The organism is Candidatus Effluviviaceae Genus I sp. (assembly GCA_016867725.1).
In the GTDB taxonomy this organism is placed as follows: domain Bacteria; phylum Joyebacterota; class Joyebacteria; order Joyebacterales; family Joyebacteraceae; genus VGIX01.
The window spans coordinates 113,959-169,723 of sequence record VGIX01000002.1 but is presented as its reverse complement, the minus strand read 5'-3'; the positions used below and the strand labels follow the sequence as shown (position 1 = coordinate 169,723).

Genomic DNA, 55,765 nt, shown 5'->3' with positions numbered 1-55,765 from the left:
TGGCCATCGCCGACGGCCGGACCGTAAGACATCTAGCCTACAACCTGCCCGAGCGGGCCGTCAACCTCCATGTTCCGCGCGCAGCAGACCCACGCGCGGGCGACGGCTCATCTCGGCGCGGCCAGGCTGCGCCTGTACTCCTCCAGTCTCGTCCGCGCAGCGGCGTCCTCGGGTCGCTTCTCCAGGATGGTCTCGCAGACCTCCACTGCGCGCTGAGGCAGGCCCTGCCGCGCGTAGATCTCCGCGAGGGTGAGCGTGGCGATGCCGGAGAACTCGGCGCCACGCTCCCCGAATGCTGTGTCGGGGCGGGAGCAGAAGAGCTCGCTCAGGTGAGCCAGCTCTTCAGAGAGACTACCGGGGGTTTCGGGTCTTGCGGCGGCGGCGTGGGCTTCCTGCGAGGGCTCGGCGGCACGGCGGCCCAGGAGCCCCAGGGCGATCCTGGCCTCGCTGCTCCCGGGATCCAGACGGAGCACTTCCTCGTAGGCCTCGCGGGCCTCCCTCGCGCGGGAGGACTCCTCCAGCGCGCGCGCGAGCGCGACACGTATCGCCACGTGCCCGGGGAACGCCACCGCGCCCTCCCTGGCAATGCGGACAGCGTCCTCGAGCCTCCCCCGCGTCCTGAGGGCCTCTGCGAGAGAAGCGTAGGCGCGGGAGCCGCGGCCCTCGCGGACCTCCCGTTCCAGCATGACGATCGCCGCATCGAGGGCTGATCTCTCAGGAGCCAAGGCGAACGCTCCGCGCTGGAACACCATGCAGCCAGAGCCCCCGGAGCCCGATCCCATGACCGAGGGTGGCCCCGAGCGGCCGGAAAGGTAACAGAGGGCGCGCAGGCTGTCAAGGCCCTGGCCCCCGGTCAAGGGGCGGTCTCAGCCGTCCGAGTGACCCCGGGCGACCTCAGGGCGCCCCGTCGTCGGGTCGCCGTGGCGCTCCGGGGCTCCGCCGCCCCGTCGCCGACGCGCCTCCTCACTCCGCCGCCCCGCCCGCCGCGAAGGTGTGCGCAAGCGCATCCAGGTTCCGCATGAGCGGGACCTTGTCCATCCCGGGCGCGAAGAGGCTCTCGTCCACGATGTACACGCGCCCCTGGTCCGGCACGGCGAAGCAGTGGAGTCGGAACGGCCCTCCCCCGAGCAGCGCCTCGTTCGCCCACCATCCCGAGATGCGAATCGCGGGCCGGCCGGCGAAGGCGACCGCCGCGACCTCGTAGGGTCGCCGCCGCTCGATCTCGTCGCCGTCGTAGTACCGCTTCGTGAGGTCCTGCCTCATGGTGACGGCGAACTGCTCGGAGACGACGTCCTGGTCGCCGTCACGCCACCAGACGAAGAGGTTCCTGTCAGGCTGAGTGCGGCGCAGGAAGACGAACCCCTCGTCGGCGGCGCTCGTAATGAGGTCGTAGCCCGTCGGAGGCGTGACCGACCATCCGTAGCGCCGCTCGATCTCCCGTGCCGCCGCCGCGGCTGCCCTGTCGCTCGCGAGCGTGCGGGCGAGGCGGCGCGCCGCCGCGGCATCCAGCGCATCGAGGATCTCGCGGCGGTGCGCCGTCATGTGCGCAAGGAGCTCCTGCTCGTCCCTTCCGAACAGGAGGCCGACGATCTGACCGTCCGCCCAGACGTCCTCCTCGATGCGGAAGCGTGCCGGAGCGCCCTCGTCCAGTTTGCCGATTCTCTTCCTCGCCAGATCGGGCACGCTGCCGGCGCCCCACACGCCGAGCAGCACCACGTGCCTCCGGTGGAGCAGGTCCCGCGCTCCTGACACGGTGGCCACCGTCGGCTTGAAGGCCGGCTCGCCGAGGAGCCAGGACACCTTCGTCTGCACGAGCGCCGTCAGGCTGTCCAGCGCCGCCGGCGTGACCTCGGGGTCTGCGACGATCACGAGGTCGTCGCTCTCCCCCGCCGCGACGACGGCGCGCCTGGAGCACGACGGCAGCAGGCAGACCGCGCACGCGAGCGCCGCGCCGAAGGACAGAGCACGTCTCTTCATGGCTTCACCTCGATCCCGATGTCGCCCCACTTCAGCGTGGACGCGCCGGCCGGAGGCTCCAGAGCGTGAGCGCGGCGGTCCACGAAGCTCTCCCGCGTCACGCGGGCGCAGTGCAGCACGATCTCGCTCGAGCGGCGCGCGTCGCGGTGGACGATGGTCACGGTCTCGGGCGCGGCCGAGCCGGCGGCGTCCCGGAGACCGTACGACACCGAGACCCTTCGGGACTTGCCGTCCTCGAGCGCGATCCGCGTGACGCGCAGCGACGTCGAGTCGAAGGCCGCGGAGACCGTTCTGCCGTACAGGTCGCCGCTCACGACGAGGCAGCCATCGGCGCGCGTCAGTCGGGCGCGCCTCAGCGCCGCGAGGAACCGGATGTCCGGCTGCCCCACGACGAAGCCCCCGGGATCGATGCGCTCGATGCCGGGGAACGCGTCGCGCAGGGCCTCGTCCAGCCACCGCCCGTCGCCGGGCAGCGCGACCGTCAGGCGGTCGCCGGACAGGAGCGCGGAGATCCCCTGCGGCGCGGGCATCGTTGCCAAGAGCGGCCGGGCGTCGGCTCTGAGCCACGCCGGCGGGTCGTAGAGCAGAGCGAACGAGAACTCCCTGGCTTCGTCCGCGCCGGCGAGCCGGCCCGTGCCGACGATGCGCACCGGCCCGTGGTCCGCGCGCCCCATGGCCTGCTCGATCAGCCGCTCGATGTCGCTGCGGCCGACTGGCTCACCGGGCCGCGGCGGCCCTCCGCACCCCGCTGCCGCGAGGAGCGCCAGCGCGACAGCCACGCACGCGGCCGCCCTCGCTCTCATGGTCGCGGGTCTCCCGTCTCGTCCCCGGCCTCGAGGCGCCGAAGCGCGCTCTCCCGGTCCGGCTCGAGTTCGAGCGCGCGGCGCCACGCGGCCCTCGCCTCTTCGACCAATCCGAGGGCCATGAGCGTGTCCCCCAGGTGCTCCTCGGTGTCCGCGCTCGGCTCGTCGAGCGTCGCCGCAAGCTCGAGCTCGCCACGGGCTTCTTCGAAGCGTCCCAGCCGGTAGTAGACCCAGCCGAGCGTGTCCCTCACCTCGGACGCCGTCGGGGCCAGGCGCGCCGCCCGCTCGGCGTACTCGAGCGCCCTGTCCAGTTCCCTGTCCTCCTCCGCCAGCACGTACGCCACGAAGTTGAGCGCCACGACCTCGTCGGGGTCCCTCTCGAGGAGCCGCTCATAGGTGTCGAAGGCGCCCTCGACATCTCCCGCGCTGAACTGCGCGGCCCCGAGCGCGGCGAGGAGCTCTCCCGACTCGCCCCGCTCAGCGAGAGCCTCCCTCACGTGCCTCACGGCGCGTTCCGGCGCCCCCATGTCGGCGTACGCTCTGGCGAGCGTGGCGTGCTCCCTGTCGCCGGCCGAGGCGCGAGCGACGGCCCGTTCCATGCGGCGTGCTCCCTCCTCGGGTCGCCCGAGCGCGACGAGCACCTCGCCGAGCGTGACGGTCACGGCTCGGTTCTCCGGGTCGAGGCGCTCGGCTCGCAGGAGCTCGGCCGCGGCCGCCTCGTGGTCCCCGCTCCGAAGCAGGACGCGGGCGTGAAGGAAGGCCAGAACCGGGGACAGCGAGTCCGCCCGGCAGCGCTCGCGGCAGAGGCTCACCGCCTCCGCGGGCCTGTCGAGCGCGATGAGGCTCTCGCACAGCAGGATGAGAAACTCGAGCGGCGCGTACGGGGACCTCCCGGTGTCGGACACGACCTCCTCGAGCTCAGCGTACCGTCCCGTCGAGAGAAGAACGTCCGCGTGTGTCCCCAGCGCCTCCGCGTCGCGCGGGCAGCGGGCGCGCACTCTGAGAACGGTGGCTTCCGCCTCGTCCACGCGCCCGAGCCGAGCCTGCACTCTGGCAATGGCGGTTCCCATGCCGCAGTGCCCCGGGTCATGTGACTGGGCCAGCAGATACTGCGTGAGCGCGGCATCGTACGCGCCCTGGACCTCCAGAAGCCGCGCGACGCTGTATCTCAGGAATGCCTCAGCCCTGGGATGCCGATCGCTCTGGCCCGGAGCGGGCCGGGGCGACGCAAGGCTGATGGTGATGATCGCTGCGACTGCGATGGCCGTTCGTCTCAACGCTCCTCCGTGCGCTCTCCCGCGGTGATCTGCAGGGCAGTCTACCACCTGCCCTGCGAGCGGACAACCATTGCCCTCGCTGCCGGCGCGTGCTATGTTGAACAGGGCGATCCGTCGGGCGTCTGGCTCGGCATCGCGCGGCGCGCAGGTGGCGGTCCGTGAGTCCGGAGGGGGTGGTCACGATGAGGCTTGTCATCTGGATTCTGTGCGGCGCAGGGATCCTGATCGTGCTCGCGACGTCGGGCTGCTACACGGTGCTCAGCCATCCTCGGCAGACCGACGTCGTCGCGTCCGGGGGCTCGCACTACCGGTCGTGCGCGGACTGCCACGCCGACGCCGCGTACTACCATCCGTACTACCACTACGGACGATCGCACAGGCGCTGGAACGACTACTACGGCTACCCGTGGTGGTACTACGGCAGCTGGTGGTGGCAGCCGGGCGGCGGCGAACCGCGCGTGCCGGTCGAGACGGGGTCGCGGCACCTCTGGGGGAGCGGCGGCAGCGCGGGAAGCAAGGGCTGGAGCTTCGTTCTTCCTCCGACGCCTCCGCAGCAGGAGCCGCAGCGGCAGGACCCGGGCGCGGCCGCGCAGCAGGCCGACGACGGCAAGGACGAGAAGGAGACGGAGGAGCGACATCTCTGGACTCCCAAGAAGAAGGGGTTCTAGGGCGTCCCGCGGAGGGCTTGTGATGGCTACGGAACTGCGGTCCTCGGTTCACCTTCTTGCGGTCGCAACGCTCGTGGCCGCGCTGAGCTTCCCGGCGTCCGCGTACGACGGGTTCGTCGCGCCGATCGAGGAGATCCCGGTCACGGCCCCATGGCTTGCCGGGGCTCGGTCCATCGGCATGGGCGGCGCAGGAGTCGCGGCGGCGGAGGACGCCTCGGCCATCGACATCAACCCGGCGGCTCTGGCGAGAATGCGTCGCATCGAGATCTCGGGCGGGCTGTCGAAGGCTGCGGGCGAGATCTCGGGGACGGCGCTCGGCGGGGACTTCTCGACCGACCCGCTCTCGAGGACCCGCCTGTCCTCCGTGCGGTTCGCGTACCCGTTCCCGACGTTCCGCGGCAGCCTCGTCGTGGGCATCTCGGGTCAGTGCGTGCTCGGCTTCGAGGACGACTTCGTCGCCTCCTACGAGGACTCCGTGCCCGGCCAGGCCGGCGTGTGGGGACAGGTTGAGGACCTCCTGTCTGAGGGCGGCGTCTACGCCTGGTCGCTCGCAGGCGCGTTCGACGCCTCACCGAGCGTGTCGCTCGGCGCCGCGGTGTCGTATTGGACGGGCGACTACCGGCGGCGGTTCGTGTGGGTCGCTGAGGACATCGGGCATGTATCCCCGCTCGAGAGCTACAGGCGTGAGACCGCGACGGAGACCGACGTGTCGGGGTTCCGCGCCAAGGTGGGCGGTCTGTTCTACCTCGCCGAGGGGCTCTCGGCCGGCGTCGTCATCGAGTCCCCCGTGACGCTGACGTTCGAGGGCATGGAGCGCACGCGGAAGCACTACCGCTTCGACGCGGGCGCGCCGGCCGACTCCGCATCGACCACGTACTTCTCCGACGAACTCACCCTTCCCTTCACGTTCGCCGTCGGCGCGGCCTACAGCCCCCACGACCTCGTGGCGCTCGCGGCGGACGTCGTGTACACGGACTGGTCGGAGATGACCTACGAGGGGTTCCTGTACGTCGGGGACGAGACCGAGCGCGTCAGGGCGTACGAGGCGACCACCGACGTTCGGCTCGGGGCGGAGGTGACCGTGCCGACCTGGCCGCTCCGTCTGCGGGCGGGCTACATGACGCGGCCGATAGCCTACCGCGGGCTCGAGATCGACAGCGATAGGTCCTACTTCACCCTGGGCGCGGGCGTGCTCATCGACACGATCTTCGCGGTCGACATCGCATGGATGAAGGGCGGCTTCAAGCGGTCGGGCGCGGGCTACGGCTACGTCGAGGACGTGAGCGAGAGCGCGTTCCTGCTGGAGGCCGCGTACAGGTTCTAGCGCGTCGAGCCCGCCGCCCGCTGCCGGAGATACTCCTCGAGGACGGCGCGCGACTCGGGCTCGATCTCCGAGAAGAAGCACGCGATCCGATACCCGCCTCGCTCGTCCCCGGCCGGCTGGCAGCGCACGACGACGCCCTCAGCCTTCATGACCTCGTTCCTGACCTGGCCGCGCTTCCCCTTGAGCGGAAGCTCCATCGTGACGGAGAGCTTCGTCAGGGGCGCGACGAACTGCGGGACGAAGCAGTACACTCCCTCCGCGCCGACGTTGATGCTCTCGGTCGTCATCGTGCCGGCCGGCTGGCTCTCTCCGGCCTCGGAGAGCTGAAGGGCCACGCGCGCCTCAACGCGAGTGGACTGCCTGCGTTCGCGCCCTGCCCATGCTGCCCGGTCCTTCTCCGCCATGATGCCTCCGACCCGTTCTACCGCCGGCGCCGCGGCGCCCGCTTGCCCGCCTCGAGCACCGTCCCGGCCGATGTCAGAAAGCGGCGCCCCCCGATGTGGTGGAGCGTGTGCGACCCCGCGGCGAGCCTCAGGTGCTTCCCGAACGCCGCGCGGTCGGCGCTTGCGGCGACGACGCGGCCCACGAACACGGTGTGGTCTCCGGCCGTGACGCGCTTCTCGACGCGGCACTCGAGGTGCCCGAAGCACTCCGCGATGAGCGGCGCCCCGACCGACTGCGCGCGCGCCGCGGTGAGCCGGGCCGCCTCGAACTTGTCGGTGTCGCGGCCCGAGAGACTGCCGCAGAGCCAGACCGCCGCGAGCAGCCCGGACGACGGAACATTGACCACGAACTCGCCCGAGCGCCTGATGAGCCCGTGGGAGAAGCGCCTCGGGGAGATCGCCACCGCGACCATGGGCGGCTCACCGCTCACGGGCGCGACCCACGCGACCGTGATGATGTCCGTACGCCGTCCGTCCCGGGCCGTCACGAGCACGACGGGCCCGTGATGGATGAGCCCGAGGGCCGCGCGCGCGTCGAGAGCGGGCTTCCGCATGGACGCTCCCCCGCGCTAGCGGACCTTCTTCTTGTGCCGGTCCTTGCGGCGGCGCTTCTTGAGCTTGTGCTTCGCCATCTTCTTGCGGCGCTTCTTCTTCAGATTGGGCATGCGTCCTCCCTAGGCGTGCTGATCCGGTCGCGGACCGCCGGAGTCCGACGAGGGTGTCGGAACGCCGGCCCGGCCGACCTGGTCCTTCAGGAACCTGCTCGGCTTGAAGACGGGCACCGCCTTCTCCGGGACCACCACCTTCTGCGAGCGGTCGCGCGGGTTGTACTTCATGCTCGCCTTCCTCTTCCTGACCTTGAACGTCCCGAACTCGCGGATCTCGATGTGCTCGTGTTCCGCGAGGCAGTTCTTGATGGCCTCGAGGAGCTTCTCGACGACCTCCGCGACATCTCGCTTCGTCAGTCCGGTCTGGGCGGCGACACGGTCCACCAGGTCGGCTTTTGTCATCGTCTTCCACCTCCGCCGGCAGCGACAGCAACGTCGCGCGGTCACGACCTTCGGTCGTTGCCGCGCGACGCGGCGCCCAGGTCCGGGCGGGACGTGCAGCTGCCGGGACGCAGGCGCCTCGCTTGAGCGAGCACGCACATCCTATCAGCGGCCCCGGGTCGTGTCAAACCCTTTCCCTGTTGTCACTTGGCCGGCTTGTAGAGGTACTGGGCGCCGTAGCTCGACGCCGACGGCTGGAGCGCCCGCGACAGGCTGCCGGAGAGAAGATCGCGAAGCGCGAGGCGCATCGGCCTGGCGGGCTCCTGGACCTTCGGCCTGCCCTTGATGCCGCCCAGCCGCCCGGCGACGGCGATGGCGTCGCGGAGGCTGCCGAGACGGTCGACGAGCCCGGCCTCGAGCGCCTGGCGGCCCGAGAGGATGCGGCCGTCGGCGATCCTGAGCACGTCGTCCGCCGTCATGCCACGCTCCAGCGCGACCGCATCGACGAACTGCGCATGGATGTCGTCGATGGTCAGTTGCAGGAGCTCCCGCTCCCTCTCCGTCAGCTGGCGCGAGAGGGAGCCTATGTCCTTGAACTCGCCGCTCTTGACGGTGTCGAACCCGATCCCGATCTTGCCGAAGAGCTCCTCGAAGTGCGCGAACTCCATGATGACGCCGATGCTGCCCGTAATGGTGCCGGCGTTCGCGATGATGCTGTCGGCGGCGCAGGCGACGTAGTAGCCGCCCGAGGCGGCGACGGAGCCCATCGAGACCACGACCGGCGTGCCGCCGTCCCGGAGCCTCACGACCTCGTCGTAGATCTCCTGCGAGGCCGCCACGCCCCCGCCGGGGCTGTCCACTCGGAGCACCACCGCCCGGATCCCGGCATCCTCCCCCATGGTCCTGAGGTCGCTGACGATGTCGCGCGAATCGGCGAGGATCCCCTCGATGCGCACGAGCCCCACGCGCTCGCCGTACGCGGGAAACGACAGCCGCTGGCCGAGGACCGCCTCGATCGTCACGATCGTCACGAGGAAGATCACGATCAGCGTCACGGCGCCGATCAGCCAGCCCCAGATGCAGCCTCTTCGCACCATGCGTTCACGCTCCCCGCCTCCGCTCCGGGTCGGCCCGGCCCGGAGGCCTTATGGTCGTCCGAGCGACTCCGTCACGCGCCGCACGACCTCATCCACGATCCCACCGTCGGTGCTCTTCGCGGGCGCGGCGGCGGTCGTCCCGCAGCCGCCGCACGAGGCGCACGGCGCGGACGTCGTCGTGCCGAGCTTCTCGCGCAGCTTGAGGAGCTTCCGGACCTCCTCGTTCGAGAGCGGCGGCGCCCCGCCCATCAGCTTCGCGACGAGCGTGATGTCCGCCACGTGCTCCACGGTCTCCATCCGCCAGTACGCCTCGAAGATGCCGGCTCCGAGCGTGAGCACGCCGTGGCGCCTGAGGATCATCGCGTTGTAGCCGCCGATGAAGAGCTCGATCGAACGGGCGACCTCCTCAGTGGAGGGCGTCGCGTAGGGCGCCGTGGGCACGTCTCCCAGCGACAGCACGACCTCCGGCAGGATGCACTGCGCCAGCGGCACGCCGGCGGCCGAGAAGCCCGTGGCCTTGGGGGGGTGAGCGTGGACCACGGCGCTCACATCGGGGCGTCGGTCGTAGGCGAACAGGTGCATCCGGATCTCCGACGTCGGCTCCAGACGGCCGCGGAGCTTCCTTCCCTCGGCGTCCACGACGATGAGCGCGTCCGGTTCGAGGAACCCCTTCGACACGCCGGTCGGGGTGATCACGATGCGGCCGTCGCGCAGGCGCACGCTCAGGTTGCCGTCGTTGGCCGCGACGTAGCCCTTCAGCCACAGCCTGCGGCCGACCTCGACGATCTGCCTGCGCGCCTCGAACTCCGTGGTCATCGGCTACCGGCCTCTTCGTCCACGCGATCGACCACTCCCACGATCACCGTCCTGATCGGCGGGTTCTGCAGGCCCATCACGACGGCCGCCGAGCTTCCCTCGTCCACGACCAGGACGAGGTCGCCCACGCCGGCGTCCACCGAGTCCACGGCGAGCACGGACTCGCCGAGCGGCCTGCGGTCGGGGGCGAGCATCTCGACGACGAGGATCTTGCGCCCCGCGAGCGACGCGTGCTTGACCGTGGCGACGACCTCTCCGATCACCTTGCCGAGGAACACGTCGCCCCCTCAGAGCCCGCCGGCCAGCGACACGGCGTCCACGATCCCGACGATGGCCGCGTCCACCGGGCTCGTGCACTCCTCGAGCGCCTTCGCGGCCTCCCGCGCCTTCACGATGAACACGAGCTGGCCGGGGGCCGCGCTCACGGTGTCGACCGCGACGACCGGCATGCCCCGCTCGGCGAGCTCGTGCGTGAGCGGCTGGACGATGAGCATGCGGGCGCCCCTGAGCGTCTCCACCTTCTGCGTCGCCCAGACCGCGCCGATGACCCGCGCCAGGTGCACGTCCTCTCCTCCGCTACAGGACTTTGGCGGCGATGGCGTCGTGAGGCCGCGGGATGACGACGCTTCTCACGAGGTTTCCGCCGGCCCTCGCGACGGCGACCGCCGCGTCCATGGCGGCCTCGACCTCGTGGAGCTCGCCGGTCATCGTGAAGAACGCCTTTCCCCCGAGCCCCTTGGCCAGCCGGATCTCGATGAGCCGCACCGAGGCGGCCTTCGCGGCGGCGTCGGCGCACAGGATCGTCGAGGCGGCCGTGAAGGTCTCGACCACGCCGAGCGACGACAGCGCGCCCACGGCGGTGGCCCCGAGGATGGCCGGGAAGACCTGGGCGTCCACGTTCGGGATGAAGAGGGTATCGACCACGACGTCGCCGCCGGCCTCGACGCCTCGCCGAAGCGACGCCTCCACGGACGCGACGTCGCCGGCCACGAGGACCATGTACTTCCCGGGGCAGATCGGCGTCGCCTCGAGGATCTCGACCGGCGCCCTCTTCGCCATCTCGTCGGCGACGCGCACCCCGATCGCGACGCTGATCGTCTCGACGAGCGCGATGGCCTCGCGAACGCGCGTCTGTTCCGCCATGCCGTCCTCTCAGGCGATCGGGCCCGCGCCCGTTCCGTCACTCCGCGGCCACCTCGACCTCTTCACGCGAGACGGACGCGACCCGGCCGCTCACGCTCGCGTGCACCCGCGCTCCCAGCGCCCCCTCGGGGATCTCCGCGACGACGTCCCCGGCGAGCACGCGGCTGCCCTCTGTCACGACGGGCACGGCCGGCGCCCCCGCGTGCCGGTCCAGCCGGAGCCTCACGCTCCCGGGGCGCACCCGCTCCCCGCTCACCGCGGGCGTCGCGCAGTAGTCCGAAAGGCCGAGCCGCCGCCTCAGGCGCTCCGACGGGATCTGCCGCCACGCTCTCACGCCGTCCGCCCGCAGGTCGGAGCGCCTGTGCGGGTTCTGCACGCCACGCCGCCGAAGCTCCGCCTTGAGGTCGGCAAGGATGCGGCGCGGCTGGAGCTCGAGCGGGCAGGCGAAGAGCTCGCACATCCCGCACTCGGAGCACAGGAACGCGCTCGTCACGCCCGCGGCGTCCGAGGCGGCCGTGTCGTACTGGACGGCGCGCACGGTCCTGTGGGGCGCGAGGGCGTGGCCCAGGAGCGCGCGCGGACAGAGCTCGGTGCACGCGAGGCACTGGCAGCAGGCCGCGCGGGCCATGCGCAGCACGTGCGACTCCGTTGCCGTTCTCGTGGCGATGAGCCTGTGCGAGCGCGGGAGGACGAAGAGACCCGACAGCGCCCTGTCCGTCACCTCGTCGTCCGCGGCCAGCCGGCCCATCATCGGCCCCCCGGCGAGCACCGCCAGCCCCGATCCGATCGGCCCCGCCGCGGCGAGAACGTCGGCCACCGGTGTGCCGATCGGGACGACGTAGACCCCCGGGCGCCGCACCTCGCCCCGCACCGTCACGGGGCGCTCCGTCACCGGCCGGCCCTCGGCGGCGTCGGCGACCTGCGCGAGCGTCGTCACGTTGCTGACCACGACGCCGATGTCCGTCGGGTGTCCACCCTCGGGCACGACCCTGTCGGTCGCCGCGTGGACGAGCAGCAACTCGTCACCGGCCGGGTACACGTTCTCGAGCTCGAGCAGCTCGATGGGACGCCGGCCGATCGCCTTGGCCATCGCCCCCGCGGCCTCGGCGTTCTCGGCCTTGACCGCCACGACCGCGCGTCCGGCGCCGACGGCCTCGGCCATGAGCTCGAGACCGCGCACGACGCGCTCGGCCGCCGTCGTCATCACGAAGCTGTCCGAGAGGACCAGCGGTTCGCACTCCGCGCCGTTGGCCAGCACGGTGTCGGCGCGCGCGGCGGCCTTGGCGTGGGTCGGGAAGGCCCCTCCTCCCGCGCCGACGACGCCGGCCTTCTCGATGGCCCTGACCGTGTTCGAGTCCATGCCCAACCCTGCCGTCCCCGCCGCGCGCCGGCCCGCTCACACGATGCGGAAGGAGTCGACGAGCGTGCACCGCCGCTCGCGGGTGAACGTCCTGGCCGACGTGATCCCCTCGCCCGTCGGGCTCGCGATCGTGAAGCTCGTGAACCCCTCGCCGCCGAAGCCCAGCCCGGCGTAGGACGGCCCGTTCTTCACGAAGATGGACACGTTCATGGTCTTCGCCATGCGCGAGAGGTTCGTGACGCACGTCGAGTGCATGACGGCCGTGTGCCCGCAGCGGCCCTCGGCCTCCCGCGCGAGATCGATCGCCTCGTCGGCCGTGTCCACCGCGACGAGGGGGATGACGGGCATCATCTGCTCGGTCCAGAAGAGCGGATGCGACGCGTCGGTCTCGAAGAACGCGATGCGCGCGTCCGGGGGACAGGAGATCCCGGCGGCGCCGAGGATGACCGCGGCGTCCCTGCCCACGAACTCCCGCGCGATCTCCGAGGGCCTGCCGGGGCCGGCGTCCGTGCGGACCACGAGCCTCGTGATCCGTTCGATCGCCTGGCCACGAAGCTCGTAGGCGCCCGCGGTCGCAAGCGCTGCCTTGAGGTCGGCCGCGATCCTCCGGACGGCGATGATCTCCTTCTCCGCGATGCACACGATGTTGTTGTCGAGCCCGGCGCCCGCGACGATGTCGCGCGCGGCCCTCCCGATGTCGGCCGTCTCGTCCACGACGACGGGCGGATTGCCCGGGCCGGCGGCGATGACCTTCTTGCCGGAGTGCATCGCCGCGCGCACGACCGCGGGACCACCCGTGACGACCAGCAGGCGGACCCCCGGGTGGGCCATGAGCTCCTGGGCCGCGGCGACCGAGGGCGCCGAGACGGAGAACAGGAGCGCCCGGGGCCCGCCCGCCTCCGCGATGGCGCGGTTCAGGAGGTCGATGACGGTGAGCGTCACGACGCGCGCCGCGGGGTGCGGACTGAACACCACCGCGTTCCCACCCGCGACCATGGAGATCCCGTTGCTGATGACCGTCTCGGTGGGGTTCGTGGAGGGCGTGATGGCGCCGATGACCCCGTAGGGCGCCCGCTCCACGAGCGTGAGCCCGTGGTCGCCCGAGAAGGCGACCGGCTCAAGGTCCTCCACGCCGGGCGTTCTCGTGGCGGCGAGCGCGTTCTTGCGGACCTTGTCGTCGACGCGGCCCAGGCCCGTCTCCTCGACCGCCATGCGCGAGATCGCCGCGACCCGCTCGAGGGCGGCGCGGCGCATCGCCTCGATGATCGCCCTGCGCTTCTCGAGGCCGACCTCCGAGAACTCCCTGAAGCCGGTCGCGGCCGCCGCGACGGCGGAGGCGGTGTCCATCAGCACGCCGCGGCCATCGAAGGGCGGCGGCGCATCGGTGGTCCGACCGACACGGCCGTCGCCGAGGGCCGAGGCGACGATGCTCTTCACCGAAGGATCCCGTGTGGCCACGGCCTGATGCCCCCCGGGCGCCGAAGAGGTCCGGCCGGCGCCGGTCCGCCGAGGGCGCCTCTAGGGCTTCTCGTAGACGACCCTGCCGCCGACCTCGATGCAGTCCACGATGGCCATGATGACCGCGTCGGCGGGACGGTCCCTGGTGACGGCCGTCAGTCGCGCGGAGCTGCCGCTCGCGTAGAGGACCACCTCGCCCGCGCCGGCGCCCACGGCGTCCACGGCGACCACGAAGGCGCCGGTCTCCTTGCCGTCGAGATCGATCTGCCGGACGACCTGCAGCTTCGCCCCGGTGAGCTTCTCGTCCTTGCGCGTGGACACGACGGTCCCCGCCACCCTGCCGATGTTCATGATGGCTCCCGAACAGCCGGCGTTCCCGCGGGCGCCGGGCGCGCCCGGCCCGCCCTCGGGCGGCGCGCGGACCGCTACTTCGACTTCGCCGCGACGGTCTTCCCGATGGGCAGGACGTCCTCGAGGTTCGCGTGAGGCCTCGGGATCACGTGCGTCGAGATGAGCTCGCCCACCTTGCTCGCGGCCGCCGTGCCGGCGTCCACCGCGGCCCTGACCGCCGCGACGTCGCCGCGCACGATGGCGGTGACGTACCCGCCACCGACCTTCTCGTAGCCGACGAGGGTCACCTTCGCGGCCTTGACCATCGCGTCAGAGGCTTCGACCATGCCGATGAAGCCCCTCGTCTCGATCATCCCCAGGGCCTCGCCCATCGGTTCCTCCTGCGGGCCTCTCGGTCGCCCGCGCAGACGTTGCATCTCAAGCCGGCCGACGCGCCGGCGTCACGACAGCAGAGCGTCCTCGAGCGACGCGTGCGGCGCGGGGATCACGTGCGACGACACGAGCTCGCCGACGCGCGCCGCCGCGGCCGCGCCCGCCTCGACGGCCGCCTTGACCGCCCCGACGTCGCCGCGCACGACCGCCGTGACGTATCCCCCCCCGATCCTCTCGTACTTCGTCAGGGTCACGTTCGCCGTCTTCGTCATGGCGTCGGCGGCCTCTACGAGGCCGACGACGCCCCTGGTCTCGACCATCCCGAGCGCTGAACCTGGCAAACGACCCTCCTTGCCGACCGACGGCACCGCGTCATCGCAGGATGTCGACGGTCATGGGAAGCCTCACGTCCGCGGCGTTGGCGTCGTCCGTGTCAAGATGGAGCTCGAGCGCGGCGCTCCCGGCGACGCGCACGAGCACGTCCTCGAACACGAGCGCCTTCGGTCCGGAGAACCGCACGCGGACGCGCTGCCCGTCACGCACGCCGTGCGCCCGGGCGTCCCCCTCGGTCATGTGGATGTGCCGCGTCGCGCGGATGGCCCCTTCGCGGAGCGCCACGGTCCCGCGCGGCCCCACCATCGTGATGGGCGCCGCCCCGGCGAGGTCGCCGGACGTGCGGACCGGCGGGTCGATCCCGAGGCGGACGCCGTCGGTGCGCGAGATCTCGGCCTGCGTGTACTGCCTCAGGGGGCCCAGGATCCGGACTCCCTCGATCGCCCTGGTCGAAGGGCCGATGAGGGTGACGCTCTCCTGACAGGCGTACTCGCCGGGCTGTCCGAGATCTCGGAGCTTCCTGAGATCGTGTCCCTCGCCGAAGAGCCGGTCGGCGACGCCGCGCGACAGGTGGACGTGTCGGGCGGACACGACCACAGGGATGCCCCGGTCCGCCGCGCCGACCCCGGCCGCGGTGGCGGCTTCGGCGGCGCGGAGGCGCCTGAGCACCTCCTGGGCGAGTCTCTCGACCTGGTCCACGCGCGCACCTCCCCGACGCCCAAGGTCCCGGGCGCGCGGAGGCCGCAGTCTAGCAGAGGGTCAGGAAGCTGTCAACGGCGAGGCGTGTGGCGGCAGAGAAAGAAGAATGCGTTCCCCGCGTGTGCCGTGCAACAGGTTCGGACGACTCAATCACTGGTTTGGGGATCAGCCCACGACCTGGCGACTGCTCACGAGCACGGCAGGGAACGCATCTATTCGGTTGTCGTGTTCCCTGCTCCTTTGCAGGAAGCGTGCCACGGAGCGGTGCAACAATCGGTGGGGCCCGGGGGCGCTACCGGGTGGCGTCAGGCGGGGTCTCGGCCAGGCCGCGGCGGTACCGGCAGGCGACGAGGTAGTCCAGAAGCACGTAGGCGGGCCCGGACGGCGGCAGGCGCATCGCGAGCGCCCGCGCCAGCGCCTCGCAGGGCGGCGCCATGAGCGCGGCGAGGATCCGTTTGCGAGCCCTGAGCGAGGGCGGGTCGCCGGCCGCGGGCGGGAGGAGAAGCTCGAGCGAGAGGTCCCTCACGCGGTCGGGGTGCCTGCGGAGAAGCTGCGGGAGCGTCGAGCGCGCGCTCTCGAGGCGCTTGGCGAGGAGCTGGTCGAGCGTGTGGTGATGGATGTGGTACGCCGCCGCCTCGGCGCAGTACCAGAACGACAGGCCCGCGTCGCGCTCGAGCCGGTACGCGATGTCCATGTCCTCGAACCCGTAGCTCAGGAAGGTCTCGTCGAAGAGCCCCGCGTCGAGCAGCGCCTTCCGCGGGACGGACGAGTTGTTCGTGAGGAAGTACCTCGCGGGCGCGCGCGCGCCGGGCGCGAGCTTGTGAACGCCGCGGCTGTCGAGGTACGAAAGCGCCAGGGACCGTCCGAGCTCGGGCGCGGTGAGCGCGTTGCCGATGACGGCCGAGCGCGCGTGCGCCGCGTGAAAGCGAACGTGCTCCTCGATCAGGCGCGGATCGGCCCTCATGTCGTCGTCCAGGAAGACCACGAGGTCGCCCGTCGCCTCGCGGACGCCCGTGTTCCGCGCCGCGGCCCTTCCTCGGTTGGCGTCGTGCCTGAGGCGCCTGAGGGCGAACCGGGGCGCGAGCGACGCGAGCATCTCCCCCGTCCGGTCCGGCGAGCAGTCGTCCACGACGGCGACCTCGGTGAGGTCCGGCGGATACGACTGAGCCTCGAGCGCGGCGAGCGTGGCGGCGAGGAGGTCGGCCTTCCCGAACGTCGGGATGACGACGCTCACGCGCCTGCCGCTCACGGCTGCGGCGTCACCTGCCACGGTCCCTCCGGCGCGCGACGATCTCCTCGCAGAGCGCTTCCATCCTCGCCATGTGCGTTCCGTGGTCGGCGCGCTCGCGGACGATCGCGGCGGCCCTGGCGCCGAGGGCGGCGCGAAGGTCGGGCGAGTCGATGAGGCGCAGCACGGCCTTCTCGAGCGCCGCGGCGTCCCTCGGCGGCACCACGAGCCCGCTCTCCCCTTCCCTCACCCACTCGAGCGCCGAGGCCAGCGACGACGCGACGACCGGCGTCCCGCACGCCATCGCCTCGAGGAGCGAGACCGCGGTGGCGTCCACCGAGGGCACCGTGAGGAACGCGTCGGACGCGACGAGGTAGGCGGGCAGCTCGTCGTGCGGGATCCTCCCCACGAAGTGCGCGCGCCCGTCGATGCCGAGGCTCTCCGCCAGCGCGCGGAACGCCGCGTCGTCGCCCTCGTTGCCCGCGAAGACGAAGTGCGTGTTCGGGCGCGCCGCGAGCACGGCGGGAACGATGCCGACGATCGTGTCGATGTTGTAGTACGGCTGGGTGAAGCTCCGGATGCTGATGACGACGCGCGCGTCGTCGGGGATGCCGAGCCTCTCGCGAACGTCCGACGGCGCGCCGGGGTGGAAGCGGTCGAGGTCCACGCCCCACTGGACCACCGCGCACGCGTCGCGCCGAGCGCCCATGCCCACGGCGTGCTCGAGGATGTCCTCGGAGTCGCCCGTCACGAGGTCGGCCCGGCGGAGCACGTAGCGCGCCAGAAGCCCCTTGAGGAACGACTGGTGGGGCGTGAGGTAGACGTCGTCCCCCCACACGGTCATGATGAACGGGTGGAACCCCGAGAAGGCGCCCCAGTAGCCGTATCCCGTCAGGAAGTGCGTGTGCAGAAGGTCGGGCCGCACCTCCGCGAGGACTCGCTTCACCTTGCCCAGCGCGACGAGGTAGTGCAGCGGCTTGAGCGGAATGCCGGTGCGGATGTCGTGGACCGTGACGTCCTCGATCGGCGCCGGCTGGACGGTCAGAAGGTGCACCTCGTGGCCCCTCGCCACGAAGTGCCGAAGCCACCGCTCCGTGTGGATGTGACCGCCGATGGAGAGGTACGCGATCCTCACGGGTGCGCCGCCTCCCGCGCGAGGCGCCCGGCGCCTGGGACGCCGTCCGGCGCGGGCCGGCCGGCTCCTCCAGCGCCCGCCCGCGACCTCCCGAGCGCCGTCCACACGAAGAACCAGACGAGCGGGACGACCTTGAACGCGTGGTTGAGGATGTGCTCGAACGCGCTCCACGACGCCTCGGGGTTCTCTCCCGCCACGTCGTACAGCACGAAGGCCGTGGGCATCGCCGCGAGCGCGTAGATGAACCAGAGCGTCCTCGAGCGCGTCCGCGCGTAGTAGAGCACGAAGAACGGCAGGAGGAGGACGTAGTGGTACTCCCACACCTCGCGGAACGCGAAGAAGTACGCCATCGTCCACAGGCCGAGCGCCTCGAGCACGTCGAGGGGCTTTCTGCGGAACGTCACCCACAGGCTCACGAGCGCCGGCGCCGCCATGGTCGCGAGGACGAGCGCGCGCGTGAGCGTGACCTTGATCGGGCCGACGTAGGCGAGCGCCTCCGACGCCTGCGGGAAGACCCGCGCCTTGAGGACCATGAGGAGCGCGAGCGCGCCGAAGTTGCCGGGATACGGATAGAGTGACAGGTCGAAGTTGTCGTGCGCGAACGTCCCGACGCTCGACGCGCGGACGACGTAGTACGGGACCGTCGCGGCGACGAGAAGCCCGAGCGTGACCGCGATCGTCCTCCATCGTCTGAGCGCCACGAACACGGGCACGAAGAGCAGCGTGAGGTGTTTGAGCAGCACGGTCGCGGTCCAGAGCCGGTCGAACGCCCTGTCGCGTCCCCTGTCGTGGGCGAGCGCCATGGCGAAGACGAGAGCCGCCATGACGAACGTGAGCTGGCCCATGTACTGCTCCATGTAGAACGGCGTGTACACAAGCCACATGCACGCGAGGTAGGCGAAGAGCGTGGGGTCGCGCGCCAGGCGCCTCGTCGCCGCGATGCACGCGATGAGACAGGCCTCCACGACGGCGATCCACAGCCAGTACGCGGGCCACGGAGGCAGCGCGTTGAGCGCGACGCCGAGCGTGTACGCGACGAACGGGAAGTAGCGGTAGAAGTAGGCGTAGGGCACCACGCGGTCCGGGTCGTCCATCGGGCGCTGGTAGATGTCGCGCCCCTCGAGGACGTACCGCCCCGCCTGGTAGAACGCGAAGAAGTCGCTTCCCTGCCCCTCCCCGATGTTGTGCATGCCCTCGGGGAAGAGCGGGTTCAGGAAGTGCGTCGGCCCGACGAGCGACGCGACGAACAGCGCGTGCACGACGATGGCCGCGGTGAGCGCGAGCTTCGCGGTCCTCGTCACGCGTCCTCCCTTCGCGTCCGCCCCGCCGCGCGCCGGAGCGCGCGGTGCCACGGCTTCTCCGCGGTGAACTGCATGAACGGCGCGGGCTCCGCTCCGAACGACGCCTTGAAGGCGTCCACTCCCTCGATGCCGGCGCTGGCGCCGAGGTTCATGATCGCCATGCCCCGCCGCCTTGCGTCCTCGATGGCCGCCGCGTGGAGGAGATTGTTGGGCGCAAGCGCCCGGGCGCTGTCGCGGGAGACGTTGCCCCAGTTGACCACCATGTCGTGCATCGCGAAGTTGAGATCCCCCGCGATGATCCTCCCCTCGTGCTCGGCGAGCCACATCTGCACGGCCTCCGGGTCGAGGCGCGCCATCGCCCGGAAGAACGGAGGGCCGAAGCCGCAGCGGGCGCGCCAGCGCCGACAGCACTCGGCCAGCATGTCGCCGTACTCCAGGAAGTCGCTCTCGGACGCCGCGCGGCGGACCGTGACGCCGGCGGCCTCGGCCTTCCGGATCTTGTTGCGCGCCGACGGCTTGAAGCCCGCGCTGATCTCCTCCGCGGTCCGCGACGAGAGGCGGACGATCTGGGCGGCCTCGCGCGTCGCGCGAAGCCCGCGGGGCGCCTCCTGGATCCTGCCGGCGAAGTCGGTGAGGTGGGCCGCGCCGATGAGCGGGGCCGCAGCCAGCCGCGCGAACGCGGCGACGAGCGCGCGGGCGGAGCCGGCCGGCGCCGAGCGGCCGAGCAGCGGCCCGCCGAACGTGCCGTACGGCATCGAGGCGAGCACCGACACGCCCATCCGACGGATCCTGACGAGAGGCATGGCGCAGACCAGCTCGCCGTCGAGGCTTCCCATCAGGAAGAGCGGCCGCATCCCCGGCTGCGAGCCGGCCAGCAGCGACATCCACGGCAGCGTGTGGAAGAACGTCGCGCGCGAGTCCTCGCGAACGAGACGTCCCCACTCGTCGGGCTCGACGGCGCGTCGCAGGTCGATGAGCACGCCGGCCTACCTCTTGTAGTAGAGCATGACCTTCCGCACCGCGTCGATCGCGTCGGCGACGTCCGACTCGGTCATCGTCGGGTAGATCGGAAGCGAGACGGCGCGCTCGAAGTACGCCTCCGTCGCCGGAAACGCGCCCGCGCCGTAGCCGAGGTGGTCCCGGAAGTACGGGTGATAGTGGATCGGAATGAAGTGCACGCTGACGCCGATGCCCTCGTCCAGGATACAGCGGATGAAGCGGTCGCGATCGACGCGGACGCTGCGCGGGTCGATCTGGATCGTGTACAGGTGCCACGCGTGGACGCCGTCGTCGCACGGCGGCGGCACGGTGAGGCCGTCGAGGTCGGCGAAGCCGGCGGCGTAGGCGCTCGCGATGCGCCCGCGGGCCGCGCCGAGCTCCCCGATCCTCTCCATCTGGCAGAGCCCGATGGCCGCCTGCACGTCGTTCATGTTGCACTTGTAGCCGGCCTCGAGGATCTCGTAGTACCACGGGCCGCGGTCGCTGTAGCGCTTCCAGGCGTCGCTGCTCATGCCGTGGAGCGAGAGGCACGCCACCTTCGCGACGAGGGCCTCGTCGTGTGACGTCACCATCCCGCCCTCGCCCGTCGTGATGCCCTTCGTCACATAGAAGCTGAACGCGGTGGCATCGGCCATCGCGCCGACCCTCCGGCCCCGGTACTCGGACCCGATCGCGTGCGCCGCGTCGGCGACGACGCGCACGCCGCGCCCGCGCGCCGCCTCCATGATGGCGTCCATCGGACAGGGGCGGCCGCCGAAGTGCACGGGCATGAAGACCTTCGTGCGGGGGGTCGCCGCGGCGTCCAGGATCTCAGCCGTGACGTTCAGCGTGACCGGGTCGACGTCCACGAGCACGGGCCTCGCCCCGAGGTGAAGCGTGACGTTGGCGCCCGCCGCGAAGTTGAGCGCGGGCAGCACGACCTCGTCCCCGGGGCCGACGCCGAGCGCGGCCATCGAGAGGTGCAGCCCGGCGGTGCAGGAGCTCAGGGCGGCCGCGTGCTTCACGCCGACGTACTCCGCGACCGCGCGCTCGAGCTCGCGCGTCTTCGGGCCGACCGTCAGCCAGCCGGACCGCAGGACCTCCGTCACGCGGTCGATCTCGTCCTGTCCGATCGACGGCCTGGCGAAGGGCAGGAAGCGCGCTCGCACCGGCGCCCCGCCCTCACAGGCCGGAAGGCTCTTCTTCATCGTCCCCCCTGCGGGGCATGTCCGGGAAGATCAGTCTGAGCTCGCTCATGATGCCGTCCCGGTCGCCGCGCTCGGCGAGCGCCTCGAGCCGCGCGACCGCCGACCTGTGGTCGGTCCCTGCCTCGGGCGGCTCCGACTGCAGCATCATGACCTTGTCGTGTCTCGTCTTCGACAGCACCTCGTCGGCGCACCACAGCTCCTCGTGCAGCTTCTCGCCGGGTCTCAGGCCGCGGTACCGGATCTTGATGTCCCTTCCCGGCTCCAGGCCGGACAGGCGCACGAGGTGCTCGGCCAGCTCGGCGATGCGTATGGGGTCGCCCATGTCCAGCACGAAGATCTCGCCTCCCTGCCCCATGAAGCCGGCCTCGAGCACCAGCATCGCCGCCTCGCGGATCGTCATGAAGTAGCGGGTCACGTCCGGGTGCGTCACGGTGACGGGGCCGCCGAGCGCGATCTGCTGGCGGAACATGGGCACGACGCTGCCGCGGCTCCCGAGCACGTTGCCGAACCGGACCGCGATGAGCTTCGTCGGGCAGCCCGCGCGGGTCGCGTCGAGCAGCAGAAGCTCCGCGAGCCGCTTCGACGCGCCCATGACGCCGCGCGGGCGCACGGCCTTGTCGGTCGAGAGCATGACCAGGCGGTCGACGCCGTAGCGCGCCGCCGCGTCGATGAGCTTCCTCGTCCCGGTCACGTTGTTCTTGATCGCCTCGTCGGGATAGAACTCCATGAGCGGCACGTGCTTGTGGGCCGCCGCGTGGAGGACGACCTCGGGCCGGTGCTCCCTGAAGAGCAGCTCGAGCGCCGTCTCGTCCCTCACACTGCCGATCACGGGGACCCTGTCCAGCTTCGGATGGTCGAGGCCGAGCTCCTGGTCGATCTCGTAGATGCTGTTCTCGCCCCGTCCGAGGAGCACGAGCCGCCCCGGCTCGAACGACGAGACGAGGCGCGCGAGCTCCGAGCCGATGGACCCGCCGGCGCCCGTGACGAGGACGCGCCTGCCCTTCAGGTACCCCGTCATCTCCTCGGCGTCCAGCTTGACCGTCTCCCGCCCCAGGAGGTCGTCGAGCTGCACCTCGCGGATCTGGCTGATCTGCACGTCGCCGAGGATGATCTCCCACACGCCGGGCACGATCTTGAAGGGGCGTCCGGCCTCTTCACACAGGCGGACCACGTCGCGGACCGTGCGCCCGCGCGCGGACGGGATGGCGATGATGATCTGGTCGGCGCCGTGCCGGGAAGCGATCCCCGCGAGATCGTTGATGCGCCCGAGGACGGGCGCGCCGGCGATGGTCGCCCCGAGCTTGGACTCGTCGTCGTCCAGGAACCCGACGACGACGTGACCGGTCTCCGGCCGCGACGCCAGCTCCGCCGCCACCATGGCGCCCGCCGCCCCCGCGCCCACGATCAGGGAGCGAAGCGGCTGTGAGCCGCAGGCTGGTCCCCTCTTTCCCGTGCTCATCGCTCCTCGGTGCGCTCCGCGGCCGACACGCCGGTCGGAGGCGTGACGACGCCGTCTACCGGACGATGGCGGCCTTCACGAAGAACCGGTCGCCGGACGGCGTCTCCACGCGCACGACGTACACTCCGCTCGGCACCTCGTACCCGCGCCGGTCGAGCGTGTCCCACGCGTAGGGCTCCGAACGGTCGAGCTCGCGGACGCGCTGACCTGTGATGTCGTACACGTCCACGGACGATCCGTCCGGCACGCCGAACACGTTCATCGGCCCCGTCGCTTCCGCGGCCTTCCAGGGGTTCGGGTACACGTAGACGAGCCCGGCCTGCGGCCCGAACCCGGAGTCGTAGTACGCGATGGCGGTGGCCTGCGTCGACGGGTCCGACGTCAGGGCCCACACGCGTCCCGTCGATTGCTCGACCGCCAAGGCCTGGACGGTGCCGTACGGAAGACCGTCGCCGGTCCCGAAGGTGAGACCGACGGCGCCGCTGCCGTACAGCATCGCGACGCCGGCGTCGGTGCCGACCCAGATGTGCCCCTGGGCGTCCGCTGCGATGGCGCGGACCTGGGTGCCGGGCAGCCCGGAGACCGTGGTCCACGAGCCCGTCGAGGGGCTGTAGACGGCAAGGCCGCCCAGAGTCCCCGCCCACACGCGGCCGTCCGGACCGACATGCAAGGTGTGCACCAAAGCGCTCGGAAGGCCCGTTCCCACGGCGTAGTGGGCCCACGTGTCGTCGGCGAACGTGTCGAGATTCCCGTATCCCCAGACATCCACGCCGGTGGCGTAGTAGCCGATCCAGAGCCTCCCGGCCTGGTCCACCGCGAGCGCGCGCACGTCGTCGTCGGAGAACCTCGTGGAGTCCGGCGACCAGGCGTTGTCGAAGTGGTACCACTCGTCGTCTGCCGTCGTGGAGGGGTCGTTGTCGACCAGGCACTCCACGATGCCCGGGAGGTAGTGGTCCTCGTCGCGCATCCCGAACCACTTCGTCCCGTGCGCGTCCTCCGCCATCGAGAACACCCGGAAGTTCACGAGCTCGGTCGGATGCGAGTAGTACGTCCACACGTCGTCGGAGGTGTCCGCGAGCGTGCCCCCGTCGTTCAGCCTGTCGACCGTCTCGGATCCGTCGCGCGCGACCCACTTGTCCCCCGCCGCGTCGACGAACACGGTGTAGTTCCAGTTGTCGAGCCGGATCCCCCCGGCCGACGCACGGTGCGCCATCCACGTCATCCCGTCGTACCCGACGAGGCCGTCGCCCTGGGTGGACATCCAGAGCGTGCCTCCTTCGATGGTCATGTCGAAGATCCGCCCCGTGTAGGGATAGGCCACCGCCTGCCACGCGTCGGCCGCGTCCGCGGCCCCGAGCGGGCCGGCGGCAAGCAGAAGAGCGATCCAGAACGTCGCGCGCATGGTCATCGTCCTTCGTTGGAGTGGTCCCGTGTTCCGTCCCGTCGTTTCCCCGCCGGCGGGCGCGGCTCGCCGAGCCGGCCCGCGAACGCGCGCGCGAGCCAGGCGAGCACGATCCTGAGGTCGCCGCCGAGCGACCAGTTCTGCACGTAGTACGCGTCGAGCGCGGCGGCGTTGCCGGCCCCGGTGTCCGCGTCCGCGAGCTGCGACAGGCCCGCGATGCCGGGGCGCGCGTCGAAGCGCAGTCTCTCCCTTGCGTCGAAGCGGGACACGCTGCCGGCCTCGGCGGGGGCCGGCCCGACGAGGCTCATCTCGCCGCGCAGGACGTTCAGAAGCGCCGGGAACGCGGACAGACCGTGCCGCTCGGCGAACCGCCCGAGCGGCCCCGGCGCTTCGTCGCGCGGGAGCACGAACATGCCGTACGACCTCCCGCCGAGCCCGGCCCGCTCCACGAGGGAGAGCGCCCGTCTCCCCCGCAGCGCCGCGACGGCGGCCGAGACGGCGAGCGCCGGCGACCACAGCGCGACGAGCGCGGCCGCGGCGACGGTGTCGAGGCCCCGCTTGAGGCCTGCGCTCGCCCTGAAGAGCGCCTCCCGCTCGAACGCGATGACCGGGAGGTCCATGAACTCCTCGACCGTCGCGCGGCGCGTCAGGAGATCCGAAAGCCCGGACACCATTCGCACGTCCACCGCGCTCTTCCGCGCCCGCAGCAGGAAGTCCGCGACCTCGTCCGACGGGACGCTCGGATCGCTGAAGATGACCGTGCCGATCCTGTGGGCCTCGATGAGCCCGGGGAGGTCCCTCAGGGCGCCGAGCACCGGAGCCTGCGGCGACGCCTGCCGCGCCTCGCCCGTCCGCTCGACGAAGCCCGCGACGTCGTACCCGAGGTCCGTCCGCGACCGGATCCGCTCGGCGAGGCGACCGGCGGACGGCCCCGTGCCCACGATGGCGACGCGCTCGAGGTCGAAGCGCCCCGCGTGCAGGCGGCCGCGCGCCGCCCGGGCAACAGCCCTCAGGGACGCGGCGAGGACCGCGACGAGGACGCAGAAGACCCCGACCAGCACCCTGGAGTACAGCACCTGCGACGTGAGGAAGGTGCTTGCCATGAGCACGACCGCCGCGATGGCCGTGCCGCGCAGCACCCTCACGAAGACCTCGCTTCCCGGCTCTCTCTCCGCGCGCGCGGCGTACAGGCCGACGAACGCGAACGACAGGGCGATGACGATGTTGGCGAACGCCAGGAACGGCGCGTACACCGCCGCCCCGAACATGGGTTTCGCCAGGAGCCCGCGAAGGCTCGACCTGAGCGCGTAGGCCAGGGCGAACGAGGCGTTCACCGCGATGAGGTCCGACCCGAGCAGCAGCGCGCCGGTCAGCACGCGCCGGTATCGCTTCACGTCGTACACGGCCTTTCCCCACTTCTCGTAGAAGTGGAAGAGCGACATCGCGTGCGCCGCCACGTGCCGGGACGGCCTGAGGCGAGCGCTCCCTCGCGCATGGCGGTGCCGCATGACCGAGTCGGGCGCGTAGTACACGCGCCAGCCGCTCTGCCACGTCCGGTAGCACCAGTCCACGTCCTCGAAGTAGAGGAAGAAGCGCTCGTCCATGAGACCGATGTCGCGGAGGGCCTCCCGCCGGATCATCATGCACGCGCCGATGACCCAGTCCACGGGGCCGGGCTCGTCGTGGTCGTAGTCCAGCATGAGGTAGTCCGCGACGGCGCTGCTGTTCCTGAAGATCCTCCCGAGCACGCCGCGGCGCAGGAGCAGCGTGACGAACGTGTAGAAACGCCTGCACGAGTACTGCAGCGTCCCGTCCGGGTTGAGCAGCTTCGACGCGGCGATCCCGGCGTCGGGGTGCCCGTCCATGAACGCGGCGAGCCGGCCGACCGAACCCGGCGTCACCGTGACGTCGGGGTTCACGACGAGCACGTATCTGCCCGAAGAGAGTCCGATCCCCTGGTTGACTCCCCTGGCGTACCCCACGTTCGCGTCGTTTGCGACCACGCGAACGCGCGGGAACCGCTCCCGGAGGGCGCCGGGGGTGCCGTCGGAGGACGCGTTGTCGACGACGATCGTCTCGATGACGGCGCCCGACCCCTCCGACTCGAGCGACGCGAGGCAGTCCGACACGGCGTCCCGGCCGTTGTACGAGACGATGACGACCGAGACGCCCGCCGCGCAGGCCTCTCCTACGCCCTGCGCAGGATCCTCTCGAGCCGCAGGCGCCAGACCAGCCACGTGGCCTCCCATACGATGCGTCGCGACATCTTCGACGTGCCGGCGTGTCGGTCCACGAAGACGATGGGGATCTCGAGCATCGAGAACCCTCTGCGCCAGCACCGGAAGTTGACCTCGATCTGGAAGGAGTACCCGTCGGAGCGGACCGTGTCGAGGTCGATCGCCTCGAGGACGCGTCTCCGGAAGCACTTGTAGCCGCCCGTCGAGTCCCTGAGCGGCAGGCCAGTGACGACGCGCGTGTAGACGTTCGCGAAGTAGCTCAGGAGCAGCCGGCGGAGCGGCCAGTTGACGACGTTCGCGCCCGTGATGTAGCGCGACCCGAGGACCACGTCGTACGTCCCCGCGGCCTCCACGAGCTCGGGGATGACCGCCGGGTCGTGGGAGAAGTCCGCGTCCATCTGCACGATGATCTCGGCGTCCGTCTCGAGCGCCTTCCGGAAGCCCTCGACGTAGGCCGAGCCGAGCCCCATCTTGCGCGGCCGGTGGATCACCCGGACCCTCGGGTCCGCGGCCGCCAGCTCGTCGGCGAACGCGCCGGTTCCGTCCGGCGAGCCGTCGTCCACGACGAGAAGGCGCACGTCGGGCAGGACGCCGAGCGCGAGGGGTGCCAGGCGAGCGAGGTTCTGGCGCTCGTTGTACGTCGGGATGACGACCATCACCCTCACGTCCAGTGTCTCCTGCGGCGTTCGGGAACGGCCCACAGCGCGGCGATCACCGCCGCCGCGCACAGCGTCAGGACGAGGCCGCGCCGGATCCCTCCCGCGTCGTACCTCATGACCACGCTGTGCTCGCCGGGCTCAAGATAGACCGAGCGGAAGGCGTAGTTCGCGCGGTAGATGCGCGTCTCGGTCCCGTCAACGAACGCCTTCCACCCAGGCTCGTAGTATATCTCCGAGAACACCAGGAGACAAGGGCCGGCCGCCGAGACCCTGACCTCCATGCGCTCCGGTTCCCGCGAGACGATCTCGACGCCGCCGCCCGCGACGTCCGCGAGCGGCCCGGGAAGGATGTCCTCGACGACGGCCGTGGCGGACGGGTCGAAGTCCTCCCGGCCGAAGCGCTGGAGCGCCTCGTCGTGCGACGCCGCGCGCTCCGCCCTGCCGACCAGGAACGCTCTCGGCAGAGCCGCCGCGAACTCGTGGACGCCGGGAGCGACCTTCGTGAACGCCGGATGGTCCAGCTCCTCGGGCCCGACGACGTACCTGACATTGAGGAGGGCGAGGAGCCTGAGGTTCGTGAGCCCGACGCGGTTGAGGAGCGCGTCGTACGCCGCGAGCTTCGCGGGGTGGTAGCCGCCCGCCGACTCGAGCCCGTGGTACATGAGCGCGTTGGAGCTGAAGTCCTCCCCCAGCGGCAGCACCCTGAACGGGCCGGGCCGGCTCTTCAGGAAGCGAAGCGCCTGCGTCTCCGGGTAGTAGGACGAGAGGGCCCTAAGTGGCGTCGGGTGCATGAAGCGCCCGTCGACGATCGCGAGGTCCCACGTGACGACGCCCAGCAGGAAGAGCGCCGGCAGCGCTGCCGGAAGGCGCTTCGACGCCGCGGCGATCACGCTCACGGCGGTGGCCGCGGCCATCGCCACGAGGATGCCGCCGTCCCGGACCGCCATGCCCGCCGCCCGCGCGCCGACCGAGCGCAGGAACGAAGCCTGCACTCCCGCGTGCTTCGCGATGAGCGCGGCGCCGGCCGAGTCCGCGAGGCGCCCGCGCGACGCCACCACCAGGAGCCCCACGACGGCGCCCGCCGCGCCCAGCCCGATCGCCCACGCCGTCCAGCCGCCGCGATCGCGTCCCTCCTCGCCCAGGAGCGTCGAGGCGCCGTGACCGGCCAGCGCCGCGACCGCGAACTGCGCGACGAGCAGGAAGAGCGCGGGGACGCGGAACTTGTCGAACCACGGAAGCGACTCGTAGACGAGCCGGTAGAGCGGGCCGAAGTGCCTGCCGAACGAGAGGGCGAGCCCGAGGACGAACAGCAGCGCGAGAAGCCCCACGTCCCGCCCACGCTTCCGCGCCACCGCGATGACGGCGAGCGCGAGCACGACGTAGCCGAAGTAGTGCGACACCTGCTGGAAGGGCATGGTCCCCCAGTAGGTCTCGTCCGCCAACCCGAACAGGGACGGCACGAGGAACGTGAGGATCTCCTTCGGGTGGAACGACCACATCGTCGCCTGTTCGAACCCCATGCCCCCGCCCGCCGCCGTCCTCGTCGAGAGCGCGGCGTATTCGCGCAGCGGCACGAGGAGCACGCCCGCAAGGAGCGCCGCCAGGCCCGCCGCGAACCCGACGGCAAGCGCCCTCCTGAGCCAGCGGCGCCACGACGGGCGCGGCGGCGCGGCCAGGTGGCACAGGACGAGGATGCCCACCATGAGCCACGTGTAGTAGCTCACCTGGACGTGGCGCGCGAGGAACTGGAGCCCGCCCAGGAGCGCGAGCGCCGCGACCCACCGCCGCCGCCCCGTGTCCATCACCTGCTGGGTTGCGAGGAGGACGAGCGGGATGTACGCCGCCGTGAGGATCTTGCCGCCGTGTCCGATGGCGGCAAGCCCGACGAGGTGCGGCGTCAGCATGAACGCGACGGCCCCGGTCACGGACCCCGCGTGGCCGACGCGGCGCGAGCGCAGGAAGAAGAACATCCCGAAGCCGGCGAGCACGTAGTGGAGCACGAGGAAGGTGAGCCGCGGAAGGTCGACGCCCGGGATGGCCTCGAGCGCCCGCTTGATCCAGAACGAGGGATACACGACCGCGTTCCAGCTCATGCTGTCGAAGAAGGGCATGCCCGAGAAGATGTGGGGGTTCCACAGAGGCAGGCGCCCCGAGGCGATCTCCTCCTCGGCGTGCCTCTCGAAGATGAGGGCCGCCGCGAGGACGTCGCCGCCCGTGAGCACCTGGCGCAGGAAGAGCGTGCGGCCGAAGAAGGCGAGCGCGACGCCGACGATGATGAGAAGGGACACGAGCGTCGCCCTCGTTCCGAAGACCGGCGCCCTTGCCCGCGCGGCCGCCGTCGAGGGGCGGCGCGCTCTTCCGGAACGTCGTGTCATGGTGGTTCCCTCCGCCGGCGCGTCCCCGGGCCTGGCGTCACACGTCCACGGTCGCGCCGCGCCGCGGCGCTCCGAGGCACGCCCTGTAGCGCCACACGATGATCGACGCCCCCGCGTACCGCGTGGCCCACGCCGCCGCGGTGGCGAGCGCGGCGCCCAGGAGACCCATCCTGAGGATGAGGAGGACGTCGAGCGCCACGTTGAACGCCGAGGCGCCGATGCTGAACCAGAGGAAGCTCCGGAGCGCCTCTCTGGGCATGCGGCCGCCGATGATGCTCGAGGGCACAGCGTAGAACAGCTTGATGACGCCCGACAACATGAAAGGCGCGATGAGGTACGCGCCCTCGTCGTACCGCCCGCCGTACAGCACGCGGACCGCGTCGTCGCCGAAGAGCCAGTACGGGACGGCGGCGGCGAGCGCCACGACGGCCACCGCCGCGTTGTACCGCGCCATGCGAACCGTGCCGACGCGCGACACCCACGGCATCATCACGAAGTTCACGGCCTGGAAGAGGAAGTCGAAGCCCTTCATGACGGCGAACACCGTCGCGTACACGGCGAGGTCCCGGTACGGCATGAGCTTCCCGATGATGAGCTTGTCCATCCCCACCATGACCGTGAAGGACAGGCTCAGACCGAAGAAGAGGAAGCCTTCGCGGAAGACCGACTCGGGGACCTTCACGGTGGCCCCGGGCGTCCGCGCCGTCGCCACGCTGGACAGCGCGAGCGCGCTCACGCCGTAGGCCGCGAGGAACGCGACGAGCGCGCCGGTCGTGGACATCGTTCCGAGGCCGAGAAGCCCCGCGAGGATCACCGCCGCCACGATGGCGGGCGCCCATGCCGCCCCCATGGCCGGCTCGTAACGGTGCCCGCCCCGAAGCGCCGAGCTTCCGATCGTGACCGCGCTCTGCGCGGCGACGAGCACGATCAGCGTGGCGGCCGCGAGCCCGCCGAGCCCGTAGACCCGGCCACCGACGAACCCTGCGAGGACACCGAGCGGCGTCGCCGTGAGCAGGATGCGCCGGGTGTACGAGCGGATGTCGTACGAGGAGTCCGCCGAGGCCGCGAAGCGGACGATCGCCGAGTCCTGTCCCAGGATGGCGAGCGTGGAGAGCAGCGGCACGGCGCCGAGGATGAGCGAGATGAGGCCGACGTCGTGCTTCGAGAGCGACCTCGCGAGGATGGTCTGCGTGACGATCTGGAGCGCGGCCCCGACGACGACGATCGCGAACACGCGGCCGACGCGCACGTGCGTGCCGTCGAGCCGCGGCATGAGGTCCCTCGTGATCGTCCTTGCGTCTCTCACGGCGCCTCCGTCGAGGCCGGCCGGTCGCTCAGTCGATGTACCCCAGCGACCTCAGCTGCTCGCGGATCGACTCGTTCTCGTCCGCCGGACCGTCCTCCGCGGCGCGCCGCGGCACGAGCCCGTCGTACGACGGCACGGACCGCACCGGGAGGCGGCGCAGGTGCTCATCGCGGAGGATGCTCGTGAAGGGCCGGCCGTCCATGTCCTCGGGGACGGGAAGACCCATGACGGCGAGCGCGGTCGGCGCGACGTCGAGCACCGACATGCCCTCGACCCGTCCACCGGCGCGGAACGCCGGCCCGGCCGCGATGAACACGCCGGTCATGTCGTGGCGGCCCGTGAGCTCCGGCATCCCGGGCTTCGGGTCCAGCCTCGCGCGGAACCCGTGATCGGAGACGAGGAGCACGTTGACGTCGTCGCCGAGCGCTTCGAGAAGCCGCGCAAGCAGACGGTCCTGGTACGCGTAGTAGTTCGCGATGACGCTCCCGAAGCGCTCGCGCTCGTCGGCCGGGACCTCCCCGAACGGCGCCGGGTCCGCGTACCGCCAGAAGAAGTGCTGCACGAAGTCCACGCCCCGGTAGTAGACGGCGGCGAAGCGCGGCCGCGAGAGCCTCGCCAGCGCCGCCATCGAGCCGCCGTAGATGCCGTCGCGCAGGAACCCCCACCTGAGCGGCTCGTCGACGATGCGGTTCTCACGGAAGCGCGGGTCCGTCCTGGGGAGTCGCTTGTACCCCGGATCGAGCGTGAACCGCCCGAACTGGGCCAGTCGCCTGTTGGTGCCCCGTCCGCTCAGAGCGTGCAGGACCTGCGTCGGGCCACGCAAGAGCGAGTGCATCCGGTCCGAGACCACGAAGCCGTTCACGCGGCTCGCCGGCCAGGTCACGTACCAGCCGACGACCCCCACCGGGACCCCGTGGGCCGACGCGATCTCCCACATCGGCGCGGCCCCGACCATCGTCGCGTTGACCGGGACGCCATGCTCGTTGACGAAGTCGGCGATGCCGTGCTTTTCCGAGGTCTTCCCGGTGGCGATGGTCGTCCAGATGGACGGCGAGATCAGCGGCTCGACCGATCGCAGCGGCCCGTGGCAGCCCGCTTCCATGAGGCGGGCGAACGTGGGGAGCTTCCCGGCCTCAACGAGCGGGCCGAGCATCTTCCACTCGCAGCCGTCCACGCCGACGACAACGACGCGGGGGACCGAACCGGGCTTAAGGCCGGCCGGCAGCTCGAGCCTGGCGAGCCTGCCGGCGCGCGACGCCGAGCCGACCACGATGAGCGCCAGCGCGCAGGCGGCGAGCGCCGCCCCGAGGACGCCCGCGCCCCTCGGCCCGAGGCGCGACACGAGAAGCGCCACCGCCCGCGGGACGAGCGCGCCTGCGGCCCACGCCGCGAGCGCCCCCGCGACGAGCACGAGCCCAAGCCCGATGACGTTGAGCTCAAGCGTGGTCAGCCTGCCGGCCCTGATGTTCAGCTCGGAGCCCTTGAGGGGGAGGAAGGTGATGCCGAGGAGGAACCACAGCGTGAGGCTGCCGCACGCGCGGAGGATCCAGGACATCGCGGCGGCCGAACCACCCGGTCCCGCGCCGCCGGTCGCCGGAAGGACGGCGATCGCGCCGATCAGGAGATAGGCGACGAAGACGAGGCCGACGAGCGCGACCGTCTGGCCAGCGCCGAGCGCGAACGAGAAGCCGCTGGTCGCGAGGCCCCGAAGCCCCATCCAGACGCCGACCGCGAGCGCGAGGCCCGCGGAGGTCGCGAGCAGCGTGAGGAAGACCCCCTCCTGCCTCATCCCCCGCCCTTCGGCTCGCCCGCGGCCCCGAGCACCGCGGTGAGCGCATCGAGCACGTCACCGACCGGGACGGAGTCCATGCAGGACGGGCTCACGTCGCAGGTCCGCCTGTAGCACGGCGCGCAGTCCACGCGCGCGATGACCTTCCGGCCGCGCCCGTAGAGGTCGATCTCCTGCGGGGCGGTCGGACCGAAGACCGCGACGACCGGGACGCCGAGCGCGACGGCGATGTGGAGCGCCATCGTGTCGCCCGTGACGACCGCGTCGCACAGGCCGACGAGCGCCGCGTAGTCGAGGAGCCCGTGGGTGTCTCCGTCCACCGCCGCGCCGTCGGCGAGCCTGAGCGTCTCCTCGGCGCGCTCCCTGTCCGCCGGGCCGCCCAGGACGAGCACGGAGCCGTCGAGCCTCGCGCGGACCGCCTTGGCGAGCTCGGCGCAGGACTGCGGCGGCAGGGCCTTGTTGGCGAACACCGCGCCCGCGCCGACGACGATGCCGACGAGCGGCTCGCGCGGCGAGAGCGCGGCGAGGAAGGACCGCGCCCGCTCGACGGACGCCTCCGGCAGCGTCAGCGTGCACGGGTCGCCCTCGTACGCGAGTTCCGCGACGCCGCACGCGACCTCGGGATAGGTCTTCGTGTTGACGCGGAACTTGAGCTCGTCGGACAGCCCCAGCGCGAGGTCGTAGGCCGCGCCCTCGTTGAGCGCGCGCACGGTCCCGAAGTCCGACAGCTCGAAGCCGAGTCTGCGCCCGGCGCGCACGGTCCGCATGAGCGCCGCGGCGCGCGGCTCCTTGTCCAGGCAGACGGCCAGGTCGAACGACTGCGCCCCGAGGACGAGCGCCGTCTCGAAGCCGAAGGGCATGGTCCTGTCGATGTGCGGGTTCAGAGCGACGAGCGGCAGCGCCGCCTCGTCGGTGACCCAGGTGACGTGCGCGGGGTCGTGCTCCCTTCGAAGCGGCGGGAGGATCGCGGTCGAGCGCAGGACGTCCCCGGGCGCGGCGAGCTTGATCACGAGCGCGCGCGTGCCCATCGGCGCGTACGCGTCGCAGCCCGCGCAGTCCCTGCGCGGCGCGCAGGGACGGTCCCCACGATACCTTCTGCAGTCGAGCTTCACGTCTCCCGCCATGCGTTCCCCGCCGCCGCGCGGCCGCCGCCGGTTCACTTGCCGATGTACCCGAGCGCCCGCAGTCTCTCCTTCGCCGCGTCGTCGAGGGGTGTCTCGAGCGGCGTCGTGTCCGCCGCCGCGCCCGGCGTCTCGTATGTCTCGACGAAGGTGATGGGGTGTCTCTCGAGGAAGTCCGGCTCGAAGATCGCCTCGAGCGGCCGCCCGTCCATGTCCCGCGCCGCCGGAAGCCCGTAGTACGCGAGGACGGTCGGCGTCACGTCGGTCACCGAGGCCCGCGGGATGCGGAAGTCCCTCCTGATGCCCGGGCCGCTTGCGATGATGACGCCGTCGAGGGCATGGTCCCACGGCACGTCCTTGGCGCCCTCGAGGGTCCTCACGTCGTCCCCCCGCTCCCAGACCTGCTTGAGATCGCCCTTGGTCTCGAAGCCGTGGTCCGAGACGATGAGCACGGTGACGTCCTTCGACGTCTTCGCGAGATACGCGGCGATGACGCGGTCGGCGTAACGGTAGAAGTTGCGGATCACCTCGCCGTAGAGGCGGTGGTTCTTGTCGTTGACGGCAAACCCCCTGTCGCGCTGGAATCCCCAGAAGTAGTGCTGCGCGACGTCGATGCCGTTCAGGTACAGCGCGAACACGTCCGGTGACTCCCGCTCCCAGAACGCGAGGCCCGCGTCGGCGAACGACCTGTCCCGGGCGTAGACCCATCTGACGTAGAAGTCCGAGATCGGCCCCACGCGCTGTGAGTCGGAGAAGAACCGGTCGAGGTCCACGGGCGTGACGTCCTTCTCGAGGATGATGAACGGGCGGAACGCCTCGAACAGCGAGTCCGGGTAGGTTCTTCCCGGGAACTCCGGGATCTCGAAGTTCGCGATGACGCCCCTGCCCGTGCCGAGCGGCACGCCTCCATCGCTCATGGCCACCGGCCACGCGCGGTCGGTGATCATGAAGCCGTTGACCTCCTCGGCCGGCCAGCTCGGCCACCAGCCGACGATGCCGACGGACACGCCCTCGTCCGAGAGGATGTTCCAGAACGCCTTGACCCGGCGCAGGTTCGACGTCACCGGGACGGAGCGGTCCGTGCCCGGGATCTTCGCGACGAAGTCGGTGATCCCGTGCCGTCCGGGGAGCACGCCGGTCGCGATGGTCGTCCAGACGGGCGGCGACTGCATGGGCTCGAAGCTCTCGAGCACGCCGTACGAGCCCTCCTTCGCAAGCCGTGCGATGGTCGGGAGCTCCCCGGCCTGGATCATCGGCGCCATGATGGTCCACGTCGCGGCGTCCAGCCCGAAGATGAGAAGCTGCGGCCGCGGCTCCGCCTTCCTCGCGCATCCCGCGGCGAGGAGGAGGGCCGCGCAGACGAACGCTCCCGCGGCGCGCCTCATGCCCCCGGTCTCCTTTCCCTCCTTAGCACGGCGTCACGCGCTCCCCTGACGACCGCCATGGCGACGTCGCGGTGCCCGGCGCGGACCTGGGCGAACGCGAACCCGACCGCCCTGCCGAGCGTCGCCGGGACGATGCCCAGCCAGTGGTACCACCTCGCGTGCAGTCCGAAGAAGAGCAGCGTGCTCCGCAGGCGGTTGTAGACCTTGTAGGGCGTGAGCCCCCCGCCGGAGCTCATGGACACGCGGTGCCAGACCCTGGCCTCCGGGACCACGAGCACCGCATGGCCGCGCTCGACGGCCCTCACGCACCAGTCGGTGTCCTCATTGTACATCCAGTACGTCTCGTCCATGAGCCCGATCTCGCGGACCACCGACAGGCGCGCGAGCATGGCGCATCCCGTCACGTAGTCCGCCTCGCGGACGGTCCGGTATCTCCCGGTGTCGCGCTCGCGGATGGCCACGTGGCTGATGTCGCCCGACCAGTACGAGATGAGGCCGCCGAGCGACCAGATGACGTCGGGCGGGTCGTAGTAGTAGATCATCGGTCCCGCGAACGCGGCATGCGGCCGCTTCTCCATGGCCTCGACGAGGAGCGCCACCGCCTCGGGGCCGATCTCGGTGTCGTTGTTGAGGATGAAGGCGTAGTCCGCCCCGTGGGCGAGCGCGTGCCGGAGGCCCGCGTTGACGCCGCCGGCGTATCCGAGGTTCTTGGGGCTCTCGATGAGGACGGCCGCCGGGAACGACTGGCCGACCATCCCCTGCGACCCGTCGGTCGACGCGTTGTCGACCACGACCACGTCGAGGTTCTCGGCGTGCGAGGCGAAGAGCGTCGTGAGGCACCGCCCCAGGACCTCGCGTCCGTTCCAGTTGATCACGATGGCCGTGACGCGCGGCGCCGCCATGCTATGCGCCCTCCATCTCGAGGAAGTCCCGCACGGCTCTCCGCATGAGGTCGCCGGCGCGGTCGCGCCTCGCCTCACGCGCGACGTTCTCCCGCAGCGTCTGCGCCTCCCCTCCCCTGAAGTAGCGCGCGACCGCCGCCGCGAGCGCCTCCGGGTCTCTCGGGGGCACGATGTAGCCGGTCACCCCGTCGCGCACCACCTCGGGCAGCCCGCCGACGTCGGTGCTCACGACGGGAAGCCCGAACGCGTAGGCGATCTGCGTGATGCCGCTCTGCGTCGCGGACACGTACGGAAGGACGACGAGGTCCGAGGCCGCGAAGTACTCCCCGACCGCCTCGTCGGGCACGTGCTCCGCGACGACCGTGACGCGGTCGCCGATGCCCAGCTCGGAGATGAGCTCGTCGTACCGGCGCCGGTCCTCGTAGAACTCGCCGACCACGAGAAGCTGGGCGTCCGCGTCGCGCGCGATCGTCGGCATCGCGCGGAGGAGATGCTCGAGCCCCTTGTACGGCCGGACGTACCCGAAGAAGAGGACCGTCGGTCGGCGAAGCCCGAGGCGCGCGCGCGTCGCGTCGCGGTCGGTCGAGGAGGCGCCGTAGCACCCGTAGATCGGCAGCGCCGCCTGGCGCAGCGGCACGTCGGGGAAGAGCGACTGGATGCGCTGGGCGACGACCTCGGAGAGCACCATGAAGTAGTCGGCGGCCGAGAGCGCGTACCGCGTCAGGAACCTGTCGGCCCGCCGGTTCTCGTGCGAGACCACGTTCTCGCAGACGAAGACGATGCCCGATCCGGCCATCCGCCTCACGAGGCGCGCGATGACGCCGTGGCACGGTGCGAAGAACGGGTTCCACCACGTGAAGATGAGGAGGTCGGGGCGCCGCGAGGGGTGCGACAGCCAGCGCGCCGCCCGGAGCCACGAGAGCGGGTTGACGGAGTCGATGAGCTGCCGGGACGGCGTCGCCTTCACCGGGTCGCGGCTGAGGTTCATCTGCGTCGTGCCCGGGAAGAGGAGCGACGGGTAGAGGCGCGTGTAGGAGACGACGGTGACGTCGTGGTCCACGCGCAGGCTCTCGTAGAGGTGCGCGACGAAGAGGGCGTTTCCACCGCGGAACGGATAGGCGGGCCCGACGATGGCGATGCGCGCGCCCGTGCCCGCGTCGAACGATCTCGTTCCGTTGGTCCCCGCCGGCCTCTCAGCGGTCACGCTTCGCGTCCTCCCGAGCCAGGCGGACCCTCACGGGATGCGAGACCCCCTCGCTCCTCAGGTTCGCGATCATCTCCCCGAGGAGGCCGAACGACACGAACTGCACGCCGACGACCATGAGGAGAATGCCCAGCGTGAGGAGAGGCCTTCTCCCGATGGCCTCCCCCATGATCTTGATCACCGTGAGGTACACGCCGATCCCGAAGCCGCCCAGGAAGAGGATCCCGCCCATCATCCCGAAGAGATGCAGCGGCCGCGCGACGTAGCGCCGGAGGAAGAGCACGGTGAGCAGGTCGAAGAACCCGCGCACGAACCGCTCGGCCCCGAACTTCGACGAGCCGTGCGCCCGCGCGTGGTGCGTGACCTCGATCTCGGTCACGCGGAACCCCGCCCAGTGCGCGAGCACCGGCGTGAACCGGTGGAGCTCTCCGTAGACGCGGATGGTCTCCACCACGCTTCTCCGGTAGGCCTTGAGCCCGCAGTTCATGTCGTGCAGGCGCACCCCCGACAGCCGCGCCACGACCGCGTTGAACACCTTCGAGGGAAGCCGCTTCGACAGCGGGTCCATGCGGCGGCGCTTCCAGCCGCTCACGAGGTCGTAGCCGCCGTCGAGCGTGGCGATGAGCCGCGGGATCTCGCGGGGATCGTCCTGGAGGTCGGCGTCCATCGTGACGACGATCTCTCCCGCGGCCTCCGCGAAGCCCGTGGCCAGCGCGGCGGACTTTCCGAGGTTCCTGCCGAAGGACAGCACCTTGGCGCGCGGGTCCGCTTCGTGGAGCGAGCGCAGCACGCCGAGCGAACCGTCCGTGCTGCCGTCGTCGACGTACAGGACCTCCCAGCCGCCCTCGACGCCGGCCATGGCGCCGGTGATCGCCTCGTGGAGCGGGCCGAGGCTCGCCTCCTCGTTGAGGAGCGGAATCACGATGGACACGTGCATCGCTGGACCTCCGGGGCCGCCGTCGGGCGGCCCGTCACGCGGCGCTCTTGAGCCACTCGCACTCGAGCGCGACGCCTTCTTCGAGGGTCACCCGCGGCCTGAAGCCGAGGAGCTCGGCCGCTTTCCTGACGTCGGCGCCCGTGTCGGTCACGTCGCCGCTCGCCGGCGGGAGGCTCCTGCGCATGAGCGGCCTGCCGACCGCCGACTCGATCACGCCGATCGCGTGGTTGAGCGTGACCCTGCTCCCCCCGGCCACGTTGATCACCTCGCCCGGCGGGCCCGCATGGAGCGCGGCCTCCGTCGCGTCCACCACGTCGGACACGAACGTGAAGTCGCGCGTCTGTTCCCCGTCCCCGTACACCTCGACGGTCTCGCCCCTGAGCGCCGCCCGGATGAACCTGTGGAACGCCATGTCGGGCCGCTGCCGTGGCCCGTACACCGTGAAGTAGCGAAGCGACACCGTCGGAACGCCGTAGCTCCGGTGGTACAACGTCGCGAGCTGCTCCGCGGCGAGCTTCGTGACGCCGTACGGCGACACGGGCAGCGTGCGGCCGTCCTCGCGCATCGGGAGGTCCGTCGTCTGCCCGTAGACCGACGAGGAGGACGCCGCGACGAACTTCGAGATGCCGGTGGCGCGGGCCGCCTCGAGAAGCCGCTGGGTCGCGAGGACGTTGCAGTCCGCGTAGGTCGAGAACGTCGCGCCCCAGCTCGCCCTCACCCCGGCCTGCGCCGCGAGGTGGACGACGGCGTCGGCGCCGGCGAGCAGCCGGCCGACGTCGTCCCTCGCGAGGTCCACCTCGAGCAGCGTGAAGCGACGCGACGCGCGAAGGCCGGCGAGGTTCGCCTCTTTCGCCGCGCGCGGGTAGTAGTCGGTGAAGCAGTCGACTCCCGCGACCTCGATGCCGCGCGCGACGAGCCGCTCGGCGACGTGCGAGCCGATGAAGCCCGCCGCGCCCGTGACGAGGACCCTCCTCACGCCGCCCCCGCCTCCCTTCTCCCGCGCCCCCTGAAGCTGTCGGTGACGCGGATGCTCATGGCCCCGAACGACCACAGCCCGACGCCCGTGATGAGCGCTCCTGTGAGCGCGTGCGCGAGGAGCATGAGGGCGGCCGCGCTCGTCCTGTCCACGCCGAGCCCGTCGGCGAAGATGACGCCCATGAGGAACTCGTTGTGCCCGATCTGGGCCGGGGGCGTCGGGAGGATGTACGAGACCGACAGGAGAGTGTACCCGAAAAGGACTTGCGGGAAGGCGATCTCGATGGAGAAGGCCCTGAACATGAGCCAGAAGTACACGGCGTCGAGGAGCACGGCGGCCGCCGTGAGGGCCACGAGGGCCCAAAGCGACCGCGCGCTCGCCCGCGCGACCCCCATGCCCTCGACGAGGAGCGTGAACCACCTGGCCAGCCGGTCGCGCGCCGCCGGCGCGAGCCACGCCGTCGCCGACGAGAGCGCCCTCACCGTGCCGCGTCCGTTCACCAGGGCGAACAGGAGGAGCGCGACGGCGAGCAGGAACACGACCAGCACCGAGACCACGAGCGTGGCGACGTACCCCTGCAGCCGGAGCGAGAGCGCGGGCAGGAGCGCGAGCACGAGCGCGATGGACAGAAGCTCGAAGAGCTTGTCCACGTAGATGGTCGGGAGGCTCGTCGCGACGGGAACGCCGCGCAGACGCTTGAGGAAGAACGCCTTCGCGACCTCTCCCGCCCTGACGGGGATGACGTAGTTCACGAAGTACCCGGCCATGAGCATGAAGAAGCTCTCCGAGAACCGCACGCTCTGCACGGGCCTGAGGATGAGCCGCCAGCGCAGGCTCCTGAGCACGTACGCGGAGAGGTACACGGCCAGCGCGGCCCCCACCCAGCGCGCGTCGGCCCCGGCGACCAGGTCGCGCACCGCCGTGAGGCTCACGCCCCTGAGCGCGAGGAAGAGCAGGAGCCCGCCCGCCGCGCAGACGATCGCGATCCTCGCCTGGCGGCTCACGCGTCCCTCCTCTCCGCGAGGACGCCGCGGTGGTGCGCGAAGAGCGGTCGCAGGGGGCACCAGCGCGCCCGCTCAATGAGCGCGTGCCGCGCGAGGCCCGCCTCGAGTCGTGCGCGGCGGGCCGGGTCGAAGTAAGGCAACTCCGCGGCGCTCCACGTGTACCGCTCGAGGCGGGCCGAGGCTCGGGCCCGCCCGCGGAGGAACGGCAGGAACGTCGCGGCGACCTCCTCGATCGGCGAGTCGATGTCCGGCCACCACGGGACGTCCACGAGCAGTCGCTCCCGCGTCGCGAAGCCGCGTCGCCGAAGCGAGCGCTCGATGAGGCGCGTGTTCATGAGCGCGGCGCTGCCGTGGGTCCACGGGAGTCGGGCCGCGCGGTGGTGGAGCCTGTGGACGGGGAAGCCGTAGTTCGCGGTGTTCGACACGAACACGAGCACGAGGCGACGACTGGCGCGGCACATCCCGTCCAGCAGCGACTCCGGGTCGGGCGCGAGCGGGAGCGCGTTGAAGTTCCACACGAGGTCGAACGCCGCGTCTCCCCCGCCGAGGTTCCAGCCGTCCGCCAGGCGGACCGTCACCGCCGCCCCGAGCCCGAGGCCGTCCCAGACGCGACGCGCGAGTTCGGCCTCCTCCGCGTCGGCGAGCGCGACCTCCACGCGGGCCCCGCGCTGCGCGAAGGGCACGCTGTTGAGTCCGCGGATGCCCGTGATCCCGTCGGCGGGACCTTCGAGCACGCTCGCGATCCCGTAGCGGTCGGCGAGCTCCTCGACGAGCCGCGCGAGCGCGATGCGCTCGTAGGTCGTCCCGAGGCCCGTGTCCTTCTCGATGGGCGGCATGCGCGCTCTAGAGCCCCTCTCTCAGCGCCTCGGCGACCTGCCTGGCCGTCGGCGGACAGCCCGGAACGTGCACGAGACCCTCGCGCTCGGACAGCGGGCGCGTGCACTGCCCCAGGCACACGACGCGTCCGCCCACCGGCGGAAGCGCGGCCTCGCGGCCCTGCACGATGTGAAGCCTGCCGAGCGCGCCCCAGTACGCGAGCTTCGGCACCAGCGTCAGCCAGTAGCGGGGCTCGCGCGCCGCGAGCTTGACCCCCGCGGCGAACGAGTCGATGCACATCGAGCACGCCGTGCAGTCGCGCCAGGAGTAGATGTTGAGCTTCCTGCCGTAGCGCTCGTTCGCCGGCCTGAGTCGACGCGCCGGCGCCGCGCCGATGACGCGCGGATCGAGCGTCCCCACGCCCTCCGCGGCGGCGATGCGCAGGTGCGCGATGGCCGCAGGGTCGAAGCCCGCGAGTCGCGCGGCCGCCGCGTCCACCTCGAGCATGTTCGTGCCGACGGCCACGTAGCCTGCTCTCACCGGACGGCCGTTGAGCGGGCCGTCCCCCTCGACCCCGACGACGGCGTCGAGGACGACAAGATGCGGGGGCGCGAGCTTCGCGTGCTGGGCGAGTGGATCGTGGAGGCCCAGATGGTGGTCCCGCTTCTTGTCGGCCTCGCTCAGAAGCCCCTTGTGGTTCTTGATGGAGAGCGTGAGCGTCGTGTACCCGTGCGTCTTGAGCTTGGGGATGTTGACGTAGAGGTCGGCTTCCTCGACGAGCGCGGGCACCCCGAGCGTTCCGTACTTCCACGGCCGCTCGCGCCGCTCCGCCGCGTTGAAGCTGACGAGGCGCACGCCGAGCCGGTCGGCCAGCGCGCGGTACCCGCTGCGCTCGAAGACCGCCCCGGCGTCCAGTCCCACGCCCGGGCCGTCGGCGATCGTGATGTCGGACACGCCGGCTCCCCGCAGGAGGCGCACCACCGCCTCGACGACCGCGGGATGCGTCACGATGCCGGTCCTCGGCGCGGCGCCGACGACGATGTTGGGCTTGAGCAGCGCCGTGCGCCGGCCCGCGAGCGACACACCGAGCGCGTCGACGGCCCGCCCGAGCGTCCGCTCGAGCGCGCGCGCGTCGTACCGCCGCGCCGCCTCAAGAAAGACCGCCAGAGCCGGAACCTCCTTCGCGGGCGCCCCGGGCCGAGGGCGCGCGGCGCGACCCGCGCGGCCCGAACGCCACCTCGCCAGCGACGCCGGCGAGCGTGGGGACGTGCATCAGCATGTTCGTGTAGCTCGCGTTCGCGAGAGGGCAGGCGCACTCGCCGCGCCGCACGGCGGCGCGCAGCGCCCTGGCGCGCTCTCCGAACCAGATCCTCCGGAAGTCGTATCCCGCCTCGCGCAGGTTGCCGACGGATTCCGCGCGCACGCAGCAGAACCACACGTCGCCGTCCGGCGCGATCTGCGCCGAGGCGATGCCCGCGTAGCAGGGAATCTCCTGTCCGCGGCTTGCGAGATGCCGCTTGACCATCTCGTAGTAGCGCGTCCTGAAGGCCTGCGTGAGGCGCGAGATCCCCGCGGCGCGCTGCTCCCTCAGGCGCGCCGTGAGGAAGTCCACCGCCGCCGCGTAATCGCCCGCCGGAGGCGTGACGGCGCTCCCCACGGTCTCAAGCTCGACGCGCTCCTCGGCGATCTCCGTGATGTACGAGTCGGGCCTGAGCTCCCGTGCCACGTAGTCGTACACCGCGGGCACGCGGCGCGCGTTGTGCACCGAGACGACGGTGTGCACGCCGACCGTGAGGTTGGGCGCGGCGAGCTTCCGAAGGCCGCGGTACGTCTCGACCGCCTTCTCGAAGCTCCCAGGAAGCCCGCGGATGCGGTCGTGAGCCTCTCCGATCTCGTCGAGCGAGAGGTTCACGATGACCTGCGCTCCCGCGCATCGCCGCGCGATCTCGGAGACCATCTCGGGGATCCTCGAGCTCAGAAACCCGTTCGTCGGGATGTTGATGATGCCTGGGCGACCCCTCCGGAACGCGCTCTCGCAGATGTCCGGCAGGTCGGGCCGCAGGAACGGCTCGCCTCCGCTCATGGTGTACCAGTACGGCGCGCGCCCGAGCGAGGCGAACACGCGGTCGAACTCGTCGGCCGAGAGCTCGTCGGCGCGCTTCGTGTACACCCTGCACGTGAGGCAGCGCGAGTTGCAGCGGTAGGTCACGCTCACGGTGAGGTTCGCCGGGAGCATCCGCGGCAGGCCCCAGGCGCGCATGGAGCGGTAGAGCGGAAGCCGCGCGAGGAGCCCGAGCATCATCGGTTCTCCCGGCCGGGGCGCGCGCCCGCGGCCTCGAGGGACTTCGTCGACTCCGACACCGCCCACGTGTGCGGGTTCTTCCTGAGCACGTGGAAGTCGAACGCGCCCAGCGCCCGCCCGGCGGCCTCGAGCAGGACGCCGGCCGCGGTCCACAGGAGCGCCCGCGGGCGGCGGTCGAGGTCCTCGCGCAGCACGCCGACAATGCCCCCGACGCCCCGCGTGGACACCTCGTAGTGCTGGAACCGCGACAGCCAGAGGTGACCGGCGTAGATGCGGCGGCGCTGCCGCAGGAAGTCGCGGATGGTGGACGCGCCCTTGTTCCAGACGACGGCCTCGGGCACGTAGACGAGGCGCTTGCCCGCCGCCGCGACGATGGCCTCGATGCTCGCCTCGTCCACGGCGCTGTCGTGCGGGATGGACCGCACGAACGACCTGAAGGCGACCATCTCCCCGAGCTTCGGCGACCTGAGCGCGAGGCGATGGTGCAGGCGCCACAGCATGTGCACGACGAAGCCCATGAAGCGCTCGGGGTCGTCCACGGGCACCGGGCGGGCACCGGTCATGCCCACCTCCGGGTCGGAGAACGGCGCGACGAGCCGCTCGAGGCAGTCCGGCGCGGGCACCGTGTCGCCGCTCTCGAGAACGAAGACGTCGCCCTCCGCGCGCTCGAGGAAGAGGTTGATCGCCGCCGACTTCCCCTGGCGCGTCGCCTGGCGCACGAGCTGGACCCTGCCGTCGCGCCTCGCCCACCCCTCCACGATCTCGTCCGTGCCGTCGGTCGAGCCGCTCGACACGACGACGACCCTGGCGAGGCGGGCGGTCGAGAGCCGCTGGCCGGCGAGCGCCTCCAGCAGCCTTCCGATGTTCCGGGCCTCGTTGTAGGCCATGACGCCAACGGACACGGTGATCACGGCGTCTCTCATCGTCCCTTGAGGAGCCGGTCCCCGAGGAAGACGGGCAGGCCGGCGTCGATGATCTTCGCGCGCGTCGCGGCTGCGTCGTACTCCACGCGGCGGATGAGGAGCGTGCCCAAATCGAGGTCGAGGAGCCCGAACGCGGCGCGCGGGTCGCCGTCGCGCGGCTGCCCGACGCTCCCGACGTTCACCATGTAGCGCTTGCCGTCCTCGAAGATCACACGGTCGCCCTCGAGGACGGAGGTTCTCCTTCCCGCGCTCTCGACCGCCAGCGGGATGTGCGAGTGCCCGAAGAGGCACAGGCGCTCCTTGAACGCCGTGAACTCCACCGCCGCTTCGTCCAGGTCGAGGATGTAGCGCCACGTGTCCGGCTCGGACGCGCAGGCGTGGACGAGCAGCACGCCGTCCACGACGGCCGCGAGAGGCAGGGCGCCCAGGTACTCGTGGTTCTCGCCCGTCAGGCGCCTCCGGCTCCAGCGGATGGCGTCCTGCCCCCACGCGTTGAACCGCGTCTCGCGCCCCGGCTGGATGGCGGCCTCGTCGTGGTTTCCCCTCACCGCCGTCGCGCCGCGGGCGCGCACGAGCTCCACCACCTCGTTCGGGTCCGGACCGTAGCCCACGAGGTCGCCGAGGCAGAGGAGCGCGTCGGCGCCGCTTTCGTCGGCCGCCTCGAGCACGGCCGTGAGGGCCTCGAGGTTGCCGTGGACGTCGCTCAGGACTGCGTATCGCAATGATCCTCCGCGCCCGTCTGTCCGTCCCTCGCCCCGCGCGTGTCCCTGGCGATGCGGTCGAGGATGCCGTTGACGAATCGGCCGCACTCGTCCGAGCTGTACTTGCGTGCGGCCTCGATCGCCTCGTCGATGATCACGCCGACCGGCGTGTCAGGCGCGAACATGATCTCGTACGTCCCGATCCTGAGCACCGTGCGGTCCACGGTGCCCATGCGACCGATGTCCCAGTGCTCGCTCGCGCCCGAGATGGCCTCGTCGATGACCGAGACGTGCGTCCGGACGCCGGCGACGAGGCTCTCGGCGAACGCGACCGCTTCAGGCGGCGCCTCGTCGAGGTCGGGTATCACGGCGTCGGTCAGGCCGGTGACGGCCTCCCGGTAGAGGATCATCATCGCCAGTTCCCGCCCCTCGCGGCGGATGCCCATCGCGTCCGCTTTCCCCCGCCGCCTACGACATCTTCGCGTAGAGATCGGCGAGCTCGAGGGCGGACTGCGCCGCGTCCCACCCCCTGTTGCCCGACTTGGCGCCCGCGCGGTCGATCGCCTGCTCGAGCGTCTCAGACGTCACGACGCCGAACACGGTGGGCACGCCCGTCTGCATCGCCGCGTGCGCCACGCCCTTGGCGGCCTCCGAGGCGACGAAGTCGAAGTGCGGCGTCTCACCCCGGATGACCGCTCCGAGGCATACTATCGCATCGTACGCGCCGGAGTCACCCATTCTCTTGGCCAGCACCGGGATGTCGAAGGCGCCGGGGACCCACGCCACCGTGATGTCGTCGTCGCTGACCCCGTGTCTGCGAAGGCAGTCCATCGCGCCCTCGAGAAGCCTGAGCGAGATGAAGTCGTTGAAGCGCGACACGACGATCCCGAGACGCCTGCCCTCACCGCGGAGCTGCCCTTCAAAGACCCTGCTCATCCGTCTCCTCCTTCGCGGCGTCCGGCGGCGCGGCCTTCCTTTCCTGCTCGCGCGGAACGCCGCACTCCTGGACGTTCAGCAGATGACCCAGCTTGCGCTTCTTGGTAACGAGGTAGCCGAGGCTCCGCTCGGTCGGAGCGATCTCGATGGAAACGCGCTCGACGATCGTGAGACCGTAGCCCTCGAGGCCGACGATCTTCCTCGGGTTGTTCGTGAGCAGACGGATCCTCGCAACGCCGAGGTCGGCGAGGATCTGCGCTCCGACGCCGTAGTCGCGGAGGTCGGCCGGGAACCCCAGCTCCTCGTTCGCCTCCACCGTGTCGCGTCCCCGGTCCTGGAGCTCGTAGGCCCGCAGCTTGTTTCTGAGGCCGATGCCGCGGCCCTCCTGGCGCATGTACAGGAACACGCCCTCGCCCGCCTCCTCGATGAGGCAAAGCGCCCTCCCGACCTGGTCTCCGCAGTCGCAGCGCGTGGAGCCGAACACGTCGCCGGTCAGACACTCGGAGTGCACGCGGACGAGCACGTCGCGCTCGGGCGAAGGGCGGCCCTTGACCAGCGCGACGTGGAGGAGGTCGTCGAGCTCACTTTCGTACAGGAAGAGCTCGAAATCCCCGTGCCTCGTGGGCAGGCGCGTGTGGGCCGCTCTGCGGACGAGCTTCTCGTTGAGACGCCGGTAGGCGATGAGCGCCTGGACGCTCACGATCCTCGCGCCGAGCCGGGCGGCCTTCTCGGTGAGCTCGGGAAGCCGCGCCATGTGGCCGTCGTCGCCCACGATCTCGCAGATGACGCCGGCCGGCGTGAGTCCCGCGAGCCTCGCAAGGTCCACAGCGGCCTCGGTGTGTCCGGCGCGTCTGAGCACGCCGCCCTCGGCGGCGCGGAGCGGGAACACGTGCCCCGGCCGCGCGAGGTCGTCGGGCCGCGTTCCGTCGGCCACGAGGGCGCGGATCGTCCTCCACCGGTCGTGCGCCGAGATCCCCGTCGTCGTTCCCTCGACGGCGTCCACGGACACGGCGAACGCCGTGCCCATGACCGAGGTGTTGCGTCGGACCATGGGGTGCAGGTCGAGCGCGTCGAGGCGCTCGCCCGTCATGGCGACGCAGATGAGTCCCCGGGCCTCGCGCGCCATGAGATTCACGGCCTCGGGCGTCGCCTTCTCCGCGGCCATCACCATGTCGCCCTCGTTCTCGCGCGACTCGTCGTCCACGACGATCACGATGCGCCCGTCGCGGATGTCGCCGAGAGCGCCTTCGACGTCCTCGTGCCTGAGGTTCATCTCCTCTCCTTGACGTATCCGAGCTCACGAAGCCGCTCGAGCGTGATGCCCCCCGGCGGGGTGTCCGGGCCTTCCGGGCCGGTCGCCCGGGCCGCGGCGTGCTTCGCGAGGATGTCGGTTTCCACGTTGACCACGGTGCCGCGCCTGTAAGCCCCGGCGACGGTGGCGCGCAGCGTCTCCGGGATGAGCGAGACGGTGACGAGGTTCCCGGCGACGGCGGCGACCGTCAGGCTCACGCCGTCGACGGAGATCGAGCCCCGCTCCACGACCTGCGGCGTGAGCGCGCGCGGAAGCTCGATGAGGACGTCTCTGCCCCGACCGACGGGCCGCACGCTCCGGACGACCGCCGTTCCGTCCACGTGTCCCGACACGATGTGCCCGCCGAGCGGTTCCCCGGCGCGGACGGCGCGCTCCAGGTTGACGCGGGCTCCCCGCGAGAGACGCCCGAGCGTCGTGTTCCCGAGGGTCCGCGCGACGACGTCGGCGTGGAACCCGCGCGCGTCGGAGCTCGTCACGGTCAGGCACACGCCGCTCACCGACACGCTTTCGCCGCGCGGCGGGGGTGGATCGAACGGCGCCGCGACCCGCAGCGTCGCGCCCGCCCGCGACCGCCGGACGGCCGACACGCGGCCCACCGCCTCTACGATCCCTGTGAACATGACGGCCTCCACGCCGAGCTGACGTTCGCCTCGAGCAGGACGTCGTCGCCGACGACGCTCCACGCGGCGTCCACCAGCGCCCGCTCGCCCGTCCACCAGGGCCTGCCCAGACGGCCGAGCGCGGCGGCGCCCTCGTCGCCGATGACGATCGGCGCCACGAAGAAGGCGACGCGGTCGGCGATGTTGTCGGACAGGAGCGACGTCGCCAGCGTGGGCCCTCCCTCGCACAGCACCGAGATCATGCCGGCCGCCGCCGCGCGTCTCAGGACATCGCGCAGATCGACTCGGCCCGTCTCGGACCGGCACGGCCAGACCGCCGCGCCGCGGGCCTCGAGCTCGCGCCGCCGCTCCGCGGCCGCGTCCTCGCCGCACGCGACGATCGTCGGCGCCGCGCCGGTCTCCGCGACGAGCGCGCAGTTCGGCGGCGTTCGCAGATGCGAGTCGAGCACGAGACGCGCCGGCTGCCGTTCCCCCGCGGCGGGCCTTCGGTCCGTGAGGCGCGGGTCGTCGGCGAGCACCGTGCCCACCCCGATCATCACGCAGTCGGACGCCGCCCGCATGGCGTGGACGCGCTCGCGCGAGGCGTCGCACGACAGCCAGCGCGGCGCGCCCTCGGGCGCCGCGGTCCGCCCGTCGAGCGAGAGCGCCATCTTGAGCGTGATGAGCGGAAGGCCCGTCGCCCGGAACTTGAGATACGGCGCGTTCGCCGCGGCCGCCTCGCCGGCGAGGAGCCCGACCTCGACGCTCACGCCGCATCGTCTGAGCTCCGCGATCCCGCGGCCCGACACGTGGGGGTTCGGATCCTCCATGGGCACGACAACCCTGGCGATGCCCGAGGAGCGGATCGCGTCCGTGCAGGGCGGCGTGTTGCCCCACACGCAGCACGGCTCCAGGGTCACGTAGAGCGTGCCGCCCCGCGCGGCCTCGCCGGCCTCGGCGAGAGCGTTGACCTCGGCGTGCGGGCCTCCGTAGCGTCGGTGGAACCCCTCACCGACGACGCGCCCGTCACGGACGATCACGGCCCCCACGACCGGGTTCGGGCTCGTGCGCCCGCGCCCCCGCTCCGCGAGGTCGAGCGCTCTTCGCATCATGTCGCGGTCCATGGTCACCGAGTCCGTGCTCCGCCCGCGGGCCATCAACGCGTGCGCCCCGGAGGTGTCTCCGGGGCGCGGCACGCGTCCGCCTTGCGGCGGGCGCATGATGCTCCTTCTTCCATCCAGACTCTCACTGTCGGCGCCTGGATCGCACAGGCTCTGCGGGCCTTCCGGACCGCTCGCGGGCTGTCACCGCCGGTGGGGACTTCCACCCCGCCCCGAAGGAGGCATGTCTCTCTGGCACTCAGACTAGCACGGCGCACGGCTCGAGTCAAGGCGCCTGAGGAGGCCCCTCGTCCGGCAGCCCCACGAGGCCTCTGGCGAACGCCCTCGCGTCGAACTCCTCGAGGTCCTCCACGCTCTCCCCCGTGCCGACCATCGTCACGGACAGGCCGAGCGCCTTGGCGATGGCGACGACGATGCCCCCCCGCGCCGTGCCGTCGAGCTTCGCGAGGACGATCCCCGAGAGTCCCAGGGCATCGTCGAACTGCCTGGCCTGCTCGAGCGCGTTCTGTCCCGTGTTCGCGTCCAGCACGAGGAGGACGTCGTGCGGGGCGCCCGGCATCTTCCGCGCGAGGACGCGCTTGACCTTCTGAAGCTCCGCAAGGAGGTTCGACCGGGTGTGCAGCCGACCGGCGGTGTCGACGATGAGCACGTCCGCGCCACGCGTCGCGGCGGCGCTCAGCGCGTCGAAGGCCACCGCGGCGGGATCGCCCCCCGGCTGACCGCCGACGAAGTGCGCCCCGCTTCGCTGCGCCCACACCGAGAGCTGCTCGCCGGCCGCCGCCCGAAACGTGTCCGCTGCCGCCAGCACCACGCTCCTGCCCGAGGCCGTGTGCCGCGCCGCGAGCTTGCCGATGGTCGTGGTCTTGCCGACGCCGTTGACGCCGACGACCATGACGACCCGCGGCCTCGCGGGCTCCGGCGGCTCGGTGGTCCGCCGCGCCGCCGTCAGGGTGGTCTCGATCTCCCGGGCGAGCAACGCTCTCGCCGCGCCCTCGTCGGCGCCGCCGGCGGCGTGCGCCAGACGGAGCGCCTCGATCATCTGCGTCGACATCTCGGCGCCGACGTCCGCCGCAAGGAGCGTCTCTTCGAGTCCGAGGAGGGCCTGCTCGTCCAGGCGCCCCGACGCGAAGGCCGCGCGCAGGCCGCTCTCGATCGCCCGTCGGGTCTTCGCAAGGCCGTCAAGCAGCCTCGAGAACCGGCTCATCGGCGACGACCTCGCTGCGGGCGGCGTCCAGGCGCACGGAGACGACCTTCGAGACGCCCGACTCCTCCATCGTGATGCCGTAGAGCCGGTCGGCCGCCTGCATCGTCGTCTTGTTGTGCGTGATGATGACGAACTGCGTCCGGTCGGAGAACTCGCGGAGCATCCGGATGAACCTCTCCACGTTCGCGTCGTCGAGGGGCGCGTCCACCTCGTCGAGGATGCAGAACGGCGACGGCTTCACGAGGTAGATGGCGAAGAGGAGCGCGATCGCCGTGAGCGCCCGCTCGCCCCCCGAGAGGAGGCTCAGCCGCCCCAGGCGCTTCCCGCGCGGGCTCGCGACGATCTCGATGGCCGACTCCAGCGGGTCCTCAGGCTCCAGCAGCCTGAGGTCGGCCTCGCCTCCCTCGAACAGGCGCTGGAAGGTCGCCACGAAGTTCGTTCTGATGAGCGCGAACGTGTCCAGGAACATCTGCCTGGCGGTCGCGTTGATCTTGACGATCGCCTCCTTGAGCGACTCCTTCGACCGCACGAGATCCTCGTACTGTCCCTTGAGGAACTCCAGGCGCTTGTTCTCCTCGTCGTACTCGTCGAGGGCGAGGAGGTTGACGGGCCCCATCGTGCGGAGCCTGGCCTTCAGCCGATCGACCTCCTCGCGCGCGTTCGTCTCGTCGAAGGGCGGCGCGCCCTCCGCAGATGGAACATCGCCCAGCTCCGCGACGTCGACCGCGTACTCCTCCCTCAGCCGGTCGCGCAGGGCCTCGGAGCGGCTGCGGAGCTCCGTGTCCCGGATCTCGAGCTCGTGGATCTCCCTCGTGAGCCGGTCGCGCGTCGCGCGGGACTCCCTCGCCTCGTCCTCGAGCCGGTCGATCGCCTGACGCAGCGTGCGCGAGGCCTCGCGCATCGCGTCGCGGTCCCGCTCGACCGCCTCCTTCTGAGACGACAGCTCCGCGAGGGCGTGGCCGTCCGCGCCGGTCCGCTCCTCAAGCTCGGTCATCGCGCGGCCCTGTTCCTCGCGCTCGGCGGTCTTCCGCTCGATGCCGGCGCGCGCGGCCCTGCCCGCTTCGGCGAGCTGCGCGTGCTCCGTTCTCAGCCGTTCGAGGGCCGCCTGCGCCTGGGCCGCGCCGACGCCCGCCTGTCTCTCCTCCTCAACGGCCTTCGCGCGCTCTCGCTCCGCGCTCTGATATCGCCGCTCCAGCTCCTCGACCTTCTCCCCGATCTCGTCCTCGCCCCTCGACAGCTGGGAGAGTCTGCGGGCGAGGCTCTCGATCTCGGTCTTCGCCTCGGCGACGCGGGCGGCCAGTGTCTCCCTGCGAGACACGAGCCCGGCCACGCGCTCGGACAGCCCGGTGGCGGCGAGCTCAAGCTCCGCCGTCCGGCGCTTGGCATCCCAGAGCCGCGCCTCGGAGGCCTCGGCCTCCTCGTGGGCGCGCTTCGCGTCGCCCTGCGCGCGTTCGCAGGCGGCCGCCGCGGCGGCCTCGCCGTTCCGCGCGTCGGCGAGCGCCCGCTCGAGGGACTCGACCTCGCGTTGCGCGGCCTCCAGCCTCTCCGCGCGCCGCATGAGCCCCGCATGCTCGTCGCCCGCCCTGCCCCCGGAGAGGAGCCCTCGCGCGGAGCACATCTCCCCGCGGACCGTCACGAAGACGAGATCTGCGTTCTCGGGGACGGCGCTCTGCGCGAGCGCCTCGTCGAGACTCCCGGTCACGACGCAGCCCTCGAGCAGAAACGCGGCGAGGCGCTCGTGCTCCGGCGCGGTCGTGACGAAGTCCAGCGCGCGACCGAGGACACCGACGCCCGCGAGCGCACCCAGCGGCACGCGCGAGACCGGGAACCGGGAGATCTCGGACAGCGGTACGAACGTCGCGCGCCCGGCGGCTCCCTCGGCAAGGTGCTGCATGGCCCGCGTCGCCGTCGCGAGGTCGCGCACCACGACGTACTCCGCGGCGCCCGCGAGCGCCGCCTCGATGGCCGCCGCCATGCCGTCCTGTACGCGCAGCAGATCGGCCACCGAGCCGACGAGCCCGTCGATGCCGTGTGCCCGCTCCGCAAGGAGCGACCGGACGCCGTCCTGGAACCCGCCGTAGCCGTCGTGGATCTCCGTGAGGAAGGCCAGCTTGTGGCGCGCCGCGGCGAGCTCGCCCTCGAGACCCGTGCGCCTGACGCGCGCGGAGAGGAGGTGATCCCGCGCCGCATCCGACGCCGCGGCGGCGCCGTTCGCCTGCGAACGAGCGCGGCCGGCAGCATCCGCGGCATCCTTCCCCGTCGAGGTGGCGCCGATGATCTCGCTCTCGTGCGCGGACAGCTGCGCCCTCGCCTCGGCACGCACGCCGTCGATCTCCGCATGCTCCGCGGTGAGGTCGTCGAGGCGCGCCCGGTAGCTCTCCAGCTCGCCCCGAGTCCCCGCCGAGCTCTGGAGCCCCTCGAGACGCGTGAGCTTCTGGCCGTCGAGAAGCTCCTTGAGCCTTCTGTACTCGGTCTCCGCGGCGGCCAGGCGCTCAGACCGCACCGCCAGACCGCGCTCCCGCTCCTCCAGAGCCACCACGGCGCCTCGGATCTCGTCCTCGAGCGCCGCCGCGCGCCCGAGGGCGAGCGAGAGATCGGCTCTCAGGTCCACGATCTCGCTGTCCAGCGTGTTCGCGCGCTGGTCGGTGGCGCTCCGCCGCTCCCGCGCGACGAGAAGCGAGTCGGCCAGCGTTCTCACCCTGGACTCGAGGTCGGCCGCTTCCTGCTCGAGGCTGCCGAGGGCCCCTTCCTTGTCGCGGAGCTCCCTCTTCATCGCGGCCACGGTCCGCTCGCACGTGCCGAGCGCCTCGTCGCGCGCCGTAAGCGCCTCGCGCACCTCCGCGGCGCGCGCGCCGGAGCGCGACCGCTCCGCCTGCCACGACGCGTGCTCCCGTCGGCCCAGGAGGACCTCGATCTCGCGGAGATCGTCCGTGTACCGTCGGTGCCTCCTCGCCTGCGCGAGCTGGCGCTGAAGCGACCGCACCTGCTTTTCGACCTCGGAGATGATGTCGGAGACGCGCTGCATGTCCGACTCGGTCGACTCGAGCTTCGCGAGCGTCGAGCGCAGCCGCACCTTGTACTTCATGATGCCCGAGGCTTCCTCGAACATGAACCGGCGGTGGCCCGTGGAGTCCGAGAGCACCGAGTCCACCATGCGCCGCTCGATGAGGGAGTACGTGCGCGTTCCGATGCCGGTGTCGAAGAAGAGATCCCGCACGTCCCTCAGCCTCACGGGGGTCCTGTTCAGCAGGTACTCACCCTCGCCGGAGCGGAACACGCGCCTGCCGATGGTGATCTCGGCGTACTCGGTCGGGAGATACCCTGAGGAGTTGTCCACGGTCAGCGTGACCTCGGCCATCCCGAGACGCCTGCGCTGCTTCGTCCCGTTGAAGATGACGTCGGCCATGCTGCTGCCGCGGAGCTCGGACGGGCTCTGCTCTCCGAGGACCCAGCGGATCGCGTCGGCGACGTTCGTCTTGCCGCATCCGTTCGGCCCGACGACGCCCGTGATCCCGGGCCCGAACTCCAGGGTCAGCTTGTGGGCGAAGGACTTGAACCCGAAGATCTCGAGTTTCTTGAGGTGCACGAGGCCTCCTCAGTCGCTCTCCGGCGCGCGCTCGATCCAGGCGCCCTCGTAGGCCAGACGCCTGACGGACTCAAGCCCGTCCCGGGCGGCCGCGAGCGTCGGGTAGCCCCCCGCCACGCGGACCCTGTACCACGCTCCCCTGTCGCCGACCTCGGCGCGCACCACCGCGGAGGGGATCCCCCTGGCCGCGAGCGCTCCAGCGTCCGCCTCAGCGGCGCTCTGGCTTCTGTGCGAACTCACGAAGATGACGTACGGACCACCTGGGCCGGCCGCCGTCGGAGGCGCTGCGGGGACCGCAGCGGCGGTCTCGCGCGGCGCCGGGGCGGGAGGCTGGCCCTCCGTCCCCTGCCCGCCGACGGGCGCCGGCTCTGCATCGAGCCCGGTGCCGCCCGCGACCTCGACGGGAACCTCCGCCGCGGGGCGTTCGCCTGCGCCGGTGGGCCCGGCGGTCCGGGCGGGGGGCTGTGGGCTGCGCGAGGTCCCCAGCCACCAGGCGACCGCGACGGCGCCCAGAACGAGGACAGCGACCGTCGCGGGGACGGTCGCGCTGCTCCGTCTTCTCTGCCGCGTCTCGGCTCCTGCCGCCGGCCCTGCGGCGGTGCGCATCGGCGACCTGCGCGGCTGCCACACGGGGGCGGCCGGCGTTGCAGCGCCTGCGTCGTCTGCAGGCGGCACGGGAGGTTGGGGAGTCGGCGCAGGCTGCTCTTCGACGGCGGACTCGCTGACGGGTTCCGTGGCGATGGTCTCTCTCCTCGGCAGCTCGGCCTGCGGCGCCACGCCCGCGGGACGAAGCGGCCTCGGTCTGGAGACGAGCACACCGACCGTCCGCCGCGCCTCCGTGCCGGCGGACCGCGCCTGCTCCGCGACGGACCGCATCTCGTCAGCGGTGGTGCCGGCCACGACGAGATGCGACAGCACACGCCCCGCGCCGGCGAGGAAGACCGCTGGCAGCGCGAGGAACACCGTGACGTCCTGAGCGAAGCCCCTCACGGTGGTTTCGAACGCGTCCGCCCGGAAGACATCCTCGGCCAGGACGGGAACGGACCCGGAGGTCATCACGCTCACGCCCGGCGCCAGCGTCCTGCGCGCCGTGACGGCCGTTGACACGCCGAACAGCACCGAATCGACCAGCCCCTCGTCCCCGTCGCCCTCAAGCGGCTTCGCGATGGCCGGAGCGTGCAGGCTGCCGTCCGCGATCACGACGCGCCGTCCGCCGTCCGCCACGCCGACGGCGAGCTTCACCGCGACGGCCGCCGCCAGCATGGGTTCCTTCGCGGTGACGCCCACGACGGCGCCCGGGCCCGCGCCCAGATGCTCCGAAAGCGGCGTCGTCCACGAGGGCGCCTGCTCGTCGGCCTCCGCGCGAACGCGCACGGGACCGCCGTCCTCCCAGGCCAGCTCGGCGGCAAGCACCGCGACGCACAGGCCCGGGGAGACGAGCTCGTCCGACGCGTCGGCGCCGGACGCGGGCGAGTTCCTGTCATGCTCCATTGCCGTTCACCGCCTCCGCTATGCAGGCTGCCAGCGCCTCGTCCTGCGAGGGGAGCACCGTCCTCAGGTCCACGAGGACGCGTCCCTCGTGCAGGCGGACGACCACGGGCCTGTCCGAGTGCAGCATCCTGGTCGCGACCGCCTCCGCGCGGTTCGCGAGCGTCGCGATCTCGATCCCCTTGCTTGCGACAACGCGCTCGGGCGCGGCGCCGCCTCCGACCCGCGACTCGAGGTCCACGATGCGGAGCGCCGAGGCGCATCGCGGCCCCGCGATCCGGACGATCGAACGGGCGCGCTCCTCGAGCTCGTCCACGGACGCGGTCAGCATCCGGAGGACCGGGATCTCGTCTCTCTCGCGCTCGGCAAGGTAGAGGTTCAGCGTGGCCTGAAGCGCGGCGAGCGTGAGCTTGCACGGCCTCAGAGCGCGAGCCAGCGGGTTCGCCCGCATGCGCCTCACGAGCGCGGAGGATCCCACGGCGATGCCTGCCTGCGGGCCGCCGATCAGCTTGTCGCCGCTCATGGTGCACAGGGACACGCCGCCGCCCAGGCTCTCTGCCACGGACGCCTCGCCATGAAGCCCCACCGCGTCTCCCGGTGCAAGGAGCCCGCTTCCGAGGTCATGGATGACGGGAATGCCGCGCCGCGCTCCGAGCGCCGCGAGCTCCTCGAGCGGCACTCGGTCGACGAACCCGACGATCGCGTAGTTGCTCCAGTGCGCCGACATGAGGGCGGCGGTCTGCGCTCTGACGGCGCGCTCGAAGTCCTCGATCCTGGTGCGGTTCGTGGTCCCGACCTCGACCAGCGTCGCGCCGCTCTTCTCGAAGACCTCGTGAAGCCTGAAGGCTCCGCCGATCTCGATCAACTCGCTGCGAGAGACCACGACCTCGCGCCCGCGCGCCAGCGTGTCGAGGGCGAGCATCACCGCGGCCGCGTTGTTGTTGACGACGAGGGCGTCCTCCGCTCCCGTGAGCTCGCAGAGCGCCTCCTTGACCGCCTCGTCGCGAGAGCCTCTGTCACCGCGGCCGAGATCGTACTCGAGGTCGCAGTATCCGGCCGCG

At 71.5% G+C, this 55,765-nt stretch carries 54 protein-coding genes and 1 riboswitch (1 of these 55 cut by a window edge); of the genes, 2 read left to right on the top strand and 52 right to left on the bottom strand.

Going from position 1 to position 55,765, the window contains the following annotated elements; genetic code table 11:
• Positions 1-107: 107 nt before the first annotated feature.
• From FJY74_01575 to FJY74_01560, 4 genes are all read right to left on the bottom strand, one after another.
• A complete protein-coding gene (locus tag FJY74_01575) occupies positions 108-752 on the bottom strand; it encodes a tetratricopeptide repeat protein (protein MBM3307003.1) in 645 nt (214 codons plus the stop codon).
• 211 nt (positions 753-963) lie between these two features.
• A complete protein-coding gene (locus tag FJY74_01570) occupies positions 964-1,977 on the bottom strand; it encodes a DUF4837 family protein (protein ID MBM3307002.1) in 1,014 nt (337 codons plus the stop codon).
• Complete coding sequence (locus FJY74_01565) at positions 1,974-2,780, bottom strand: hypothetical protein (protein ID MBM3307001.1); 807 nt, start codon at positions 2,778-2,780, stop codon at positions 1,974-1,976. Before FJY74_01565 ends, FJY74_01570 begins: the two co-directional genes overlap by 4 nt.
• Positions 2,777-4,057, bottom strand: a complete 1,281-nt coding sequence (locus tag FJY74_01560; GenBank protein ID MBM3307000.1) for a tetratricopeptide repeat protein — start codon at positions 4,055-4,057, stop codon at positions 2,777-2,779. The genes FJY74_01565 and FJY74_01560 overlap by 4 nt, the downstream gene beginning before the upstream one ends.
• A 182-nt stretch (positions 4,058-4,239) precedes the next feature.
• Here FJY74_01560 and FJY74_01555 point away from each other — a divergent pair, with 182 nt between their 5' ends.
• Positions 4,240-4,725: a hypothetical protein gene (locus tag FJY74_01555; protein MBM3306999.1), complete on the top strand. Its 486-nt coding sequence runs from the start codon at positions 4,240-4,242 to the stop codon at positions 4,723-4,725.
• A 22-nt stretch (positions 4,726-4,747) separates the two neighbouring features.
• Positions 4,748-6,049, top strand: coding sequence for an outer membrane protein transport protein (locus FJY74_01550; GenBank protein ID MBM3306998.1), 1,302 nt, complete (start codon positions 4,748-4,750; stop codon positions 6,047-6,049).
• On the opposite strand, the gene FJY74_01545 is transcribed toward FJY74_01550, so the two are convergent.
• The 48 genes from FJY74_01545 to FJY74_01310 form a co-directional block, all read right to left on the bottom strand.
• Positions 6,046-6,453 (bottom strand): PilZ domain-containing protein, encoded by a 408-nt coding sequence (locus FJY74_01545; protein MBM3306997.1) that lies wholly within the window; start codon positions 6,451-6,453, stop codon positions 6,046-6,048. The two genes, FJY74_01550 and FJY74_01545, sit on opposite strands and share 4 nt — an antisense overlap.
• A 17-nt stretch (positions 6,454-6,470) precedes the next feature.
• Positions 6,471-7,046 (bottom strand): flavin reductase family protein, encoded by a 576-nt coding sequence (locus FJY74_01540; protein MBM3306996.1) that lies wholly within the window; start codon positions 7,044-7,046, stop codon positions 6,471-6,473.
• A 15-nt stretch (positions 7,047-7,061) separates the two neighbouring features.
• A complete protein-coding gene (locus tag FJY74_01535; GenBank protein ID MBM3306995.1) occupies positions 7,062-7,157 on the bottom strand; it encodes an AURKAIP1/COX24 domain-containing protein in 96 nt (31 codons plus the stop codon).
• Positions 7,158-7,166: 9 nt separating this feature from the next.
• The gene (locus tag FJY74_01530) at positions 7,167-7,502 is read right to left on the bottom strand and encodes an integration host factor subunit beta (protein MBM3306994.1); all 336 of its coding nucleotides are present in this window, start codon (positions 7,500-7,502) and stop codon (positions 7,167-7,169) included.
• 182 nt (positions 7,503-7,684) lie between these two features.
• Complete coding sequence (gene sppA / locus FJY74_01525; protein ID MBM3306993.1) at positions 7,685-8,578, bottom strand: signal peptide peptidase SppA; 894 nt, start codon at positions 8,576-8,578, stop codon at positions 7,685-7,687.
• A 48-nt stretch (positions 8,579-8,626) separates the two neighbouring features.
• Entirely contained in the window at positions 8,627-9,394 is a 768-nt protein-coding gene (locus FJY74_01520; GenBank protein ID MBM3306992.1) for a class II aldolase/adducin family protein, read from the bottom strand.
• Positions 9,391-9,672: a EutN/CcmL family microcompartment protein gene (locus FJY74_01515; GenBank protein MBM3306991.1), complete on the bottom strand. Its 282-nt coding sequence runs from the start codon at positions 9,670-9,672 to the stop codon at positions 9,391-9,393. The genes FJY74_01520 and FJY74_01515 overlap by 4 nt, the downstream gene beginning before the upstream one ends.
• A gap of 9 nt (positions 9,673-9,681) precedes the next feature.
• The gene (locus tag FJY74_01510) at positions 9,682-9,957 is read right to left on the bottom strand and encodes a EutN/CcmL family microcompartment protein (protein MBM3306990.1); all 276 of its coding nucleotides are present in this window, start codon (positions 9,955-9,957) and stop codon (positions 9,682-9,684) included.
• Positions 9,958-9,970: 13 nt separating this feature from the next.
• Positions 9,971-10,537: a BMC domain-containing protein gene (locus tag FJY74_01505; GenBank protein ID MBM3306989.1), complete on the bottom strand. Its 567-nt coding sequence runs from the start codon at positions 10,535-10,537 to the stop codon at positions 9,971-9,973.
• A 37-nt stretch (positions 10,538-10,574) separates the two neighbouring features.
• Entirely contained in the window at positions 10,575-11,897 is a 1,323-nt protein-coding gene (locus tag FJY74_01500; GenBank protein MBM3306988.1) for an SLBB domain-containing protein, read from the bottom strand.
• 36 nt (positions 11,898-11,933) lie between these two features.
• Positions 11,934-13,355, bottom strand: a complete 1,422-nt coding sequence (locus FJY74_01495) for an aldehyde dehydrogenase EutE (GenBank protein ID MBM3306987.1) — start codon at positions 13,353-13,355, stop codon at positions 11,934-11,936.
• A gap of 60 nt (positions 13,356-13,415) precedes the next feature.
• A complete protein-coding gene (locus FJY74_01490) occupies positions 13,416-13,706 on the bottom strand; it encodes a EutN/CcmL family microcompartment protein (GenBank protein ID MBM3306986.1) in 291 nt (96 codons plus the stop codon).
• Between the two features lie 74 nt (positions 13,707-13,780).
• Positions 13,781-14,077: an ethanolamine utilization microcompartment protein EutM gene (gene eutM / locus FJY74_01485; GenBank protein MBM3306985.1), complete on the bottom strand. Its 297-nt coding sequence runs from the start codon at positions 14,075-14,077 to the stop codon at positions 13,781-13,783.
• Positions 14,078-14,146: 69 nt separating this feature from the next.
• Positions 14,147-14,398 (bottom strand): BMC domain-containing protein, encoded by a 252-nt coding sequence (locus FJY74_01480; protein MBM3306984.1) that lies wholly within the window; start codon positions 14,396-14,398, stop codon positions 14,147-14,149.
• A 52-nt stretch (positions 14,399-14,450) separates the two neighbouring features.
• Positions 14,451-15,080, bottom strand: a complete 630-nt coding sequence (gene pduL / locus FJY74_01475) for a phosphate propanoyltransferase (protein MBM3306983.1) — start codon at positions 15,078-15,080, stop codon at positions 14,451-14,453.
• 322 nt (positions 15,081-15,402) lie between these two features.
• Positions 15,403-16,380, bottom strand: coding sequence for a glycosyltransferase (locus tag FJY74_01470; GenBank protein ID MBM3306982.1), 978 nt, complete (start codon positions 16,378-16,380; stop codon positions 15,403-15,405).
• Positions 16,370-17,473 carry a glycosyltransferase gene (locus FJY74_01465; protein MBM3306981.1) on the bottom strand — a complete coding sequence of 368 codons (1,104 nt, stop codon included), beginning with the start codon at positions 17,471-17,473 and terminating at the stop codon, positions 16,370-16,372. Before FJY74_01465 ends, FJY74_01470 begins: the two co-directional genes overlap by 11 nt.
• Positions 17,470-18,774 (bottom strand): DUF2029 domain-containing protein, encoded by a 1,305-nt coding sequence (locus FJY74_01460; GenBank protein MBM3306980.1) that lies wholly within the window; start codon positions 18,772-18,774, stop codon positions 17,470-17,472. The genes FJY74_01465 and FJY74_01460 overlap by 4 nt, the downstream gene beginning before the upstream one ends.
• Positions 18,771-19,754, bottom strand: a complete 984-nt coding sequence (locus tag FJY74_01455) for a GNAT family N-acetyltransferase (GenBank protein ID MBM3306979.1) — start codon at positions 19,752-19,754, stop codon at positions 18,771-18,773. The genes FJY74_01460 and FJY74_01455 overlap by 4 nt, the downstream gene beginning before the upstream one ends.
• 6 nt (positions 19,755-19,760) lie before the next feature.
• Positions 19,761-20,960, bottom strand: coding sequence for a DegT/DnrJ/EryC1/StrS aminotransferase family protein (locus FJY74_01450; GenBank protein MBM3306978.1), 1,200 nt, complete (start codon positions 20,958-20,960; stop codon positions 19,761-19,763).
• Positions 20,935-22,419: a polysaccharide biosynthesis protein gene (locus FJY74_01445; protein ID MBM3306977.1), complete on the bottom strand. Its 1,485-nt coding sequence runs from the start codon at positions 22,417-22,419 to the stop codon at positions 20,935-20,937. The genes FJY74_01450 and FJY74_01445 overlap by 26 nt, the downstream gene beginning before the upstream one ends.
• Positions 22,420-22,474: 55 nt before the next feature.
• Positions 22,475-23,821, bottom strand: a complete 1,347-nt coding sequence (locus FJY74_01440) for a T9SS type A sorting domain-containing protein (GenBank protein ID MBM3306976.1) — start codon at positions 23,819-23,821, stop codon at positions 22,475-22,477.
• Positions 23,822-23,823: 2 nt separating this feature from the next.
• Positions 23,824-26,058, bottom strand: coding sequence for a glycosyltransferase (locus FJY74_01435; protein MBM3306975.1), 2,235 nt, complete (start codon positions 26,056-26,058; stop codon positions 23,824-23,826).
• A complete protein-coding gene (locus tag FJY74_01430; protein ID MBM3306974.1) occupies positions 26,010-26,723 on the bottom strand; it encodes a polyprenol monophosphomannose synthase in 714 nt (237 codons plus the stop codon). The genes FJY74_01435 and FJY74_01430 overlap by 49 nt, the downstream gene beginning before the upstream one ends.
• A complete protein-coding gene (locus tag FJY74_01425; GenBank protein ID MBM3306973.1) occupies positions 26,720-29,092 on the bottom strand; it encodes a YfhO family protein in 2,373 nt (790 codons plus the stop codon). Before FJY74_01425 ends, FJY74_01430 begins: the two co-directional genes overlap by 4 nt.
• 37 nt (positions 29,093-29,129) lie before the next feature.
• Positions 29,130-30,398 carry an oligosaccharide flippase family protein gene (locus tag FJY74_01420; GenBank protein ID MBM3306972.1) on the bottom strand — a complete coding sequence of 423 codons (1,269 nt, stop codon included), beginning with the start codon at positions 30,396-30,398 and terminating at the stop codon, positions 29,130-29,132.
• Positions 30,399-30,426: 28 nt separating this feature from the next.
• Positions 30,427-32,187, bottom strand: a complete 1,761-nt coding sequence (locus FJY74_01415; protein ID MBM3306971.1) for an alkaline phosphatase family protein — start codon at positions 32,185-32,187, stop codon at positions 30,427-30,429.
• Positions 32,184-33,311 (bottom strand): glycosyltransferase family 9 protein, encoded by a 1,128-nt coding sequence (locus FJY74_01410; protein ID MBM3306970.1) that lies wholly within the window; start codon positions 33,309-33,311, stop codon positions 32,184-32,186. Before FJY74_01410 ends, FJY74_01415 begins: the two co-directional genes overlap by 4 nt.
• 32 nt (positions 33,312-33,343) lie before the next feature.
• Positions 33,344-34,693, bottom strand: coding sequence for an alkaline phosphatase family protein (locus FJY74_01405; GenBank protein MBM3306969.1), 1,350 nt, complete (start codon positions 34,691-34,693; stop codon positions 33,344-33,346).
• Positions 34,690-35,595: a glycosyltransferase family 2 protein gene (locus FJY74_01400; GenBank protein ID MBM3306968.1), complete on the bottom strand. Its 906-nt coding sequence runs from the start codon at positions 35,593-35,595 to the stop codon at positions 34,690-34,692. The genes FJY74_01405 and FJY74_01400 overlap by 4 nt, the downstream gene beginning before the upstream one ends.
• A 1-nt stretch (position 35,596) precedes the next feature.
• A complete protein-coding gene (locus FJY74_01395) occupies positions 35,597-36,799 on the bottom strand; it encodes a glycosyltransferase (protein ID MBM3306967.1) in 1,203 nt (400 codons plus the stop codon).
• Positions 36,789-37,736: a glycosyltransferase family 2 protein gene (locus FJY74_01390; GenBank protein MBM3306966.1), complete on the bottom strand. Its 948-nt coding sequence runs from the start codon at positions 37,734-37,736 to the stop codon at positions 36,789-36,791. The genes FJY74_01395 and FJY74_01390 overlap by 11 nt, the downstream gene beginning before the upstream one ends.
• A gap of 34 nt (positions 37,737-37,770) precedes the next feature.
• The gene (locus FJY74_01385) at positions 37,771-38,712 is read right to left on the bottom strand and encodes a GDP-mannose 4,6-dehydratase (GenBank protein ID MBM3306965.1); all 942 of its coding nucleotides are present in this window, start codon (positions 38,710-38,712) and stop codon (positions 37,771-37,773) included.
• Positions 38,709-39,716, bottom strand: coding sequence for a flippase-like domain-containing protein (locus FJY74_01380; protein MBM3306964.1), 1,008 nt, complete (start codon positions 39,714-39,716; stop codon positions 38,709-38,711). The genes FJY74_01385 and FJY74_01380 overlap by 4 nt, the downstream gene beginning before the upstream one ends.
• Positions 39,713-40,552: a hypothetical protein gene (locus FJY74_01375; GenBank protein MBM3306963.1), complete on the bottom strand. Its 840-nt coding sequence runs from the start codon at positions 40,550-40,552 to the stop codon at positions 39,713-39,715. Before FJY74_01375 ends, FJY74_01380 begins: the two co-directional genes overlap by 4 nt.
• Before the next feature lie 7 nt (positions 40,553-40,559).
• On the bottom strand, positions 40,560-41,615 hold the full coding sequence (locus FJY74_01370) for a DUF362 domain-containing protein (GenBank protein ID MBM3306962.1): 1,056 nt from the start codon (positions 41,613-41,615) through the stop codon (positions 40,560-40,562).
• A gap of 67 nt (positions 41,616-41,682) precedes the next feature.
• A complete protein-coding gene (locus FJY74_01365; protein ID MBM3306961.1) occupies positions 41,683-42,834 on the bottom strand; it encodes a radical SAM protein in 1,152 nt (383 codons plus the stop codon).
• Complete coding sequence (locus FJY74_01360; protein ID MBM3306960.1) at positions 42,831-43,757, bottom strand: glycosyltransferase; 927 nt, start codon at positions 43,755-43,757, stop codon at positions 42,831-42,833. Before FJY74_01360 ends, FJY74_01365 begins: the two co-directional genes overlap by 4 nt.
• On the bottom strand, positions 43,754-44,479 hold the full coding sequence (locus tag FJY74_01355) for a metallophosphoesterase family protein (protein ID MBM3306959.1): 726 nt from the start codon (positions 44,477-44,479) through the stop codon (positions 43,754-43,756). Before FJY74_01355 ends, FJY74_01360 begins: the two co-directional genes overlap by 4 nt.
• Positions 44,461-44,904, bottom strand: a complete 444-nt coding sequence (nusB, locus tag FJY74_01350; protein ID MBM3306958.1) for a transcription antitermination factor NusB — start codon at positions 44,902-44,904, stop codon at positions 44,461-44,463. The genes FJY74_01355 and nusB overlap by 19 nt, the downstream gene beginning before the upstream one ends.
• Before the next feature lie 22 nt (positions 44,905-44,926).
• The gene (locus tag FJY74_01345; GenBank protein ID MBM3306957.1) at positions 44,927-45,394 is read right to left on the bottom strand and encodes a 6,7-dimethyl-8-ribityllumazine synthase; all 468 of its coding nucleotides are present in this window, start codon (positions 45,392-45,394) and stop codon (positions 44,927-44,929) included.
• Positions 45,378-46,667, bottom strand: coding sequence for a bifunctional 3,4-dihydroxy-2-butanone-4-phosphate synthase/GTP cyclohydrolase II (locus FJY74_01340; protein MBM3306956.1), 1,290 nt, complete (start codon positions 46,665-46,667; stop codon positions 45,378-45,380). Before FJY74_01340 ends, FJY74_01345 begins: the two co-directional genes overlap by 17 nt.
• Positions 46,664-47,326, bottom strand: coding sequence for a riboflavin synthase (locus FJY74_01335; GenBank protein MBM3306955.1), 663 nt, complete (start codon positions 47,324-47,326; stop codon positions 46,664-46,666). The genes FJY74_01340 and FJY74_01335 overlap by 4 nt, the downstream gene beginning before the upstream one ends.
• Positions 47,308-48,417: a bifunctional diaminohydroxyphosphoribosylaminopyrimidine deaminase/5-amino-6-(5-phosphoribosylamino)uracil reductase RibD gene (ribD, locus tag FJY74_01330; GenBank protein MBM3306954.1), complete on the bottom strand. Its 1,110-nt coding sequence runs from the start codon at positions 48,415-48,417 to the stop codon at positions 47,308-47,310. Before ribD ends, FJY74_01335 begins: the two co-directional genes overlap by 19 nt.
• A gap of 109 nt (positions 48,418-48,526) precedes the next feature.
• Positions 48,527-48,650, bottom strand: a riboswitch (FMN riboswitch).
• Positions 48,651-48,691: 41 nt separating this feature from the next.
• Positions 48,692-49,630 carry a signal recognition particle-docking protein FtsY gene (gene ftsY, locus FJY74_01325; GenBank protein ID MBM3306953.1) on the bottom strand — a complete coding sequence of 313 codons (939 nt, stop codon included), beginning with the start codon at positions 49,628-49,630 and terminating at the stop codon, positions 48,692-48,694.
• Entirely contained in the window at positions 49,605-53,216 is a 3,612-nt protein-coding gene (gene smc, locus FJY74_01320) for a chromosome segregation protein SMC (protein ID MBM3306952.1), read from the bottom strand. Before smc ends, ftsY begins: the two co-directional genes overlap by 26 nt.
• Before the next feature lie 9 nt (positions 53,217-53,225).
• The gene (locus FJY74_01315; protein ID MBM3306951.1) at positions 53,226-54,707 is read right to left on the bottom strand and encodes an SPOR domain-containing protein; all 1,482 of its coding nucleotides are present in this window, start codon (positions 54,705-54,707) and stop codon (positions 53,226-53,228) included.
• Positions 54,697-55,765, bottom strand: partial view of an L-seryl-tRNA(Sec) selenium transferase gene (locus FJY74_01310; GenBank protein MBM3306950.1) — the 3' portion only. It continues 338 nt past the right edge of the window; 1,069 of the gene's 1,407 nt are visible here — the last part of the coding sequence; its start codon lies beyond the right edge, outside the window; its stop codon occupies positions 54,697-54,699. The genes FJY74_01315 and FJY74_01310 overlap by 11 nt, the downstream gene beginning before the upstream one ends.

Coding starts and splice junctions, on each gene's coding strand:
- FJY74_01405 (MBM3306969.1), bottom strand. CDS start 34,693: ATGAGGCGCGCCGCGGGAGCGTTCGTCTGCGCGGCCCTCCTCCTCGCC.
- FJY74_01500 (MBM3306988.1), bottom strand. CDS start 11,897: ATGGACTCGAACACGGTCAGGGCCATCGAGAAGGCCGGCGTCGTCGGC.
- FJY74_01440 (MBM3306976.1), bottom strand. CDS start 23,821: ATGCGCGCGACGTTCTGGATCGCTCTTCTGCTTGCCGCCGGCCCGCTC.
- FJY74_01415 (MBM3306971.1), bottom strand. CDS start 32,187: ATGAGGCAGGAGGGGGTCTTCCTCACGCTGCTCGCGACCTCCGCGGGC.
- FJY74_01570 (MBM3307002.1), bottom strand. CDS start 1,977: ATGAAGAGACGTGCTCTGTCCTTCGGCGCGGCGCTCGCGTGCGCGGTC.
- FJY74_01360 (MBM3306960.1), bottom strand. CDS start 43,757: ATGAGAGACGCCGTGATCACCGTGTCCGTTGGCGTCATGGCCTACAAC.
- FJY74_01425 (MBM3306973.1), bottom strand. CDS start 29,092: ATGACACGACGTTCCGGAAGAGCGCGCCGCCCCTCGACGGCGGCCGCG.
- FJY74_01555 (MBM3306999.1), top strand. CDS start 4,240: ATGAGGCTTGTCATCTGGATTCTGTGCGGCGCAGGGATCCTGATCGTG.
- FJY74_01505 (MBM3306989.1), bottom strand. CDS start 10,537: ATGGCGGAACAGACGCGCGTTCGCGAGGCCATCGCGCTCGTCGAGACG.
- ftsY (MBM3306953.1), bottom strand. CDS start 49,630: ATGAGCCGGTTCTCGAGGCTGCTTGACGGCCTTGCGAAGACCCGACGG.
- FJY74_01540 (MBM3306996.1), bottom strand. CDS start 7,046: ATGCGGAAGCCCGCTCTCGACGCGCGCGCGGCCCTCGGGCTCATCCAT.
- FJY74_01335 (MBM3306955.1), bottom strand. CDS start 47,326: ATGTTCACAGGGATCGTAGAGGCGGTGGGCCGCGTGTCGGCCGTCCGG.
- FJY74_01400 (MBM3306968.1), bottom strand. CDS start 35,595: ATGGCGGCGCCGCGCGTCACGGCCATCGTGATCAACTGGAACGGACGC.
- ribD (MBM3306954.1), bottom strand. CDS start 48,417: ATGATGCGAAGAGCGCTCGACCTCGCGGAGCGGGGGCGCGGGCGCACG.
- FJY74_01315 (MBM3306951.1), bottom strand. CDS start 54,707: ATGGAGCATGACAGGAACTCGCCCGCGTCCGGCGCCGACGCGTCGGAC.
- FJY74_01565 (MBM3307001.1), bottom strand. CDS start 2,780: ATGAGAGCGAGGGCGGCCGCGTGCGTGGCTGTCGCGCTGGCGCTCCTC.
- FJY74_01530 (MBM3306994.1), bottom strand. CDS start 7,502: ATGACAAAAGCCGACCTGGTGGACCGTGTCGCCGCCCAGACCGGACTG.
- FJY74_01490 (MBM3306986.1), bottom strand. CDS start 13,706: ATGAACATCGGCAGGGTGGCGGGGACCGTCGTGTCCACGCGCAAGGAC.
- eutM (MBM3306985.1), bottom strand. CDS start 14,077: ATGGGCGAGGCCCTGGGGATGATCGAGACGAGGGGCTTCATCGGCATG.
- FJY74_01480 (MBM3306984.1), bottom strand. CDS start 14,398: ATGGTCGAGACCAGGGGCGTCGTCGGCCTCGTAGAGGCCGCCGACGCC.
- FJY74_01375 (MBM3306963.1), bottom strand. CDS start 40,552: ATGCCGCCCATCGAGAAGGACACGGGCCTCGGGACGACCTACGAGCGC.
- FJY74_01450 (MBM3306978.1), bottom strand. CDS start 20,960: ATGAAGAAGAGCCTTCCGGCCTGTGAGGGCGGGGCGCCGGTGCGAGCG.
- FJY74_01445 (MBM3306977.1), bottom strand. CDS start 22,419: ATGAGCACGGGAAAGAGGGGACCAGCCTGCGGCTCACAGCCGCTTCGC.
- FJY74_01535 (MBM3306995.1), bottom strand. CDS start 7,157: ATGCCCAATCTGAAGAAGAAGCGCCGCAAGAAGATGGCGAAGCACAAG.
- FJY74_01550 (MBM3306998.1), top strand. CDS start 4,748: ATGGCTACGGAACTGCGGTCCTCGGTTCACCTTCTTGCGGTCGCAACG.
- nusB (MBM3306958.1), bottom strand. CDS start 44,904: ATGGGCATCCGCCGCGAGGGGCGGGAACTGGCGATGATGATCCTCTAC.
- sppA (MBM3306993.1), bottom strand. CDS start 8,578: ATGGTGCGAAGAGGCTGCATCTGGGGCTGGCTGATCGGCGCCGTGACG.
- FJY74_01545 (MBM3306997.1), bottom strand. CDS start 6,453: ATGGCGGAGAAGGACCGGGCAGCATGGGCAGGGCGCGAACGCAGGCAG.
- FJY74_01365 (MBM3306961.1), bottom strand. CDS start 42,834: ATGATGCTCGGGCTCCTCGCGCGGCTTCCGCTCTACCGCTCCATGCGC.
- FJY74_01340 (MBM3306956.1), bottom strand. CDS start 46,667: ATGAACCTCAGGCACGAGGACGTCGAAGGCGCTCTCGGCGACATCCGC.
- FJY74_01575 (MBM3307003.1), bottom strand. CDS start 752: ATGGTGTTCCAGCGCGGAGCGTTCGCCTTGGCTCCTGAGAGATCAGCC.
- FJY74_01345 (MBM3306957.1), bottom strand. CDS start 45,394: ATGAGCAGGGTCTTTGAAGGGCAGCTCCGCGGTGAGGGCAGGCGTCTC.
- FJY74_01390 (MBM3306966.1), bottom strand. CDS start 37,736: ATGCACGTGTCCATCGTGATTCCGCTCCTCAACGAGGAGGCGAGCCTC.
- FJY74_01520 (MBM3306992.1), bottom strand. CDS start 9,394: ATGACCACGGAGTTCGAGGCGCGCAGGCAGATCGTCGAGGTCGGCCGC.
- FJY74_01410 (MBM3306970.1), bottom strand. CDS start 33,311: ATGGCGGGAGACGTGAAGCTCGACTGCAGAAGGTATCGTGGGGACCGT.